Consider the following 54,511-nt stretch of genomic DNA (forward strand, 5'->3'; position numbering starts at 1 on the left):
CCAGCCGCAGCGCGTACCCGGCGCTCGCGGTCTGCAAGAGCAGGAACGCCGTCCACACGACGAACGCGAGCGGGGCGTCCGCCACCAGGAAGCCGTAGAGGACGTAGAGGTCCATCACCGGCGCGAGCAACGGCAGCAGCAGGTGGAACGCCAGCAGGTACAGCAGCCCGAAACGGCCCATCGGCCCGCTCTCGACCAGTGCCCGGCGGTGCTTCCACATCGACTGGAACGTGCCATACGACCAGCGGTAGCGCTGCCGGAACAGGCCGCGCAGGCTGCTCGGCGCCTCGGTCCACGCCTTGGCCTGCGGCCGGTACGCGACCCTCCAGCCCGCGCGCGTGACCGCCATCGTGAGGTCGGTGTCCTCGGCCAGCGTCTGGTCGCTGACACCGCCGGCGTCGGTGATGGCGGCCCTGCGGAACGCGCCGACCGCGCCCGGCACCGTCGGGATGCACCGCAGCGCGTGCAGGATCTGGCGGTCGAGGTTGGACCCCGCGCAGTACTCCAGGTGCTGCCAGCGTCCCAGCAGGCCCTTCCGGTTGCCCACCTTGGCGTTGCCGGACACGGCGCCGACGGCGCTGTCCGCGAACGGCTGCACGAGCTGGCCGATGGTGTCCGGCTCGAAGATCGTGTCGCCGTCGAGCAGCACCAGGACGTCGTGCCGTGCCCGGCTGATGCCCGCGTTGAGCGCGGCGGGCTTGCCCTGGTTGTCCTGCCGCAGCACGGTGACGCCGGGCAGGCCGAGCTCCTCCGCGCGGTCGGCGGTGCCGTCGGTCGAGCCGTCGTCGACGACGACCACCTCGACGTCCGCGAGGTGGTCGTTCGCGGCGATGGACCGGACCGTGGCGGCGATGTTCAGCGCCTCGTTGTACGCGGGCACGACGACCGAGACCGGTGGCGCGAACCACGGCGGCGGATCGGCCTCGCTCTCGCGGCGCAGCCGGCGGTCGGTGTGCGCGAGCCCGAGCTGCATGGCCGTGCGCAGCAGGCCGAGCAACGCCGCGATGGCGATCGCCGTGCCGAACAGCACGAGCACCACACCGCCGTTGCGCTGGGACCACGCGGTGACCGCGCCGGTGAACCGCTCCGTCCCGCTCGCGGTGACCAGCGGCTCGTCGGTGACCGCGACGAACCGGTAGCCGGGCTGCCTCGTCAGCTCCCGCGCGATGTCCGCGCCGATGCTGCCGTCGTCGTGCAGCCGGACGACGCCTCCCCGTTCCCGCAACGACATCCGCACCAGCGTGCCGATGTCCTGGTGGTCGCGGTCGCCGCTGTCGACCTCGGCGGGCGCGCCGACCAGCGGCGTGTGCGCGCCGAGCACGTCGGCCAGCGCCGCCTGGGCGAGCGCGCGGTTCAGCCCGGTGACGTGGTCGCCCTCCGCGCGGAAGCCGTCGATCCCGATCCGGTGGCCCTCCTCGGCGATCCGGCGGGTCACCTCCGGGTTGCGCGTCACCTGGGTGCCGGTGACGAAGAACGTCGCACGGATTCCCGTCTCCTTCAGGACGTCCAAGACCCTGGGTGTCCACTTGGGATCCGGTCCGCCGTGGAACGCCAGCGCCAGCGTGTTCTCCGGCAGCTGCCGGTGTTCTCCCGCGTGCCGCACCGGCTCGGGCCTGATCGCCGTGTAGGCGTGGAAGGACACCACGCCCATCAGCACGACCAGCCCGAGCAGGATGGAGACCCAGTGCAGCCTGGGGGCGCGCCTCACCACGCTCCCAGCAAGGTGCCCGCGACCACCGCCGCGAACACGATCAGTCCACAAGCGACGGACAGGCTGACCGCGCCCGCGGCTACCCGTCTCCCGCCGTTCCCGTCGACGAAGACCTGCATTTCGCTTTCCCCCCAGAAAGTACGCGGACGAGCGCGACCGCCACGGCCGTGCCCACCGCCACCGCGAGCCACGGGAACCCGTTGACGAACCACGGGACCGCGTCCGCGGCGAACTCCTTGCCACTGGCCCACATCGCCTGCCGCTGGGACTGCCGCTGCCACGCCGCGTTGCCCACCGCGAGCACGACGAACACGACCGGTGGCGCCGGTGCCACGGTCCACAACCCCACACGACGGACGAACGCCGATGCCACGACGGCACCCGTCACCAAGCAGACGCCGAACGGCCAGCCGAGGTTGCCCCCGTCGATCCAAACCCCCGTTTGGACGAACACGACCAGCACCCCCAGCGCCGCCAAACTCGGCAGCTGAACCCCCATGACCGCCTAGAGTAGGGGACGGGGGTTTCGCAGATGAAGTCATATGGCGGTCGTCACCGCACTGTTTTCCTTGTCCTGCTGCGTGTTGTGTGGACCGCGGTGTGCGCGGCCGTGCTCGTCGTGTCCGGCGTCGCCTGGTCGACCGTGTCCACGATCTCGACGGGGGTCGAGAGGTCGTACGCGATCCCGGACGACGTCCCGCGCTCGACGTCCGGCCGCAACATCCTGATCATGGGCCTCACCACGCGCCTCGACCTGCACGGCGAACCGCTGCCGGACGACGTGCTGCGGCGCATGCAGGCGGGTGAGAGCGACCGCGGCGGCTACAACGCGAACACGCTGATCCTGTTGCGCGTTCCCGTTTCCGGCCCGGCGGTCGCGATGTCCGTGCCGCGCGACAACCTGGTCCCGCTCGCGTCCGGCGGCGAGGGCAAGATCAAGGAGGCGTACGGCCGGGCCAAGATCGCCGAGGAGGAACGGCTGCGCGCCGCGGGCCAGCACGACCCGCGCACGCTCGAACGGGCCGGCCGGGAGGCGGGGCGCCGCGCCCAGGTCCGCACGGTGTCGGCGTTCCTGAACCAGCCGGTCGACCACCTGGTGGAGATCTCGCTGATCGGCTTCTTCCACATCGCGGAGGGGCTCGGCGGTGTCGACGTGTGCCTGCGCGCCGCGACGAAGGACCCGTTGTCGGGCGCGGACTTCCCGGCGGGGCCGCAGCACCTCGACGCGGGCCAGGCGCTGTCGTTCGTGCGGCAGCGGCACGGTCTGCCCGACGGCGACCTGGGCCGCACCCGCCGCCAGCAGGCGTTCCTGGCCGCGGTGGCGAAGCGGCTGAAGGGCGCGGACGTGGGCGTGGTGCGGGCGATGGCGGACATGGCGAAGCAGGACGTCGTCCTCGACGCGGCGTTCGACCTGGCCGAGTTCACCACGAACCTGCCGTCGGAGGTGCGGTTCGAGACGCTGCCGATCGAGGGCGGCGCGCGCGTCGGCGGCCTGGACGTCAACCGGGTCGACCCGGCCAAGGTGCAGGCGAAGGTGACCGAGCTGGCCACCGCGCCGCCTCCCCCGCCGCCGGACGACGGCGTGCCGTGCGTCGACTGACGCCGGGATCAGCCGCGGCGCTCGGTCACCCACGTCGCGATCTGCGCCCGTGAGGAGAACCCGAGCTTCTGCAGGATCCGCTCGACGTGGCCCTCCGCGGTCCGGCGCGCGATCACCAGCTTGGCCGCGATCTCCTTGTTCGACAGGCCGGTCGCGATCAGGTCGGCCACCTGCTGCTCGCGCCGGGTCAGCGGGGTGAGGTCGGGGACGGGGCCGGGCCGTTCGGCCTGCTCCTCCCCGATCGCGTAGGCGATGGCGTCGTCCAGCTCGAGGTCCATGCCCTTGCGGAACACCGCGCGGAACTCCTGGTCCCCCAGCACGGCGATGACCGCGCTCTCGCACTCGCCGTGCGGCGTGCCGAAGTAGCGCGACCCGAACATCGGGTAGCCGACGGTGTGCCAGATCTCGTTGGTGGCGCCCAGCAACGTCGCCGCGCGCACCGCGTTGCCCTGCGACGCGGAGATCCAGGCGAGCACCTCGACCGCGAGCACGATGCCCAGCAGGTCGTGGAACGTCCGCTTGATCCGCAGGCACTCCTTGCCGAGCTGGTCGGCGCGCTCGTAGTCGCCGCGCACCCAGGCGCACAGCGCCAGCACGTAGATCGCGTACGCCTGCACCCACTGCTCGCCGTGCTCCGCGGCGACGGCCCTGGCCTCGGTGCAGAGCCGTTCGGCGGCGGCGAAGTCGCGCTGGAACGTCGCCGAGATGGCCAGCTCGACGCCCGCGAGCAGGGTGTGGCTGTTGACCAGGCCCTGGCGGCGGTAGCGGGCCACGGCCTCCTCGAACAAGGCGTCCGCCAGGACGAGGTCGTCGCCGACCAGGTGCGTGCACGCGAGGCGGTGGGTCGCGTAGGCCAGCGCGACGCCGTCCCCTGCCTTCACGGCGTAGGCGCGGCACTCCTCCAGCATCTTGCGGGACGCCGTGATGTCGCCCTGCAACGTCGACACGTACCCGTTGACCCACAACGCCTTCGCGCGCGCCGGTCCGGGCGGTGCGCCCGCCAGCGCGCGGTCGAGCCAGTGCCTGCCCTCGCCGAGCATCCCGCAGCCCGCCCAGTAGAACCACAGCGTCCCGGCGAGGTGCACGCAGTGGTCGCCCGCCTCGTCGAGGCAGAAGTCCAGGACCGCGCGCAGGTTCTGGTGTTCCAGGCGGGTGAGCGCGAAGATCTCCGGCTGCGCCGGGCCGAACCACTGCTTCTCGCACCGCTCCGCCCACTCGACGAAGTGGTCTCGGTGCCGTTGCCGCAGCACGTGGTCGCGCCCGGCGGCGCGCAGCTTCTCCCAGCCGTACTGGCGCAGCGGCTCCAGCAGCCGGAACCGGGTGCCCGACGGGTGCGGCCGGGACACCACGACCGACTTGTCGACGAGGCCGGTCAGCGACCGCATGATCTCCTCGGGCTCCACGCCGTCGCCGGAGCACACCCGTTCCGCCGCCGACAGGTCGAACGTGCCGGAGAACACCGATGCCCGCGTCCACAGGATCTGCTCGGGCCGCGTGCAGAGGTGGAAGCTCCAGTCGACGGCTGCCTGCAGCGTCTGGTGGCGGGGATCGCCGCCGCGCCTGCCCTCCGCCAGCACCCGGAACGTGTTGTCCAACCTGGACAGCAGGTGGTCGAGCGTCAGCACGCGCAGCCGCACGGCGGCCAGTTCGACGGCCAGCGGGATGCCGTCCAGCAGCGCGCAGATCCTGGCGACCTGCTCGCGGTTGTGCGGGCCGAGCGCGAACCCCGGCTCGACGGCCGCCGCCCGTTCGGCGAACAGCGTCAACGCGGGTTCGAGCGGAAGCGGCGCGACCTGCCAGAGGTGCTCACCGGCGACACCGAGGCGTTCCCTGCTCGTCGCGAGCACGCGCAGACCGCGGGCGGAGCGCAGCAGCACGTCCACCAGTTCGGCGGTGGCCTGCACGACGTGCTCGCAGTTGTCCAGGACCACCAGCGTCTGCCGGTCGCGCAGGTGTTCCACCAGGACCGTGCGGTGCTTGCGGACCGTGTCGTCGTGGACGCCCAGCTGTTCCAGGACGGTGTGCACGACCAGTTCCGGGCCGGTGACGCCTCCCAGGTCGACGAACCACACCCCGTCCGGGAACGCCCGGTTCGTCTCGGCGGCAGCCCGCAGCGCCAGCCGCGTCTTGCCGACGCCGCCGACCCCCGTGAGGGTCACGAGGCGGGACTCGGACAGCAGCCGCCGCACCTCGGCGACGTCGGTCCTGCGACCGACGAAAGTAGTTGTGTCGGCAGGCAAATTGCCTTTGCGACCTGGGGAAGGGGAACCGCCCACAGCGGCACCCTAGGTCGGCCCGTTCACCTGCTGCAACGCGGTCCCCCGGAGGTACCAACACCGGAACACGGGTAGTTACCCCCTAGGGGCGATGCCCGCACGAGGCGAGGCTTGGAGGCTTGGGACACACCTGTGGGAGGGACCCCCATGAGCGGCGACGGCCTCGAGGTCGACTTCCGCGAGCACAACGGCGTGCTGGTCGTCCGGTTCAGCGGGCTGCTCGACTGGACGACGTACCTGCGCGTGCAGGACGTGCTGCTCGACTGCGTCACGAAGGAGCTCTCGGGGGTGGTCGTCGAGCTCGACGACCTGGAGGCGGAGTCACCGGCGCTGCTCGTCGTGTTCGACGTCGTCTGGCTGTCCGCGGCGCGCTGGCCGGGGATCTCGATGAGCCTGGTCGTGGGCGGTCACCGGCTGCGGTCGACGCTGGAGTCGCGCGGCCTGCCCCGGCACATCCCGCTGCACGCCACGACCACGGACGCCACCGCCGCCGTGGTGCGGGTCGAGCACGACGACCGGGTGGACGCGACGCTGCCGACGTGCCGCTGCCTGCCGCACGTGGCCGAGCGGATCACCGAACGCGCCTGCGAGCGGTGGGGCGTCCAGTCGATGCTCGACGTCGCGCCGCAGGTCGCCGTGGAGCTCGTGTCCCACGTCGAGGACGAAAGCCCGTTGGCGCTGCTGCTGCGGATGCGCGGCGGCAAGCTGTCCGTCGCCGTGCGCACGACCGCCCGTCTCGACCTGAAGCAGTGGCACGTCATGCGGCACAACGTCGCGTCCATCGCCGTGTGCAACTTCAGCATGGGCGAGACGCCGGCCGGGGGCGGACGGCAGATCATCTGGACGTTGCTCGACGTGCCGGAGGACAGCGAACGGCCGCCGCTACAGCTCGTGGAGCCCCCGATTTTCACCCATCGGGGTTAAACACTTCCGGGCATCGTTCTACCTCGCGTGGGTTGCCGCGAGACTCGTCCGGCACGCCCGCACGACCTGACGGTTCGCCGCCGTGTCCGGTGTCCGCGTGCCGCAGCTCGGACAGGACAGCCGCGCCGTCGTCTCGTCGAGGTGCACTTCCAGAGGGCTCGCGCACGGCCGGCACCAGCGGTGCCCGGTCAAGGGGATGACGTGGTCAGGTGACGTCACGCACTCGTGCAGCCAGCTGCGGTGCAGCCCGCACGTGGCCCTCGCGTGCGGGTCGAGCCCGAGCTCCTCGGCGAGGTCCTCGGCGTCGAGGACCGCCGACAAGGTCGGGTCCTCGCTCTCGGCGGAGGTCACCAGCCGCAGGTGGGCGCGTCGCCTCATGTGCAGAACCCTGTTCCTCGACGGAGTCATCTCGAACGGAAGCGGGCATACCCGCGTTCACACCAGTCGAATCCCGTCGAAGTGATTCCACCCCGAACGGCACCTCTTCTCAGCCGCTCCGCGGCCCCCTACGCTCAGGACAAGACGGCGCGAGGTGTACCGATGACGGATCCTGCGTACTTCCCTCCCCCGCACTCCGCCCGCATCGGCATGAGCGATGTGGAACAGCTGAAGTCTCAGACCCGTTCCCTCAGATCGGTCGACTACCGGCACGGCGGCGGCGCCTGCCGGGACGCGGTCGTGGTGCGGATCTACTGGGCGCAGCAGCTGCTGGCCGCCGAGGCGTCCGACCACGTGCGCGCCCGCCTGCTGACCGCGGTCGCGGACCTGCACAACCTGGCGGGGTGGACGTCGTTCGACTGCGGCCAGGTCGGGGCGGCGTACCACCACTTCGACCGCGCGCTCGACTTCGCCCGGCACGACGAGGACCTGACGACCAACATCGTGTACCGGCGTGGACGCGTCCATCTGCACCACGGCGCTCCGGGTGACGCGCTGGCGTACTTCCAGAGGGGCGCGCAGACGCCGTTGGCGTCGAGCATCATGCACGCGAACGAAGCGTGGGCGTACGCGCGCCAGGCCCGTTCCGACGAGGCGTTGCGTGCGCTGGGCCGGGCGCAGGACGCGTTCGCGGCGGCGGACGTCCGGCACGCACCGGACTGGGCGCGGTTCCACGACGAGACCGACCTGCTTTCGCTGACCGGCATCGTCCACACCGAGCTCGGCGACACCGCGACCGCGATCCCCGCGCTGCTCACGGCCGTGGAACGGCTCGGACCGGCGATGGCGCGCAGCCGGACGTTCTGCCTGATCGCCCTGGCGACCTGCCACTTCCTCGACGGCGACCTCGACGAGGGCAAGGCGGTCGGGTCGCGGGCGATGAGCGCGGCGGAGGACCTGCGGTCGGAACGGGTGTGGGACCGGATGCGGCCGATGCTGAGGGCGGCGGCCGCGCACGGGGTCTCGCTGCGGTAGCGATCTTTGCAGAACCCGAACATTCGGCGGACCTGGTCCTGACGGAGCTCCGTCATCGTTCGTGGCATGGACATTTCGCGAATCGGTGGGCTCGTGGCGTTGCTGATGCTGCTGGGCGCGGGGACCGCGGCGGCGCAGGAACCGGTCACGATCAGCCAGGAGAAGGTGCGGGAGATCTGTTCCGAACGGCTGCCCCGCGTCGAGAACCGCGTGCGGGCGCTGACCGACCGAATCAACGGTGACGCCGGAACGCTCGGCTCGAAGAAGTGGCTGGAGCAGAAGGCCGCCACTGCCCGCAAGGCCGGCAACACGGCACGCGCGGACGTGCTGGACGCACAGCTGAAGCTGCGCGACTCGCAGCTCGGGAAGCTGACGAACGCTTCCGAGCGGCTCGCCGAGTTCCGGTCCGAGCACTGCGGGTCGAAGTGAGGCCCGGGATGAGGTGGCTCGCGGCGCTGGTGCTGCTGGTCTCGCTGACGGCGTGCCGGGGCGAGGCTCCGGTCTCGGACCTCGATGATGTGGAATCAACGCTGAACAGCATCGAGTCGGATCTCAACCAGCCGGGGTGAACGCGTGGAACGTGGCCTGGTGCTCGTCGTGGAGGACGAACCGGCGATCGCCGAGCTCGTCGCGCTCTACCTGCGGCGCGACGGTTTCGGCGTGCACCTGGAGTCCTCGGGGGACGCGGCACTGGCCGCGGTCCGCTCGCTCTCGCCCGTCGCGGTCGTCCTGGACGTCGGCCTGCCCGGTCTGACCGGCATCGAGGTCTGCCGGGCGATGCGCGCGGCGGGCGACTGGACCCCCGTGCTGTTCGTGACGGCCCGCGACGACGAGGTGGACCGCCTGCTCGGCCTGGAGCTCGGGGCCGACGACTACGTCACCAAGCCGTTCAGCCCGCGCGAGCTGGCGTTGCGCGTCCGCACGGTCCTGCGCCGCTCTTCCCCGGTCGTGTCCGACGTTCTGCGGGTGGGAGCCGTCCGCCTGGACGTGGGCGAGCGGAGGGCGTTCGCCGACGGTCACGAGGTTTCTTTGACGACAACGGAGTTCGGGTTGCTCTGCCACCTGATGAGGCACCCGCGCCAGGTGTTCTCGCGCGAGCAGCTGCTGTCCGCGGTGTGGGGTTACTCGTCGGCGGCCGGCACCCGGACCGTGGACGTCCACATCGCCCAGCTGCGCGCCAAGTTCGGCCCGTCCAGTCCTATCAGGACGGTGCGCGGCGTCGGTTACTCGGCGGACGCGTCGTGAACCTCGGCGCCCGGATCGCGTTGGTGTGCCTGGGAGTCGCGTTCGTCGCCGTGGTCGTGGCGGGGGTCGTGTCGACCCGCCAGGTCCTGTCGACCTCGCAGCAGGTGAGCCGCGAGTTCCTGCGCTCCCAGGCCGACGTGGTGGCGGGCCAGCTCGCCGGCGACCGGGTCGAGCAGGTGCTGGAGCGCCAAGGCATCGCGATCGTGCGGATCTCCGCGACCGGCGAGGTGTCGGGCTCCGACCGTGCCGCCGTCCGCGCGGCCCGGGACGCCGACGTGGCGCGGGTGCTGACGGGCACGCCGGTGACCGGGGTGAGCGGCCGGCTGAACGTCGAGGCCCGTCCGTCCGGCGACGGCGGTTTCGCGCTGGTCCAGGCGACGGAGACCAGCGGCGCGTTCCGCAGGCTGGTCCGCAACGTCCTGTTCGCGCTGGGCGTCGGCCTCGTCGTCGCCTGCCTGGCGGGCCTCGCCCTGGGCAGCGTGCTGACCCGCCCGCTGCGCCGGGTGGCGGCCGTGGCCCGCTCCATGAGCGCGGGCCGCCGCGACGTCCGCGTCCCGGTCACCGGCCCTGCCGAACTGGCCGAGGTCTCCACGTCGGTGAACGTGCTCGCGGACGCGTTGCAGCGCAGCGAGTCCCGCCAGCGCGACTTCCTGCTGTCCGTCTCGCACGAGCTGCGAACCCCGCTCACCGCCGTGACGGGCTTCGCCGAGTCGCTGGCCGACGGCGTCGTGACGGGCGACCGCGTGGCCCCGGTCGGCACCGTGATCCTCGACGAGGCGCGCAGACTGGACCGCCTGGTCACCGACCTGCTCGACCTCGCCCGCCTGGGCGCCGACGACTTCCGCCTCGACCTGGCCCCGATCCCCCTGGACCAGGTCGTCCGCTCCGCCGCCGAGGTGTGGCACGCCCGCTGCCAGGCCCGCGGCGTCCCGTTCTCGGTGGAGATCACCGCCTCACCGGTCGTCCACGCCGACGCCCGGCGGCTGCGCCAGGTGGTCGACGGCCTGCTGGAGAACGCCCTGCGCGTCACCCCGCCCGGCCGCCCGGTCGTGCTCTCCCTGTCGTCGGTGCTGCAGGTCCGCGACGGCGGCCCCGGCCTCGCACCCGAGGACTACCCCGTGGCGTTCGACCGCGGCGTGCTGCACGCGCGCTACCAGCAGTCCCGGCCCGTGGGGACCGGCGTCGGCCTCGCACTGGTGCACGGCCTCGTGACGCGGATGGGCGGGACGATCACGGCGGGGCCAGCCGCGGAAGGCGGCGCCGCGTTCACCGTGACGCTGCCCCCTGCGGCCCCTTCGAGCCCCGTCACTTCGACTGGGGCAGCTTGACCTTCTTCTTTCCCCCCGGCGACGACGGCGGCGGCACGACCGGCCCGATGTCCCCGTCCGGTGCCTCGTCCAGGTCGACGACCACCGGCGCGTGGTCGCTCGGCCCGGTCCCCTTGCGCGCGTGCCGGTCGACCCACGCCGCCTGCACCCGCGGCGCCACCGAGTCGGACGCCAGCACCAGGTCGATCCGCATGCCCAGGTCGCGGTGGAACATCCCGGCCCGGTAGTCCCAGTAGCTGAAGATCCGCTCGTTGGGCCACCGCTCACGCACGACGTCGTGGAACCCCAACGCCTCGATGGCCCGCAGTGCGGCGCGTTCGGGTTCGGTGACGTGCGTGTGCCCGATGAACGACTCCGGGTCGAAGACGTCGGCGTCGGCAGGAGCGATGTTGATGTCCCCGCACACGAGCGCGTCGTCAGGACCGGCGTCCAGCACGTCGCGCAGTGCCGCCAACCACTCCAGCTTGTACTTGTAGTGGTCCGACTCCGGTTCACGGCCGTTCGGCACGTACAACGAATGCACCCGCACACCACCACACGTCGCCGCGACGGCGCGTGCCTCGACATGTGGGAAGCCGGGCGCTCCCGCGATGCCGACCTCGACGTCTTCGAGGCCCACCCGCGACAACAGCGCCACGCCGTTCCACTGCGCCTCACCGAACAGGGCGACCTCGTAGCCGCGCTCGTTCAGAGCCACCCCCAGCAAGGCTCTGAAGGCGTCGTCGGCCAGCTTGGTCTCCTGAAGGCACACGACGTCCGGCTTGCGCTGGTCCAGCCACGGCAGCAGGCGCGGCACGCGTTGCTTGACGGAGTTCACGTTCCAGGTCGCCACTCGCACGCCTGCCACGGTAGTCACCGCGACTAAAGCCCGCATGGAGCGCGCAGTCAGAACCCGCCGGACACCGCCCCTGCCGGGCCCACGGGCCTTTGACGACGACGGCTCAGGCGACCGGGAGTCACGCGACGACTCTGACGTCCATTCGCACCGTCGCTCCCTGATAAGCCCGGAAATACTGCTGCAACTGCCCGCTGCTCGCAGTGCACCCGACTTTCGTCAGCTCATTCTCGGCCGTGGCCGGCAGCACGACCGAGCACCTGGCCAGATAAGTGTTCTCGTCCTGCCGCAGAACGTAGAACACAGCGGAACCGGACCCGTGTCCCCCGTAATTGCGGAAGACCGCGCTCATCGCGCACCAGTGCTCTCCGCACGGCCCGTCCCAGTCCGACGACGTCAGGTGGAACTCGGGCGCCCTGGGCCGCGTCGTGACCACGACCGGCGGCTCGGGCCTCCTGACGGACTCGGCGCGCACCGCACTGTAGGGCGTCTTCGTCGTCGCGGGCGCCGCGGACCGGCTCGTCGTGACACCGATTTCTTTCAGCAGGTCGACCCCCGTCAACGTCTGCACACCGGTCAGAATGGCGAGAACACCACCGATACTGCCGATGATGACGTTCCATTTCTTGTATTCCGGTTCGCTGTCGGCTTTCTTCCCGTCCCCCTCGCCGGCCATGTGATCCATCGTACTCGAAACTGATCCGGAGAGGAGCGGGTTCCACCCGATCAGGAATACCGGCAGGCTGGTCGCGGACTTCAGCGAACCGGCGCGTCAACGTCCCAACCGCGCGTTCCGGCCGAGCGCCCGGGACCACGATCCGAGCGATGGAATCATCGAGCGCTGCTACCGAGGGCTTCGTTCGCGGCGGTGACGATTTCGTGTTCCGGGTGGTCGCGGGCGATCGTGGCCAGCATCGGGTTCCGGTCGGGATGGTCGGTAACGGCGACCGCGCGCACGAAGCCGAGCTGGTCGCGGAGCGGATGCGTGGTCATCTCCTCCAGCAGCACCCCGTGGTCGTGCATAGCGGCCATCTCCTCGGACAGCGCCAGCATCATCTCCCGCTCGCCAACGGCTTCCGGAGCCAGCTCACCGCGACCGGCCAGCCATCGGGCGGCGACCCCTCCCACCACGCCGCCCTCCGAGCGCAACCGGCGAGCTTCCACCACACCCGGTGTACCGGTGTGCTCCAGCGCGTTCCACGCGAGCAGCCGCACAACCGGCGTCGGCCCGTTCACGCAGAACGCCGCCAGCTCGGTCGCCGCTTGCGCGGCATCCCTGCGCGCCACCCACGTCGCCAGCACGGAGTCGGCGATCTCAGGCGCGCAGGACTCCACGGCCTCGCACACCTGCTCCAAGGGAGCTTCCGCCAGCTCCTCCACCGAGGGCGCGTCGATTCCTTGCGCACGCAATGCCTTGCGCACGCCCCACAGCCCCAGCGGAGTCAGCCGCACGAGAGTGAAGTCGGGATCGTCCCGGCCGGAAAGCTCGACGATCTTGTCCCGTTCCCACACCTCGGCGGCCGTCGTCAGCTCGACCGCTCCCAATGCCGCCAAGGCCGCGAGCACCGCGCCGAGATCGCGCCGCCACATCACCTCCCGGAAGCCGCCCAGCAGCGCACCGAGGCCGTACCCGGCCGAGACCGTCTCGCGGACACCCGCGGCCAGCAACTCCACCGGCACGGGTGTCCCACCGGCGGTGTACAGGCTCAGCCACAGGTCCAGCATCACCTCCGGCAGCACCTGTCCGACCAGAGAAGGCTCCTCGAAGCGGCTAGCGGGACCGCACGCCGCGGGACCGAGGTCGTCGAACGCCTCGAACACCCGCCACCACAGGTCGAGCGGCCGGGCCGGCACACGGGCCGCGCTCTTGACCGGCACCAGCCTGCCCTTGACCACCCGCACCAGACGGGCGGCCCGAGCCCACGCCACCAGCAGCGAGACCTGGGGCAGATCCGCGCTGCTGCGAGCCAATTCCAGGTAGGGGGTGTCGACCTCCAGCAGCAGTGCGAGCTCGCGGGCATCCGCCACTCGCAGTCGCTTCGTCGTCGTCAACACGCGCCCTGCCCCCACCCACGACACCAGGACCCGGAACCGCGCCACCACGTCGGTGCCCTCCGCCAGGGCAGCCACCTCGTCATCGGACGGAACGAGGGTGGGCGGCAGCGGCCCCGGGCTGTCCTCCACGAACTCCGGAAGAACCAGATCGGCGTCGCTGCCGAGCGCGTGACGCCGCATGATCTCGTCCAGCACGTCCCGGTCGTAGTCGACCTCCCCCGCCTGGGCGGCCATCAGGAACGCGCGAACATCCTCTCCGTCCGCGATGTCGACCCCGTGCTCGACCATCCGCACCATCCAGAACTTCGACAGGCCGAAGTTGCGCTCCTCACCCATCCGGGCCTGGAACTCCGAAGCGCTCCGGTCGATCACCGCGTGCAGCCCGGCGACGTCCCCCGTCCCGGCGGCGCGAGTCGCGGCCAGGAAGTCGACCCAGCCGTGCAACGTGACCAACACGAGCGGCCACTCCGACCGCTCCAGGGTGACCTTCCGCGGAAACCACTCGAGCAGAACACTTTCGACGTCCGCCGCGTCCCACCGGGTGAGCACCCCGTCACCGGTCACCCGCGCGTCCAACGCCGCCTCGGCGACGAAAAGATCGACCTCGATCCCGCGACCGGCGGCCCAGTCGCCGAACTCGTCCAGCAACCGGCCCGCCTGCTCTTCCAGCTCTTCTCCGAGATGACTCACGAGCGACACGCTAATCACCACCGACGACCGGTCCGTCATGGTGCCCTCCGCTCGGCAGACCACGTCGGCACAGCCTCCGGCGCGAACCAGGACCGGGCGTGGCTACCGCCCGAACGAAGCGGTTCGTGCAACGACTGTTGGTGGGGAAGGTGGGGCTCGAACCCACGACCTGACGGATTATGAGTCCGCTGCTCTGACCAACTGAGCTACTTCCCCCCGGCTCACGCTGCGTGGTGGAGGATACCGATCTCCCCGGACGGGGGTTGCGCGCCCCCGTGGCGAGCGACACATAGGCTTGCCGGCGTGCGTCTGATCCTCCGCGACTTCACCCCTGCGGACGAGCCCGAGGTGCTGCGCCTGTTCGCCGACTGCGACGACTGGTTCCAGGCCGCCACCGGCCATCCGTCCGGTCCCGGCGACGTGCAGAGCCTCTACTACGCGCTGCCGGAGGGCGCGGCGTTCGAGCAGAAGCGGCTGCTGGTCGCGCAGGCCGAGGGCATGATCGGGTTCGTGGACCTCGTGCTGGACCACCCGGTGCCGGGTGAGGCGAGCGTCGGGTTCTTCCTGGTGCCGAAGGACCTGCGGCGGTGGGGCATCGGCACGGAGATGGTGAAGGCGCTCGCCGAACGGTTCCCCGCCGTCACGCGCGTGCACGTGCGGCTGCACGACTTCCGGCCCGGCACCGAGTTCCTCAAGGCGACGGGTTTCGTCCTGAACGGTCAGCGGGCAGTGCTGGAGCTCGCGCCGAGGTCCGACGGCCGGTAGCCGTCCGGGTAGCCGGGGTAGGTGCGGTTGCGGGCGCGGGTGAGCTTCAGCCGGCGGCGTGGTGGCAGGTGACGCACCACGAACGCCCGCGCGCGCAGCGCCAGCCGTCCCGCGGCGCCCACCCAGGCCGGGGGCGGGGTGAAACCGAACGCCCGCACCATCGACGGGTCCAGCATCGAGATCACGGCGCGGGAGACGACCGGTTTGAGGACCGCCGGGTACCACGAGCAGAACAGGTCGAGCGTGTACTGGCCGATGCGGCGGTTCGAGGGCGCGAACGTGAAGTGGCGCTGTTCGTAGTCCGCCTTGAAGGCGCGGAACTCGTCGAAGTCCGCGGGGATCTCCCGGATTCCCATGCGGGCCCCGACGGCGCGGTAGAAGTGGAACGCGGCCAGTTCCTCGTTGCGCGTCAACGGCCTCCAGCCGAACCGCGACAACCACTCGATCGGGTCGTAGATGAACGTCGACAGGACGTACCGCATGTCGTCGTTCGAGATGTCGTAACGCCCGTGCTGGCGGTTGACGACCCGCAGCGACTCACGGCCGCGCGGCGAGTCGTAGCCGTGCTCGACGAGCTCGGCCATGAGAACGGCCGTGTCGTCGTAGCGCTTCTGCGGGCGCCGTTCGAACTCCCCGGTGCGTTCCAGCAGCCCTGAGATCGTCGGGACGCAGTACGTGCGGAACAGCGCCATCTCCAGCGCCTTCTGGTAGTCCCACGGGAACTCCAGGCCCGACGAGATCCGCAGGATCTCCTCGTGGCCGGTGACCGGGTCCAGGGAGGAGATGCGGCGGAGGTTCGTGAAACGCGGCATCGCTTCACGCTGGCCGACGGCCGGGAAAAGCGCTAGGGCCCAGTTGGATGACTGGGCCCTAGCGGCTACGCTCCCCCAGCTGGACTCGAACCAGCAACCCTGCGATTAACAGTCGCATGCTCTGCCAATTGAGCTATGGGGGAATGTTCGGTTGTTCTCGCTGTCAGGCTTGGTTCCTCCTGACAGTGGGTAACTCTACATGAGCCTCAAAACGGGTTCCGCAAGGACCCCCCACTTTGCGGCAACATGGCCATGACCAGGCACGATGAGAGGAGACCCGCATGAAGGGCATCTTGGTCGGCGCGGCGATCGGCTACGTGCTCGGCGCCAAGGCCGGGCGGGAGCGCTACGACCAGATCGTGCGCCTCTGGCACCGCTTCACCGCGAACCCCACGGTCCGCAAGACTGCGGGCCAGGCCAAGGACAAGGCGTTCGAGGCCGCTCACCAGGCGAAAGACCTGGCCGCGGATGCCGCGGGGAAGGCGGCGGACGCCGCCGGGAAGGCCGCCGACAAGGCTCCGTGGAAGAACAAGGAGCAGTCCAACGGCCAGCCGGTCAGCCGGCTCACGTGACGATCTTCACAGCGCGGGTCACACGCGGGCGACCGCGAAGATCCGCCTGAACGGGAACCACGTCGTGCCGTCGGCTCGCTGGGGGTACGCCTCACGCAGCCGCGGCGCGAGTTCCGCCACGAAGGTCTCGTAGTCCGTTGAGGACAGTGCGGCGCGCACCGGCCGCAGGGCCGTGCCGCTCACCCAGTCGAGCACGGGGTCCCGGCCGGTGAGCCGCTGCACGTACGTCGTCTCCCAGACGTCCACTGTGGAGCATCCGCCGAGCAGGTTCGCGTACTCCACCGGGCTCAGAACCGGTGTGCCGGAACGGAAGACGTGCCGCAGGGACGGTCCGGCGACCTCGCGGATCAGCCGGTGCGACGGGTCCGCGAAGTTGCCGGGCAGCTGGAACGCGAGCCACGCGCCGGGTGCCAGCGCGTCCACCCAGGACGACACGATCGAGGGATGCGACGGGATCCACTGCAGGACCGCGTTGGACACCACGACATCGGTGTCCGGCGACGGCGTCCAGGTGGTGACGTCGCCGACTCGGGCGTCCACCCCGGCGGCCCGTGCCGCCTCGACCATCTCCGGGGACGAGTCGAACGCCTCGACCACCGCGGAGGGCCACCGCTCGGACAGCGACGAGGTCAGGTTGCCCGGTCCGCAGCCCGCGTCGACCACCCGCCGGGGCTTCTCCGCCGCCACGCGCGCCACCAGCTCGTAGAACGGCCGCGCCCGGTGGTCGGCGAAGGCCAGGTACTGCGCCGGATCCCACACACTTCTGACAGTACACGCGTACTGCTAGCGGGCAAGCCTTGCCGCGATCGGGGCCACGGCCTCGCGGACGGCGGCCAGGTCGACGCCCGCGTCCCCGCGCGCCTGCCACACGAAGCCGTCCCGGCCGGGGATCTTGCGCTGCAACACCCACACGCCGGGCGACTCGACGCGTTCACGCGCCCTGATCGACCCCTCGACGCGCTGGCTGATCGCCCGCAGCACGCGGCCCGGGTCGTCGACGCCGAACCGCAGCGGCGCCAGGTCCTCCAGCAGCACCACGGAGCCCTCGGTGGCGGCCTCGGACGCCTCCACGACCCGCAGCGCGCCCTCCCACTTCACCTTGCTGACCAGGTGCCAGCCGATGCGCCGGGGGCCGGGCACCCACAGCCCGAGCGACGTCACCACGAGGTGACCGCCGCTCTGCACAGGTGTGTGGGCGACCACCGTCTCCTCCGGTTCCAGGTCGCCGGTGAACCCGTCCGGCGCGCCGTTGCCGAACAGTCGTCGGAACAGTCCCACTACAGCACTCCCGCACTCTGCTGCAGGAGCGCCTTGCGGTACTCCTCCAGGGCCACCAGGTCGCCCCACAGCGCCCGGTACTCGTCGGCGTCCTTGATCGGGGACAGCCGCCGCAGCCGCGACTTCACGTCCTCGACCTGCTTGCCGACCTGCACCTCCTGCAGGCGCGCGATCACCATCGACACGTAGCGGAACTCGTCGTTCTGCTTGACGGTCAACGGTTCGACGGCGAGCTCGGTCAGCACCGACCGCACCGACGCGTGCGAGCACGCCTGCGAGATCGCGTCCAGGTAGGCCGTGCCCGCGAGGCCGGACGACGCGCCGCCGGCGTCGCGGATCGCGCGGTGCAGCGCCACGTACGCGGGGTGCGTGAACGCCTCGTCGGGCAGCGAGTCGTAGAGCGGACCGGCGTACTCGGGCAGCCGCAGCGCGACCTTGAGCACCTCGCGTTCGGGCACGAGCCGGGGGTCGCGCGGGTTGGGCCGCGGCGGACCGTCGACCTCGACGCCCAGCGCCATCTGGTTCGGGTCGGTGCGCTGCGCGGGGGCGGCGGCCGGGGCCTTGCCTCCGGCGACCTGGCGCACCCGCCGCACGACCATCGCCTCGTCGTCCCAGCCGACCCACCAGGCCAGCCTCGTCGCGTAGCCGTCGCGCTTGGCGCGGTCCTTGATCTGCGCGACGAACGGGACCATCTTCTTGAGCGCCTCGACGCGCCCGTCCACCGAGTCGAGGTCGTACGCCTTGAGCTGCGCCTTGATCGCGAACTCGATCAGCGGCGTGCGCCGGGCCACCAGGTCGCGCACCGCCACGTCGCCCTTGGCCTGCCGCAGCTCGCACGGGTCCATGCCGTCGGGCGCGACCGCGATGTAGGTCTGCGCGTTGAACTGCTGCTCCCCCTCGAACGCCTTCAGCGCGGCCTTCTGGCCCGCCTCGTCGCCGTCGAAGGTGAAGATGACCTCGCCGTTCACGTCGTCGTCGATCAGCAGCCTGCGCAGCACGTTCATGTGCTCGGTGCCGAACGCCGTGCCGCAGGAGGCGACCGCAGTCGGGACGCCGGCCAGGTGCATCGCCATCACGTCGGTGTAGCCCTCGACGATGACGGCCTGCTTGCGCTTGGCGATCTCGCGCTTGGCCTGGTCGAGCCCGAACAGCACCTGCGACTTCTTGTAGATCATCGACTCGCTGGTGTTCAGGTACTTGGCCTGGATCGGGTCGTCGTCGAAGATCCGCCGCGCGCCGAAGCCGACGACCTCGCCGCCGATGTCCTTGATCGGCCACAGCAGCCGCCGGTGGAACCGGTCGATCGGGCCCTGCCTGCCCTCCTTGGTGAGCTGGGCCTTGATCAGCTCGGTGATCTCGAACCCGCGGCCGAGCAGGTGCTTGGTGAGCTTGTCCCAGCCGCCGGGGGCGAACCCGCAGCCGAACTGCCTGGCCGCCGCCTCGTCGAAGCCGCGTTCGGCCAGGAACTCGCGTGCCTGCTGCGCCTCCGGGGAGGCGAGCTGCTCGGCGTAGTACTCGGCCGCCGCCTTGTGGGCCTCGATGAGCCTGCTGCGCGTGCCGCGGTCGCGCTGGACCGTGTTGCCGCCGCCCTCGTAGGTGAGCTGGATGCCCGCCCGGTCCGCGAGCCGCTCGACGGCCTCGACGAACGACAGGTGCTCGACCTTCATCACGAAGGCGATCACGTCGCCGCCCTCGCCGCAGCCGAAGCAGTGGTACGTGCCGTGCGACGGGCGCACGTTGAACGACGGCGTCTTCTCGTCGTGGAAGGGGCACAAACCCTTCAGAGCTCCGCCACCGGCCCTCTTGAGCGAGACCTGGTCCCCCACGACCTCGTCGATGCGGCTGCGCTCACGCACCAATGCGATGTCGCTCTCCCTGATGCGTCCTGCCACGCCCCGAGTCTAATCCTTTGGCAAACTTGCCAACCGTGACCACGGCCGACGTCTTCGGGCTCCACCGCACGCACCTCATCGGGGTCGCCTACCGGCTGACCGGCAGCGTCGCCGACGCCGAGGACGCCGTGCAGGAGGCGTGGCCGCGGTTCGCGAAGGCCGAGGGCGTCGAGGACGCGCGGGGCTGGCTCACGACCGTGGTGAGCCGCATCTGCCTCGACCGCCTGCGCTCCGCCGCCGTGCGCCGCGAGACGTACGTGGGTTCGTGGCTGCCGGAGCCGCTGGTCACGACCGAGGAGGACGACGACCCGCTGGCGGCGGTCGTGCGGGCCGATGGAGTGCGCATGGCGGCTCTGGTGCTGCTCGACAAGCTCACGCCGGACCAGCGGGTGGCGTTCGTGCTGCACGACGCGTTCGCCGTGCCGTTCAGCGAGATCGCGGACGTGCTGGGTGTGACGCAGGCCGCCGCCCGTCAGCACGCGTCACGGGCGCGCAAGATCGTGACGGGGTCGGCGCCACCGCCGCGCGCCGCTCTCGACGAGCAGCGCGCCGTGCTGGAGAAGTTCCTCGCCGCCATGACGAACGGCGACATCGACGCCGTCCTGGGCCTGCTGCACCCGGACGCGGTGATGGTCGGCGACGGCGGCGGCAAGGCGCGCACCGCCGTCAACGCGGTCTCCGGCGCGGACAAGGTCGCCCGCTTCTTCCTCGGCCTGCTGCGCAAGTACGGCTACCCGGAGCTGCGGCCCGTGCTCGTCAACGGCGACGTGGGCGTGGCCATGCCCGCGCAGGGCGACATCGCCGCCCGCGTCACCACGTTCACCGTCCACGACGGCAGGATCACCGCCGTCTACGACGTCGTGAACCCGGACAAGCTCCGCCACGTCGGCCTCTGACCCCGGCGTCACCACCGCAGCCGGAGCAGCTTGCCGACGTCGCGGAGCTTCGGGATCGCGCCGACGACCTTCAGCTGGACCCGGCCCGCCCCGGGCAACGCCTCCCGGTGCGGCAGGTCCACGCTGCGCCAGGAGTCCACTGTGGTCAGTCCGGGGTGCAGCGCCTCGACCTCGCGCGGGTCGTCGACGCCCCAGTGCAGGGTCGCGCCGGCGTTGCGGACGGCGGGAACGAGCTTCTGCAGCTTGATCCCCCACGAGCCGTAGACGTCGAACAGGAGCTCACCGCCCGCGAACCGGCCGGTGATCCTCCTGACCAGCCCGTGCCCCTCCTCCCGCGTGAGGTACATCGAGAGCCCTTCGAACACCGCCACCACCGGCCGGTCGGCGGGAACGGCGTCGAGCCAGGCGTCCTCGGTGACCGACGACGCCACGAGCGCGTAGTCGCCCGCCGGTTCCGGCAAGATCCTGCGCCGCAAGGCAACGACGTCCGGCATGTCCACGTCGACCCACCGCACGGTCTCCGGCCGTTCGAGCCGGTGCGCGCGGGTGTCGAGGCCGCAGGCCAGGTGCAGCACCGTGCAGGACGGGTGGCGTGCGATGAACTCGCGCGTCCAGTCGTCGAGCACCCTCGCGCGGATGGCGACGCCGACGGCGGTCGTCGTGGTCATGCCGGTCTTGCCGAAGTCGTAGTCGATGCGCTCGACGGCACGCTTCGCGGCGTCGTCGTGCAGCACCGACTCGGGCCGTTCGCTGTCGAGCGCCCGGCCGTACAGGGTGGCGAGCATGGTCGCCTGCGCACCCCTGAGGGAAATCTTCTCCACGCCTCTACGGTGCCGGGACGCGGCAGGCGTCGCCACTGGCGAAGCCCTGGTCCTTGATGTCGAACGCGCTGTTGAACCGGGCGCGCTGGTTCTCCAGCGCGATCTGGTAGGTCAGCGCGACCAGCTCCTCGCGGCCCAGCAGCCGTTCCAGCTCGGCGACCTGCTCGTCGGTGACGGTGACGGGCGTGCCGGTCATCGCGTCGGCGTAGGCGAGCGCCTTGCGTTCGAGGTCGGTGAACAGCTCCGAGGTGGCGTACGAGTCGATGTGCCGGAGCCGCTCGACGTCGAGGCCCTCGTGCTTCATCAGCATGGCGCCGAAGTCGACGCACCACGAGCAGCCCAGCGTGACCGCCGTCCGGTAGACGCACAGCTCGAACAGCGGTCCGTGCGCCGAGCCCTTCACCGCCTTCTTGACCGCCAGCTCGTGCCGGCCGCTCGCCAGCGTCAGCCGCGGGTGGTGCGCCATCACGGTGACGGGCTCCGGCACGGCGCCGAACTCGCGCCGCGCGAACCAGTACAGGGCCTTCGTGAGCAGGCCGGTGTCCTTCGCGGGAACTCCCTTGATCCTCGTCATGACCAGTGGACGAGGCGGCGCCGCGAAATGTGACACCTTTGGGTGACTGGGCGGCCGGGACGGGTCCTCATAGGGTCCACGCATGAGCAACGACTTCGTGCTGGACATCGATCACGAGTCGGCCGGCCTGCTGGCGGGAACGCTGCTGGCGGGCGACTCGTGCGCGGTCCCGGTGCGACACCAGAACGTCAAACTGCTGCTGTGCGCGCTGCCGGGCGAGGACGGGATGCGGTTGTTCCTGCGCCGCAACACCCCCTAGGGCCGTGAGGGGCCTACCGGTCGTAGACGGCCACGTACTCCATCAGCACGTCGCGCGACCGTTCGTTGTCCAGGGCGATGGCGTGCATGCGCTGGAAGATCGCCACGGCCCGTTCCACCGTCGCGGTGTCGCTCGCGAGCGTCCAGTTCGCCAGGTAGACCAGCGGCGGCTCGTGCTCGTACTGGATCAGCGCGTAGTCGAGCCCGACCGCCGCCGCCCCGCCCGCGCTGGCCGGCACGATCCGGATCGAGGGCGCGTGGAACAGCAGGTGCAGGACCTGGTCCTCCATCAGGCGGTCGTTGCCGACGACCGTGCGCAGCGCGTACTCGTGGATGAAGAACACGCACTGCGGCAGCACGCCGTCACACCGCAGCTCGGGCGACGGCGTGAAGCCCAGCGCCCTGGCCAGCGTCTTCTCGTAGTACTCGGTGCGCAGGAGAACGGGGATGGTGACGCCGCTGAAGCAGGTGATCCGCGTGGCGCCCGCCGCGGCGAGCACGACGAACTGCTCGCCGGCACCGTGCTGGGTCATGTCCGAACGGTAAGGCCGTGATCATGATCTCGCCGCCCGAAACGGTCGCCCGACAGAGCGGCGCGTGCTCACGGACGGGCGACCTGCGCGAGGAAGTACACGGCCCCCGAGGAGGCGTGGCGCACGGCGAGCAGGAACGGCCGGTCCACCTCCACGACGACCGGGTCGGAGGGGATCTCCATCGACACGGTGCGGAACATGACGGCGGTGGCCGCGGCGCCTTCGAGGCCCTCCTCGTCCAGGCGCAGGACGGCCTCGTGGATCACGTCGTCGACGAACAGCCGCTGGTCCGGTGACAGCCCGCTGAAGTCGGCGTCGCGGGTGAACATGCGCTCGACCCCGAGCCGCCGCAACGTGTCCCTGAGGGTGAGCTTGGCCCGGACGTCCAGCCGCGGCAGGGAGAGGTCGAGGCGGGTGACCTCGTGCGCGTCGAACACCGCCGGGGTCAGCGGCTGCTCCAGCGAGACGTCCGGCAGCAGGACGACGGCCTCGACACCGGAGTCTGCGGGCAGCACGACGGTCTGCCAGCCGTCGCGGTGGGCGTAGCGGAACTTCTCGGTGACGTTCATGGTCGGCACGTCCACGTCACCGCCGGGCGCGTGGAACGGCTTCGGCGTCGTCTCGGAGAACCGGTTCAGCCAGCCCACCTTGAGGTACAGGGCGTTGACGATGATCGCGGCGGCGTCCGAGGGCGGCGGGCTCTCCAGCAGCTCGGGGATGAGGCCGCGGGTGGTCTCGGCGACGTCGGTGTTGACGAGCCTGCGGACCGTCGACGGGTCGGAGAACGCCGTGCGCCGCACCGAGGACGCCAGCGGGAAGCCGGGGTCGAGGGTCAGGTCGTCGTCGGCCCAGAGCGTGTTCGCGACGGCCAGCTCCGGCACGTCGAGGGCGTCGGCCGGGTCGAAGCCCTTCAGCAGCGCGTCCAGCTCGGCGCGGGTCTCACCGCGGGCGGCCTCGCGGGCCAGTGCGAGCGCGCCGGCCACCGAGAAGGGCGACCAGCACGCGTTCGAGGACGGGTCGGGCACGGCGACGCGGTGCAGGTTCAGGGCGAAGTCGGCCTGATCGGTCACAGCGGCTCCTCCGTTGGCGCGGGTCCGGTTCCCGACGCTACGCCGACGCGCGGTGCCAGGCCACGGCTTGGGCGTCGGTCAGCAGCGCGACCTGGTCGACGACGACGCGAAGCCGTGCGGCGTCCGTGGCCGCGGCCGCGAAGACGGGGCGGAACGCGGCGTCGAGCAGTTCCGGCCGTTCCACCAGGCGTGTGACCAGCTCGGCGATCAGCTCGCGCTGCGCCGCCTGCATGGCCAGGCGGGCCTGGTCGCTCATCACGTACCGGACGGCCATCGCCTTGAGCAGCGCCACCTCCGCCGCCACCTGGCGCGGCACCTCCAGCGACGCGGAGTAGCGCGTCAGCGGCCCCTCGCCGTGCGCGGCGCGGGTCGCGGTGACGGCGGCGGAGGCGAAGCGGCCCACCAGTTCGCTGGTGAGGTTCTTCAACGCCACCTGCGCGCCGAGCGAGCCGTCGTACTCGTGCCCGGTCCAGAAGGCGATCACCGGCAGCGTGACCAGCTCCTCGGCGGCGGCTTCGAGATCGGCGACGGACTCGTCCGAGAACGTCTTGGCGGCGAGCTCCGCGATGGCGGCGCGCTCGTCGGAACGGGCCAGAGCGCCGAGGCTGATGCGGTGCGCCAGCACGCCGTCCTCGACGTCGTGCACGGAGTACGCCACGTCGTCGGACCAGTCCATCACCTGTGCCTCGATGCACCGCTCACGGTCCGGTGCGCCCTCACGCATCCACTCGAACACTTCGACGTCGTCCTCGTACACGCCGAACTTCACCGTGCCCGGCGTGCGCGGCCACGGGTACTTCGTCGCCGCGTCGAGCACCGCGCGCGTGAGGTTCAACCCGTGCGCGGACTTGGGTTCCAGACGGGCGAGGATGCGGAACGTCTGCGCGTTGCCCTCGAAACCACCGCACGGGCCCGCGAGCTGGTTGAGCGCCCTCTCGCCGTTGTGCCCGAACGGCGGGTGCCCGATGTCGTGCGCGAGACCGGCCGTGTCGACGATGTCCGGGTCGCAGCCCAGTTCGCCGCCGATGCCGCGGCCGATCTGCGCGACCTCCAGCGAGTGCGTCAGGCGCGTGCGCGGCACACCGGTGACCTCCGAGCCCTCACCGGGGCCGACGACCTGGGTCTTGCCCGCGAGCCTGCGCAACGCCGCGGAGTGCAGCACGCGGGCGCGGTCACGGGCGAACGGCGTGCGGGTCTCGGAGCGGGCACCCGGCAACGCGGCGCTCTTGGGTCCCTCGGGGAGCAGTCGCTCCGCGTCGTGGCCGGTGTATCCCATCACCCGATTTTAGGGAGGTTCAGCTCCTCGAACACGCCGGCGTGGGCCTTCATCAGGCGGTAGTACAGCAAGGCTCCGGTCTCGCGCTTGATGTAGAACCACTGGGTCTCGCGGGTCTGCACGTTCGGCCCGCTGCGCGTCGGCGACGTCCACGCGCGCAGACCCGCGTCCTCGGCCATCGTGCGGGCGCGCAGCGAGTGCCACGGGTCGCTGACGATCACGGCGGTCGTCAGGTCGCGTTCCTTCGCCACCGACGCGACGGCCCGCAGCGACCCGAGCGTGTCCGCGCCCTCGCCGACCTGCAGCACCCGGTCCTCCGGCACGCCGCGCTCCACCAGCCACATCTTGCCGACCTGGCCCTCGGTGAAGTTGTCGCCGGGCTGACGCCCGCCGGTGGTCGCGATGTAGCTGACGACGCCCTCCTCGTAGAGGCCGAGCGCGTGGTTCAGCCGGGCCTCCAGCACGTCGGACGGGACGCCGTTGTACTGCGCGGCACCGAGGACGATCGCGACGTCCGCCTTCGTCCAGTCGTCGACGCGCGCCACCTGCCACACCCGGAACGCCGTACCGCCGACCACGAGCACACCTATCACTAGCGCCCCGAAGAGGAGGCGCAACACGATCCGGCGAATCCTGGCGAGTGGTCTGAGGGGCGTGGTCCGCACACCACGCATGGTTCCAGACCCGGCCCGGCCGGCTTTGACGCCCCTGCGAGGATCACACCCATGCCCGCTGAGCAGCCCACCATCCTCGCCACCTCCGGCGGCTGGCGCCCCGGTCACCGCAGCGCCCTGGAGTTCGGCAAGCTGATCCACTTCGCGCTCGACCTGTCCGGTGTGGAAGGCCGCAGGCCGCGGTTCCTGCACGTCGGCACCGCCGGTGGCGACCAGCGCGCGATGAACGCGAACGTCGCGGAGGCGGGCGCCATCGCGGGCGTCGACGTGTCGTTCCTCAACCTGTTCACCATGCCGCCGACCGACGACCTGGAGAGCTACGTGCTGTCCCACGACGTCGTGTGGGTCGGCGGCGGCTCGGTCGCGAACCTGCTCGCGGTGTGGGACGTCCACGGCCTCGGCCCGGTGTTCCGCACGGCGTGGGAGGCGGGCGTCGTGCTCAGCGGCGTGTCGGCGGGGTCGATCTGCTGGCACGCGGGCGGTGCGACCGACTCGTTCGGGCCGGACCTGCGGATCGTCACCAACGGCCTGGGCCTGCTGCCCTACGGCAATGGCGTGCACTACGACTCCGAGGAGCAGCGCCGCCCGAAGATCCACGAGGCCGTCGCGGCCGGGCTGCTGCCGAAGACGTACTGCACGGACGACGGCGTGGGTCTGCTGTACCGGGGCACCGAGTTGGTCGAAACGGTGACGGAACGTCCGGAATCCGGCGCATACCTGGTGGTCAGGGACGATTCTTCAGCAACCGCACAGGAGGAAAAGCTCGACACCAGGGTGCTGTGAGCAGACCGTTGAAGTGTGCGCTGGACGTTGATCCTATTGCTCGTCGCGGTCGTCTTCGCCGTCCCCGACGCCGCTCCCTGCCGCGCCGGCCACGAGCTGTCGACTGATATATCGCGTGGCCCGGACCTCGTCGGCGAACCCGATATATCGCATACCGGCAGTTCCGACGTCGCTTCACTGGTATCCAATATATCAGCTGCTGATATATTGGATATCGCAGCGGCGGGTGGTGTCTCCGACGTCGCCGTCGCCGTTCTCGACCTGCAGACCGACGAGGTCGTCGCGGAACGGGGCGACAAGCCGTTCTACTCGGCGTCGCTGTCGAAGCTGATCGTCGCCGTCGACGCGCTGCGCGGGCAGCTGTCCACGTCCGACGAGGACCTGGTTCACCGCGCGTTGAGCCTCAGCGACGACAGCGCGATGGACGTGCTGTGGACGCGGTTCGACGGCATGGGCGCCATCGGCCGTGTCGCCGCCGAAGCGGGTCTCACCGGCACGCACGCCCCGGACGACCCGTCGCAGTGGGGCGAGGTCGTCATCACCGCCAACGACATGGTGCGGTTGTACCGGCACGTGCTCTCCTCACCGGCGCGAGACGCGGTCGTCGGGTCGCTGTCCGCCGCTCCCGCCGTCGCCGCCGACGGCTTCGACCAGGCGTTCGGCCTGCTCGGCGTCACCGGCGCCTACGCCAAGCAGGGCTGGATGTACTACCTGCCGAGCGACGTCCACCTGCACAGCGCGGGCGTGCTCGACGACCGGTACGCCGTCGCCGTCCTCACGACGAGCCCGACCGGCAGCTGGACGTCGGCCCGTGAGTCGATCAACGCCGTCGTCCAGGCCGTGCTGGCGAAGCTCAGCGTCAGCGGCTGACCCGCCACGGCCGCTCCCAGGAACCGGTGAACTCGCGCAGCACGAGGATCGCGCCGATGAGCAGCACGGTCGCCGCCAGGACCAACGCCCCGAACAGCATCCCGGCGGCACCACCGGCGGACACCAGCTCGGCCGCGGCGTACCCGGCCGCGGTGGGCACGACGATGTACGCGCCGATGTTGCGCCGCCGCGCCGAGCGGACGTCGTCGACCCGCGTGAGCGACAACCCGAGCACCACCGGCGTCAGCGTCACGACCAGCCCGAACGCTTCGAGCAGCAGCCACCGCGACGGCGACGTGAACGCCAGCACCACCACCGAGACCGACAGCACGCTCCCCGCGACGACCAGCAGGGTGCCGAGCACCCGGATCCTCGGGACCAGCGCCGGAGCTGCGGCGTCCGGCACGAGCGGCCCGAACTCGGCGACGACGATCCGGTGCACGAGCAGGCTGGTCCGCAACGCCAGGACCAGCGCGACCACCACCGGCACCACCAGCGACACCACGACACCCACCGCGAGGGCACCGGGCCTGCCGACCGGCTCGACGCTGAACGCGAACCAGTAGAACGGGAAGAGCAGCGCGAGCGCGGCACCCTCCAGCACGACGAACACGTGCCGCAGCCGGGCCGCCGGCACCGCGCCGGTCACCCGCCGCGCCACCAGCCCGCCCGCCACCGGGCACAGGCACAGCATCGCGCCCGTCGCGGCGGTGGCCACGAGCACCTGCGGGGTCCCCGTCTCGGCCACCGCGGCGGTGAGCACCACCCAGGCCGCCAGGACCACGCCCGCCACGGCCTGCCACGGCCCGCGCTTCCGGAACTCTTCCGTCACGCCCTTTGACACGCGGGAACGTGCCGGAATGTTGCCTCGGCCCGGCGCCGGAGGCCGGTCGCGAGCGAGCTGCGACGACCGAACCCCCTGCGACACCGTCGCAGGGGGTCCGTGGTCGAACGGGTCAGCAGCCGACCAGGCGCGCGGCCAGGTACGACTCCAGCTGGTCCATCGCCACGCGCTCCTGCGACATCGTGTCGCGCTCCCGCACCGTCACGGCGTGGTCGGTGAGCGTGTCGAAGTCGACCGTGACGCAGAACGGCGTGCCGATCTCGTCCTGGCGGCGGTAGCGGCGGCCGATGGCGCCCGCGTCGTCGAAGTCGACGTTCCAGTTGCGGCGCAGCGCCGTCGCGAGGTCGCGCGCCTTCGGCGACAGGTCGGCGTTGCGCGACAGCGGCAGCACGGCCACCTTCACCGGGGCGAGCCTCCGGTCGAGCTTCAGCACGACGCGCTTGTCCACGCCGCCCTTGGCGTTGGGGGCCTCGTCCTCGGTGTACGCCTCGAGCAGGAACGCCATCATCGGGCGGCCGACGCCGGCCGCCGGCTCGATGACGAACGGCTTGTAGCGCGAGTTCGTCGCCTGGTCGAAGTACGACAGGTCGACGCCGGAGTGGTTGGAGTGGGTCGTGAGGTCGAAGTCGGTGCGGTTCGCGATGCCCTCGAGCTCACCCCACTCCTGGCCGCCGAACTTGAAGCGGTACTCGATGTCGACGGTCCGCTTCGAGTAGTGCGACAGCTTCTCCTTCGGGTGCTCGTAGTGCCGCAGGTTCTCCTTGGACACGCCGAGCTCGGTGTACCAGCGGGTGCGCTCGTCGATCCAGTACTGGTGCCATTCCTCGTCCGTGCCCGGCTCGACGAAGAACTCCATCTCCATCTGCTCGAACTCACGCGTGCGGAAGATGAAGTTGCCCGGCGTGATCTCGTTGCGGAACGACTTGCCGATCTGGCCGATGCCGAACGGCGGCTTCTTGCGGGAGGTCGTCTGCACGTTCAGGAAGTTCGTGAAGATGCCCTGCGCCGTCTCCGGGCGCAGGTAGTGCAGGCCCTCCTCGGTCTCGACCGGGCCGAGGTGGGTCTTGAGCAGGCCGTTGAACATCTTCGGCTCGGTGTAGGTGCCGCGGGTGCCGCAGTTCGGGCACGGCACGTCGGAGACGTCGCCCTCGGCGACCTCCTTGCCGGTGCGCTCGGCGTACTCCTCGGACAGCGTGTCCGCGCGGAACCGCTTGTGGCAGGACTCGCACTCGACGAGCGGGTCGACGAACGCCTCGACGTGGCCGGAGGCGACCCACACGTCGCGCGGCAGGATCACCGACGAGTCGAGGCCGACGACGTCCTCACGGCCGCGGACCATGAAGTTCCACCACTGCCGCTTGATGTTGTCCTTGAGCTCGACGCCGAGGGGCCCGTAGTCCCACGCCGAGCGGGTACCGCCGTAGATCTCCCCGCACGGGTAGACGAACCCCCTGCGCTTGCAGAGGCTGACAACGGTCTCAATACGATCGGCGGCCAACGGGAACTCCATCGGGGGAATCAGATTCGGGGGCTCCAGCGTAGCCGTCACCTCGCGGCCCCGAACGAGCGACCGGGGGCCTACGCTGCACGAATGGAAGACCGGCTGCGAGAGCTGTGGGACTTCGCCGACCTCGACGGCACCGAGACGAGGTTCCGGGCGCTGCTCGGCGAGGTGGGCACCGACGACGAGCGCGCGGAGGTGCTGACCCAGCTCGCGCGGATCGAGGGCCTGCGGGAGGACTTCGCCGCGGGTCACCGCCTGGTCGACGAGGCGGAGGTGCTCGTCGCGCCCGACTCGACCGGCCGGGTCAGGGCTCTGCTCGAACGCGGCAGGCTGCACCGCTCCGGCGGCGACCCGGCCGCCGCCCAGCCGCTGTTCGTGGCGGCGTTCATCCTGGCCAAGACCCGCGGTGACCTGTCGCTCGCGGTCGACGCCGCGCACATGGCGTCACTGGTGGACGACCCGGAGAAGTGGACGAAGCAGGGCCTGGAGCTGGTGGTGGCGAACCCCGGCCTGGTGCGCTGGCTCGGCCCGCTGCACAACAACCTCGGCTGGTTCTACTACGAGAACGGCCGCTACGACGAGGCGCTGGAGGCGTTCGAGAAGACGCCGGAGGCGTACGCGGAGAGCGGCAAGGCCAAGACGCTGCACGCGCTGGGCCGCACCGCCGAGGCCGCCGAGTCCGCGCGCAGGGCGTTGCAGCTGCTCCCCCACGGCGCGCACGAGGAGTGGGTGCAGGAGATGGAGGCTATCGCCGCCGAGGGGTAGCGGGGCCGCCCGCCTCGCCCAGCCGGACGGTGAACGCGTCCTCGGCGAGCAGGCTCGTGTGCTCCTCGACCTGACCGTCCGCGCTGGTCAGCGTCGGTTCGTACATCGCGGGCTCGTCGGTCAGCGCCTCCGACAGCAACGGGATGACGTGCTCGCGCACCGGGAACGGCGACATCGCCCGCCGGTAGGCCACCACCGAGGCGAACTCGACGGTGAGCACCCACCTGTCGTCCTCGTCGGTCGACCGGGCGAGCGTGCCGCGCAGGCAGCCCGGCTGGGCGGTCAGCAGCTTCAACGCCTCCTCGGCTCGCGAGGTGAACGTCTCGGGGTCGGACACGCGGAAGCGGCACACCAGCAGCACGGTGCAAGGATGGCACGGTGACCAACAAGCGCCCCCTGCTGCCCGGCGACGGCCCGCTCGCGCGCGTGCGTCCGGTCGTGGCGTTCGTGCTCGTGCTCGGCCTGTTCATCACCGGCGTCTGGGTCGGCGGCACGGTCGGCGCGGTGCTGCTCGGAGTCCTGGTGATCGGCGCCTGCGTCCTGCTGGCGGCGACCTGGAAGGTGCTTTCCCCAGCTCACCGCACATTGCGCGTGGTGGTCCTGCTGGTTCTCGTGCTCATCACCGTAGAATTGGTTGTGAAAATCCCTACCAGGTGAGGTGCGCCGCCATGACTGCTCAGCTGCACGGCGAGCACTCCCCCGAACGCGCGGCACCGGCACCGGCGCCACGACCGGCCGCCCACGCCCTCGCCGAGGCGGGTGACCTGCTGCGGGCGCTCGCCGCTCCGGTCCGCATCGCCATCGTGCTGCAGCTGCGCGAGCACGACCGCTGCGTGCACGAGCTGGTCGAGGCGCTGGGTGTGGCCCAGCCGCTGATCAGCCAGCACCTGCGGGTGCTGAAGTCGGCGGGGGTGGTGCACGGGGAACGGCACGGCCGCGAGGTCGTGTACCGGCTGGTGGACGAACACCTGGCGCACATCGTGGTGGACGCTGTGACGCACGTCGAGGAGAAGTTGTGACCGGACTGAGGTCCACCAAGCAGCGCACGGCGGTGTCGAACCTGCTCGACCAGCTGGACGACTTCCGCAGCGCCCAGGAACTGCACGAGGAGCTGCGCCGCCGCGGCGAGGGCATCGGCCTGACCACCGTCTACCGGACCCTGCAGTCCCTCGCGGACGCGGGCCAGGTCGACGTGCTGCGCACCGACTCCGGCGAGGCGATCTACCGCCGCTGCTCGGCGCACCACCACCATCACCTGGTGTGCCGCCACTGCGGCCGCACGGTCGAGGTGGAGGGTCCCGCCGTCGAGAAGTGGGCTGACCGCGTCGCCGCCGAGAACGGCTTCTCCGAGGTCAGCCACACCGTCGAGATCTTCGGCACGTGCGCGGAGTGCACGGCCAAGGGCCTGAGGTAACCCGGCCCACCGCTCACCCACACGCACCCCACCAGCCCCACCCGGACGCCACGCGGGGGCCCTTCGTACTACGTGACAGTACGAAGGGCCCCCGCGTGGCGAAAAGGAAGGGCTTGAAGTAGCGGGTCAGCTTTCGTAGGGCTCGACCGGTTCGGCGACCGGGGTGAACGAGTCCACGGTGAAGCTCGGCACCCACGAGTTCGTCTCGTTCGCCGACTTCGGCACGACCTGGCCGGTCACCTCGACCCACTGCTCGTCGGGCAGCGCGGGCACGTCCCCGCCCAGCCGCACCTTCAGCGGGCGGGCGTCGGCGGCGCAGCACGAGATCGCGATGCGCGCGGCGTACGTCTCGCCGTCGGCGCGCAGCAGGAAGCCGGTCAGCTTCACCCGCCGCCCGTCCAGCGTGCCGGACTCGTCCCACGCCGTGCGCGTGACGAACTCCGTCATGGACAGCGGGATGACGTCGCCGGAGGGCAGCTCGCCCAGCAGGTTGCGGGAGCGCTGCGTCTGGTTGGTGTCGGCGGCGGAGTTGACGATGTCGCCGCCCAGCGCGGGCGGCGAGATCAGGAACACCGCCATGACCGGCAGCAGCAGGAACCAGGTCGACCGCGACGAGTGCTCGTGGCCCGCCTCGGCCGCCTCCGCCCGGCCGCGCCGGATGTCGGTGACGATCGCGAACAGGGCCAGGCCGATCATCACCACGCCCGCGGCGATCAGCAACGGCAGCAGGCTCTTCTGCACGTAGCGCAGGTACATGCCGGAGAAGCTGATCTTCAGCAGCGCCCCGCCGAGCAGGACCAGCAGGATGTTCTGGGTCTCCCGCCTCACAGCAGCACCACTCCAGACAGAACCGCGCACAGGATCGCCACCACGAACGTGGCCGGTGCGAAGCGGAAGGCGAAGGACTTGCCGAAGGCGCCCGCCTGCAACGCGATCAGCTTCACGTCGACCGCGGGGCCGACGACCAGGAACACCAGGCGCGGCAGCAAGGGCAGCGCGGAGAACGCCACCGCCACGAACGCGTCGGCCTCCGAGCACAGCGCCAGCACCACGGCCAGCACCGCCATCACGAGCACGCCCAGCACGATCTGCGCGCCGAGCGTCTGCATCCACGCGGTCGGCACGAACGTCTTGAACGCCGCCGCGAACAGCCCGCCCAGCACCAGGAACCCGCCTGCGTCCACGAGGTCGTGCCGCGCGCTCTCGGCGAACACGGCCCACCTGTTGCGGCCGGAGTGGTCGGACATGCGCGCCAGCGCGCGTTCCGCGATCCACTCCATCTTGCCGAACCGCACCCACAGCCAGCCCATGACCATCGCGGTCAGCAACGAGCCGGCGAACCGCGCCACGACCATCATCGGGGTGTCGTTGAACGCCACCGCCGTCGAGACCAGCACGATCGGGTTCACCGCGGGCGCGGCCAGCAGGAACGTCAGCGCCACGGCGGGTGCCACGCCCTGCTGCATCAGCCGCCGCGCGACGGGCACCGAGGCGCACTCGCAGCCGGGCAGCGCCACCCCCGCGACCCCCGCCACCGGCACGGCCAGCGCGGTCTTCGAGGGCAGCAGCCTGCGCAGGGCCGAGGCCGGCACGAAGGCCGCGATGGCGCCCGAGATCAGCACGCCCAGGACCAGGAACGGCATGGCCTGCACGCAGATCGCCACGAACACCGTCGAGGCCGTGCGCAGCTTCGGCACGTCGAGCAGGTCGACGAGCCGGGACTGGAAGAGCAGTGCGAGAACGAGAATCCCGCACAGCACCTCCAACGACGTGATCTTCAGCCGGGGCGGGCCGGACCGCCGCTTCGACGAGCGGATCTCGCCGGTGATCGTCACGTCGTCTTCATCGCCAGGACGCGCTGGTAGATGCGCTCGACGCCCTCGCGGAACTCCTCCGGCGACGGCAGTTCCGTCTCGCTCGCGTCCTCTTCGAGGCCCTCGTCGTCCTCGTCCTCGTCGTCGTCCTCGTCCTCCAGCTCGCGGAGCTTCCCGATCGTGGCGGCCACCTCTTCAGGCGACAGCACGGGCAGGACCGACTTCACGACGGCCACCACGGGGATGTCGTCGTCCGCCCACGCCACGGCCTCGGCCAGCGCGATCGCGTCCTGGTACTCGTAGGGGCCGCAGACGAACGGCTCCCACTCCTCCTCGTCGGACGGTTCGAACGTGACGGTCCACGCGAACTGGTTGGGGAACCTGTCCTCGTCCGGTTCGTAGATGACCACGTCACCCATGAGGGTCCTCTCAGGCAGTCGGAGCGATCGTCATTCCGCGTCCAGGTCCAGCAACCGGCGGTAGGTGCGGGCCATGCCCTCGCGGATCTCCTCCGGCGACGGCGGCTCGGCGAACTCGGCCTCTTCCTCTTCGAGGTCGTCGTCGAAGTCGACGGGCGTGCCGTTGACGCCCTCCTCGGCCTCGGCCTCCTCGGCGAGCGCCTCCTCGCGGAGCTCCTCGATCGTGGCGGTCACGTCCTCGGCCGACAGCGCGGGCAGCATCGGCTTCACGATGGCCAGCACGCCGCCCTCGGCGTCGTCCAGCGCCACGGCCTCGGCCAGCGCGACCGCGTGGTCACGCTCGTAGGGGCCGCAGATGAACGAGTCCCACTCGTCACCGCCGGACGGCTCGAACGTGACGGTCCACGGGAACTCGTTGACGTCCGAGTCCTCTTCCGGCTCGTAAATGATCACGCCACCCATGAGAGGGTCCTTTCTCAAGAAAACCGGGAGAGGAGCTCGCCACGCACCTGCGACGCGGTCGAGACGACCAGCATGAGCAGCGTGCTCAACGGCTCCGGCTTGAGGCCGTCCGCCGGGAACGCGTACCGCAGCATCACGTCCGTGCCGCCCCGCTCGGACTGGATGACACCGAGCGTGCCGAACAGACCCTGACCGGCGCGTTCCGCCACCCACACCGCCACGTCGCCGGGCAGGTCCCAGGCGACGACAACGGTCAGCGACAGCACCGTCAGCCCCTCGGCCAGCTCCATGCCCTGCACCGCGCACGGCACGTCGCCGTGGCGGAAGCTCAGCGCCCCGTCGTCGTCCACGGACACGTCGTGGAACAGCTCCAGCGCCTTGCGCGCCGCCTCCAGGGCGTCTCCGCTCGCGTTCACGACGACGCCACCTCCTCACCCGGCTTGTCGACGGCACCGCCGAAGCGGCGGTCGCGGCCCGCGAACTTCTCGCAGGCCCGCCACAGGTCGCGGCGGTCGAAGTCCGGCCACAGGATGTCCTGGAACACCATCTCGGCGTACGCGGACTGCCACAGCAGGAAGTTCGAGATGCGCTGCTCGCCCGACGGCCGGATGAACAGGTCGACGTCCGGCATCTCCGGCTTGTACATGTACTTCGCGAGCATGCGCTCGTCGACCTTGTCCGGGTTGATCTGCCCAGCGGCGGCCAGCTTCGCGATCTCGCGGGCGGCGTCACCGATCTCCGCGCGGCCGCCGTAGTTCACGCACATGACGAGGTTCAGCACGTCGTTGTCCCGCGTGCGGACCTCGGCGTCCTGCAGCTGCTTGATGACGCTGCCCCACAGCCGCGGCGACCGCCCGGCCCAGTGGATGCGCACGCCCATCTCGTCGAGCTCGTCGGTGCGCCGCGCGATCACGTCGCGGTTGAAGTTCATCAGGAAGCGCACCTCCTCGGGGCTGCGCTTCCAGTTCTCGGTGGAGAAGGCGTAGAGCGACAGCCACTTCACGCCCAGCTCGATGGAGCCCTTGGCGACGTCGAGGACGACCTGCTCACCGCGCTTGTGCCCCTCGACCCGCGACAGGCCGCGCTGGTTGGCCCAGCGGCCGTTGCCGTCCATCACGATCGCGATGTGCTTCGGCACCAGGTCGGCGGGGATGTCCGGCGGCGTCGCACCGGAGGGGTGCGGGTCCGGTGGGCGCGGGACGCGCTTCTCCCGCTCCGAGCGGCGGCGGCGCAGCATGGGTCCAGGCTTCCTCTCACGAAAACCGTTGTCGGTAGGCGGTCAGACTAGCCGTCCGCCGGCTGGGCCTTCCGCTCGACCAGCGGTAGCGACCGCAGCTGCCTTTCGAGGTGCCACTGCAGGTGCGCGGCGACCAAGCCGCTCGCGTCACGGCGTGCCACGTGCGGGATCTCGTCGACCACGTTCCACTGACCGTGCAGCAACGCCGACAGCAACGCCAGCGTGTCACCCGATGGTGACGCCGACCCCGGTGGACGGCAGTTCGGGCAGCACGAGCCACCCGCCTGCACGCTGAACGCCCGGTGCGGCCCGGGAACACCGCACTTGGCGCACTCGTTGACCGCGGGCGCCCACCCGGCGAACGCCATCGCCCGCATCAGGTAGGCGTCCAGCAGCAGCGACGGGTCACGCTCTCCCGCCGCCAACGCCCTGAGGGCCCCCGTCACGAGCAGATAGAGCCGCACGGCCGGTTCGCCCTCTTCGGCCGTGAGCCGGTCAGCGGTCTCCAGCACCGCGCACGCGGCCGTGTAGCGCTGGTAGTCGCCGACGATGCCGACGCCGAACGCGTCGAGCGTCTGCACCTGCGTGATGATGTCGAGCGTCCGGCCGGGGTGGAACTGCACGTCGACGTGGCAGAACGGCTCCAGCCGCGCCCCGAACTTCGACGACGTGCGGCGCACCCCCTTCGCCACCGCGCGCAGCTTGCCGTGCCGCTGGGTGAGGAACGTGATGATCCGGTCCGCCTCACCGAGCTTCTGCACCCGGAGCACGATGCCGGTGTCGCGGTAGAGGTTCGCCATCAGAGACCCGCCACCTAGAACCCCAGGCGTCGCAGCTGCTTCGGGTCCCGCTGCCAGTCCTTGGCGACCTTGATGTGCAGGTCCAGGTACACGCGCGTGCCGAGCAGCGCCTCGATCTGCTTGCGCGCCGTCATGCCGACCTGCTTGAGCCGCTCACCCCGGTGCCCCAGGATGATCGCCTTCTGCGACGGCCGCTCCACGAACACGAAAGCGTGAATGTCGGTCAGGTCGTCCCTGCCCTCGCGCAGCGCCATCTCCTCCACCACCACGGCGATGGAGTGCGGCAGCTCGTCGCGCACGCCCTCCAGCGCCGCCTCCCGGATCAGCTCCGCGACCAGGGTCTGCTCCGGCTCGTCGGTCAGGTCGCCGTCCGGGAACAGCTGCGGCCCCTGCGGCAGCTTCTGCAGCAGCAGGTCGCTCAGCTTGTCCACCTGGAACCCGTCCACGGCGGACACCGGGATGATCTCGGCGAACTCCATGACCTTCTGCAGCGCGAGCAGCTGCTCCATCACCTGCTGCTGCGAGACCAGGTCGGTCTTGGTGACGATGCCCACCACCGGCGTGCGCTTCGCGACCTTCTCCAGCTCGGCGGCGATGAACTTGTCACCGGGCCCGACCTTCTGGTCCGCGGGCACGCAGAAGCCGACGACGTCGACCTCCGACCACGTCTCGCGCACCAGGTCGTTCAGCCGCTGGCCGAGCAGCGTGCGCGGCCGGTGCAGCCCCGGCGTGTCCACCAGCACGAGCTGGCCGTCCTCGCGGTGCACGATGCCGCGGATCGTGTGGCGGGTCGTCTGCGGCTTGCTGGACGTGATGGCGACCTTCGTGCCCACCAGCGCGTTCGTCAGCGTCGACTTCCCTGCGTTCGGGCGTCCGACGAAACACGCGAACCCGGAGCGGTAACCATCCATCCGCCCATTGTCGCCCCCTGCCGCCAGCGGGTTCATCGGAGGTCCCCCGCCCGCCTCACCGGCCGGGCGTCACGCCCACACGAGGCTCGCTTCACACCCACGGCCGAAGTGCCGCATCGCCCGGTCCACCGACCCGAAACGGCCGTGTCCGCTGCCGTCCGTGCTCACCCACTGCACCTGATCCGCGAACGCCAGCCCCCAGGCGACCAGCTCAGCCCCGGTCAGCTCCCCCTCCCCGCCCCGCTCCAGCTCGCAGACCGCGAACAACCGGGGAGCGGCCTCCGCGACCAGCTCGACCAGAAACTCGCCGAACTCGGCCTCCATCGACATCCATCGCCTCCGTGTCGTAACCGATTGATCACCAGCAGTAGCGCTACGGTGAACCGGTCAGCCCTGAAGTAAAAGTGGGAACCCACTTATTCACCCTTTCGGAGTTGAAGTCCATGAGTCTGGACAACGGCGCGGTGAACGCGACCGTGCGGAGGTGGCAGCTCACCGAGACGCTGCGGCAACTTCGCGAGCAGAGCGGTCTGACGATCGAACGCACCGCGGAGCTGCTGCGCACGGGGACAGGTAGGTGGTCGCGTTCCAAGGTCAGCCGGATCGAGAACCGCGAGCAGGGCGTGAAGGCGCACGAGGTGGAGCAACTGCTCGATCTCTACCAGGTCGAGGACGAACCGCTCCGAAGCTGGCTGATCAGCCTGGCGTCGAGTGCGCACGAACGCGGTTACTGGCTCTCGATCCGCAAGGACCTGCCCGAGGACTTCCACGAGTTCCTCAGCGTCGAAGCCGCACTGGTGGCATTCCGCCAGCTCGCGACCATGGTCATTCCCGGACTCCTGCAAACGCCCGACTACACCCGAGCGTTGATCAACGGCGCCCGTCCAGGGCTGGCATTCGAGTTGGTGGAACGGCGAGTCCTCGCGCGCATGGCTCGTCAACAAGTCCTGCGCCGGCCGAACCCCTTGCGCTACCACGCGATCATCGAGCAAGCGGTTCTCGAGCGCCCGGTCGGCAGCCCTTCCGTGATGCGCGGTCAACTCCACCGGCTGCTCGAAGCTTCCGAAGCCGGCCACATCACGCTTCAGGTCCTCGCCAAGTCAGCGGGTGCGACCCCGGCACTGGACGGACCGTTCTCCGTGTTGACGCTGCCCGACCCGATCCCGGACTTCTGCTACACGGAAGGCCCCGGAGGCTCCGTCTACATCGAGGACAGGGCCGCGGTACGGACCTGCATCGAGAAGTGGGGCATCCTCACCGAGCGGTCACTGTCACCGGCTGACTCGCTGGACGTGATCCGGGAGGCGGTGAAGACTTACGAGTAGCCGAACGACGAGGATGTGGGATGGCGAACGAGCTCTTGCGGTGGCGGAAAAGCACCTACTCCGGCAGCGGTGACACGGGCGGCGGGGAGTGCGTCGAGATCGCCTGGCTCTCCGAGGACCGGATCGCTCTGCGCGACAGCAAGAACCCCGGCGCGGGCACGGTGACCGCCTCCCGCGCCTGGTTGCGCACCGTGGGCCGCTGACACGACGGGACGTCGCGCTCGGTATTTTCGGCTGGGTGTCACCCGATCTTGAACTCGCTGCCCGCGACCATCCCGTGGTGCTGGCGGCGGCACGCCTGGCGGAATGGGTCGGCGAGGACGGCAGAGCCCTCACCACGGGCGGAGCGCTTCGGCCCGCCGACGTTCCCGACGCCGCGCGGGCGCTGGGCGTGCGGACACCCGCGAAAGTCAGGCGGGCGGCCGACGTGCCCGAGGTCCACCGCCCCTGGCTGGTGGCGGTCGGCGCGGGTCTTGTCGTCGTCGCGGACAACCGCGCCGTCCGCTCGCGTCAGCCGGATGGTCCGCTGACCGTGTGGTGGTCGGGGTTGCAGGCACTGCTGACCGCCGAGGCGGCCGACAACTTCGGCGGCGATCCTCGTGTCACCGCCCTCACGGCACTGACCGCGATGGCCGATGGGCCTGCTCTGGACGAGTGGGCATTCCGCCGCCGCATCGGCCGCCTGATGCAGGAACGCGGCGACTGGGACGTCTTCCGGGACCCGCAGCGTCACGGCAGACCCCATCCGGCCGACGCGGCTTTGACGCTCCTGCGGCTGTTCGGTGCCGTCGAGGGCTCCGCACCGACGCCGCTGGGGGTATGGGCCCTCGCCGAATGGCGACGCGTGCTGCCGCAGCCGATCACCGCGGACCTGCCGGCGAAGGAACTGCTCGATCTGCTCGACGGCATCGATGAGTCCGAGGCTTGGCAACGGGCCGTGCAGTGGTTCGGTGGACGCACTAAAACCGAGATCGTCGCCGAGCTCCTCCCGTGTGCCGCCGAGGCCGCCCCGGCCCAACGGATCACGGCGATCGGACTGATCGGCGGTCTGGGAGACGACCTCCTCCCGGCGTTGCGCGCGGCAGCCGAGGGATTTCCAAACCTCGCGGCTCATGTGCGCGCCCTGGCCTATCAGTACGGGCTGACGGCGTCGCTCGACCCGGACGACCTGGTCTGGCTGGCCACCGAGTACGCCCACGCCGACCTCGTCCACCACGGACTCAGCGCGGCCCGGTACGTGGCTGCGGACTACCTGGACGCCGCCGGGTTCGACTTCGACTCCGGCGGCGTCGACCGGATGGCCCGCTGCGGACACCCGCACGCGAGCGAGGTCGCCGCCGCCCTCGCCCCCGTCGCCGGATCAGCCGTGCCGGTCCAGCGGCTCAAGATCTCCCTGAGCGGACGCTGCTGGCGCCGGGTGCTGATCCCGGAGAACGCCACACTGGCGCTGCTCCACCAGGTGATCATCGTGCTTTTCGGCTGGGACGACGACCACCTCCATCTGTTCACCGTGGGACGCCGCCACTACACGGACTCCTTCCACAACCTCGACGAGATGGCGCCGGAAGACTCGATCCGGTTGCACCAGGCACTCCCCCGGCCGAAGGCGACCATCTCCCACACCTACGACTTCGGCTCGAACCGCCAGCACCGGATCGAACTGGAAGAAGTCGTGGACGGCCACCGGCTCACGCACCCGGAGTGCGTCGGCGGCCGGGGCGACAATCCGATCGAGTACTACGATCCCGACGATCCCGAGCCCGCGGTGCCGTTCGACATCGAAGGTGTCAACGAACGGCTGAAGAGGCTGGCTGAGGCAAGACACTGACAGCGCCGGAGCCGAGACTCCGTTCACCTGCCCCGCCGCACGATGAATGACGAGGACATCCGGTATGGATCACGCCGCACCGAAACTTGAAATGCCCGAGCAGGTGCGCACGTTCGTCCGCTGGGTGGGCGACGGCCGCAAGCTCACCCAGACCGGGCGCGTGACCCTCGCCGACGCCAAGGCACTGGTGAAGCTGCTGGGCACCGAGGACGTGATCGATCCGACGATCGGTGATCGCGTGTACAGGACCGGCTCCAGCCAGGAACTCCTCCATCTCACGCTCATCGTCGAGTGGGCGAAGGCCGCCCGGCTCGTGCGCAAGACAGGCAACCGGCTGATGCAGGTGAAGAAGAACGCCAGGCTGCTCGACGACGAGGAAGCGCTGTGGCGCACGTTGTTCACCTCGTTCGATCAGCTGGGTGAGGCGTTCCTGCCTGACGGCTTCGGCGAGTCGCTGCTGCGCCGGGAGTTCGCCCCGGCCATCCGTGCCGTACTGGCCTGGTTGTACCACCGCGGTGCACCCGTTCCTGTCGAGGACCTCTGCGAGATCACGTGGGACATGGCGAGCGCGCCGTATGTCCTGGACCACGCCACCGAGCTCCAGCTCGACCACCTCCGCGCCTGCAACGACCGAGACACCAAGCAGGCCCTCGAAGCACTGCGGTCGCTCGGCGCGGTCACGTTCGAGAACGATGCCGCGGAGCTGACCGAGCTCGGCCGGGACGGCGTGCGCGAGCTGCTCGGTCAGCCGTCGCCAGGTGACCCGGTCCACCAGCTGAAGATCACTCTGCTCGGCGTCGAGAACCCACCGGTGTGGCGGCGGGTTCTCCTCCCGGCGGCGGTCCGGCTCGATGACCTGCACGAGATCGTGCAGGCCGCGATGGGCTGGGAGAACGCGCACCTGCACGCCTTCGTCGACGGGCGGACCCAGTACAGCGTTCCCGATCCCGACCTGCCGTATCGCGACGAGCGGGAGGTCCGCCTGACCGACCTGGTGAAGCCCGGCGGCCGGCTCCTCTACGTCTACGACTTCGGCGACCACTGGGAACACGAGATCGTCGTCGAGGAGGTGACCGCCGCCGAAGCGGGGAAGAGCTACCCGCTCTGCGTCGCGGGTCAGGGCGACTGCCCACCCGAGGACTGCGGAGGCGTGGCCGGCTACGAACACCTCGTCGAGATCCTGGCCAAGCCGGACCACCCGGAACACGGGGACGCGCTCGACTGGCTCGGTCTCGACGACGGCACCCGGTTCGACCCCGCCCGCTTCAGCCTCGACGAGGTCAACCGCCGTCTCCTGGGTGCCTGACGGCCGCTCAGACCACCCCGGCGACCTCGCCCGCGCCGTTCGCACGGATCACCGGGCCGTTCGCCGTCAGATCGCGCACCGCCCGCACAGACGCTTCGTCGAGCCCGTCCGCGTCCGTCACCACGGCCGCCGCTTCGAGGCCCTCGGCACCGCTCGACACCGCCGCCGCCACGGCAGCCTGCAACGCCGTCAGCTTCAACGACGGCAACGCGACGGTCGACGCGTTGTACGTGCGGCCGTCGAGGTCGCGCACCGCCGCACCCTCCGCGGCGCCGTTGCGCGCACGGACGGCCCTCGCCAGCGTGACGAGCTTCGCGTCTTCAGGGTCAAGGTCACTCATCTTCGTCGTTCTCCTTCTGCACAGGCCGCACCAGCACGGTCGTGACGCGAATGCGGCCCCGCACGTCCTTGCCGCCCTCCGCCCGCATCCGCAGGCCCGCGATCTCGGCCTCCGTGCCGGGCAGCGGGACGCGCCCGAGCCGTTGCGCGAGCAGGCCGCCGACGGTCTCGACCTCGTGGTCGTCCAGCTCGGTTCCGAACAGCGCGTCCAGGTCGTCGACCGGCAGCCGCGCGCTCACCCGCACCGCGCCGTCGTCGAGGTGCTCGACCGGCGGGCGGTCGTCGGTGTCGGACTCGTCGGTGATCTCGCCGACGATCTCCTCCAGGATGTCCTCGATCGTGAGCAGGCCCGCCGTGCCGCCGTACTCGTCGACGACGATCGCCATGTGCTTGCGCGACAGCTGCATCTCCCGCAGCAGGTCCGCGATCGGCTTCGAGTCCGGGATGAAGCTCGTCGGGCGCATCAGCTCGGCGACGGTCTTCGGGTCCTCGCCGTCCGCGAGCGTCGCCCGCATCAGGTCCTTGAGGTTCACCACGCCCAGCACGTCGTCGACGCTCTCGCCGATCACCGGCACGCGCGTGTAGCCGGTGCGCAACGACAGCGCGAGCGCCTGCCGCACCGTCTTCGCCTGCTCGATCCACACGATCTCGGTGCGCGGCACCATGATCTCGCGGGCGATCGTGTCACCCAGCTCGAACACCGAGTGGATCATCTCGCGCTCGCCCTCGTCCACGACGCCGCGTTCCTGCGCCATGTCGACCAGCTCGCGCAGCTCGACCTCGGAGCTGAACGGGCCCTCGCGGAAGCCCTTGCCGGGCGTGATCGCGTTACCGATGAGGATCAGCAGCTTCGACAACGGCCCGAGCACCCGCCCGAGCTGCCGCACCGTGCCCGCGGCGACCAGGCTCACGCCGTACGGGTGCTGACGGCCGATGGTGCGCGGCCCGACACCGACGAGCACGTACGACACGACGAGCATGCTCAGGCACGAGTACAGGACCGCGACCCAGTCCTTGTCCACGTAGTTCAAGAACACCGTCGTGACCAGCACGGCAGCCGACATCTCACACGCGAGACGCAGCAGCAGCAACAGGTTGACGTGCCGCGGCCGGTCGTTGAGCACCTGCAACAGCTGCCCGGTACCCCAACGCCCCTGCCGTTGCAGCGACTCCACCCGTGCACGCGACACGGTGCCGAGCGCGGCGTCCACACACGCGAAGACCCCTGCCGCGAGCACGAGCAGCACGGCCAGCACGATCACACTGGCGGGATTGCCCATTGCCGCGTCAGTCTTCTTCGGGGTGCTGCAACGGCCGCTGCTCGTCCAAGCCGACGGCCCCGAGCACCTTGTCGTCCGTGCTGCGCTGGAGCGCGGCCCGTTCGGCCTCCTCGCGAGCGGCGCGGAAGTCCGCGAGGATGCGGTTCTGCAACGTGAACATCTCGCGTTCCTCGGCCGGCTCCGCGTGGTCGTAGCCCAGCAGGTGCAGCACACCGTGCACGGTCAGCAGGTGCAGCTCGTCCAGCAGGCCGTGGCCCGCCTTCTTGGCCTGGTCCTTCGCGAACGCCGGGCACAGCACGATGTCCCCGAGCAGCGCGGGACCGAGCCCCGCGGCGTCGGGCCGGCGCGCCGAGTCCAGCTCGTCCATGGGGAAGGCCATGACGTCCGTGGGACCAGGCAGGTCCATCCAGCGCTCGTGCAGGTCCGCCATCACGTCCAGCTCGACGAGCAGGACGGACAGCTCGGCCAGCGGGCTCACGCCCATGCGGTCCAGCGCGAAGCGGGCGGCTGCGACGATGGAACCCTCGTCGACCACGACACCCGACTCGTTGGCGATCTCGATGCTCACGACGCCTATCGTCCCCGCCGCTGGTTCCCCCGGCGTGCACCGGGTCCGTGGTGGTGTCCGTTCTGGTCGAGCACGTCCTGCGCGACCTGCCACTTCTCGTACGCGTCGACGATGTCGCCGACCAGGCGGTGGCGCACCACGTCCTGGCTGGTCAGCACCGAGAAGTGCACGTCGTCGACGCCTTCGAGGATGTCCTTGACGACCTTCAGGCCGCTGCGCTGCCCGCCAGGCAGGTCGACCTGGGTGATGTCGCCGGTCACCACGACCTTGGAGCCGAAGCCCAGACGGGTGAGGAACATCTTCATCTGCTCCGGCGTGGTGTTCTGCGCCTCGTCGAGGATGATGAACGCGTCATTAAGCGTCCTTCCACGCATGTATGCGAGGGGCGCCACCTCGATCGTTCCCGCCTGGGTCAGCCGCGGGATCGACTCCGGGTCCACCATGTCGTGCAGCGCGTCGTAGAGCGGCCGCAGGTACGGGTCGATCTTGTCGTACAGCGTGCCGGGCAGGTAGCCGAGCCGCTCCCCCGCCTCGACGGCCGGGCGGGTGAGGATGATGCGGTTGACCTGCTTGGCCTGCAGCGCCTGCACGGCCTTCGCCATCGCGAGGTACGTCTTGCCGGTGCCGGCGGGGCCGATGCCGAACACGACGGTGTTCTTGTCGATCGCGTCGACGTAGTGCTTCTGGTTCAGCGTCTTCGGCCTGATCGTGCGGCCGCGGCGGCTCACGATGTCGAGGCTCAGCACCTCGGCGGGTGACTCGGCCTCGTTCGCGCTCAGCATCGCGACGACGCGGCGGACGGCGTGCTGGTCTATCGACTGGCCACGGCTCGCGAGGGTGACGAGCTCGGTGAAGACGCGTTCGGCGAAGGCCACGTCGGCGGGGTCGCCGGAGAGGGTGATCTCGTTCCCGCGCACGTGGACGTCGGCGTCGAGCAGTTCCTCCACCAGACGGAGGTTCTCGTCGCGCGACCCCAGCAGGCTGAGCACCGCGCCATCGGGCACGGCGAACCGGGACTGACCTTCCTTGCCGCTCTGCTGTGTTTCTTCGGCCACGTGGCCCCGGCCTGCTTCCTGTCGCTCGGATCTGGTGCCGTCGATGCTAGTCCGGCCGAAAATGAGTGGCTACCGGATTGCTCACCGTGTGTGCTCACCGGTCGTGGAGATTCGCAGGCTTGGTGTCGAGGACGTACCCGAGTGCATGAAGCTCATCACGGACCGAGGTTGGGCGTGGACGCCCGCGCAGTGGGAGCTGATGCTCGTGCTCGGACCGGGCTGGGGAGCGTTCGACGAGTCGGGGCTGGTCGGCACGGCGATGACGACGCCGTATCCGGAGATGCAGGCCATCAGTGGTGTGCTGGTCGCTTCCCGGGCAGGTCGGCGCGGCATCGGCACACGGCTGATGTCGCACGTGTCGGGCGCCGGTCCCTCGACGCTGTACGCGACGGACATGGGTGAGCCGCTGTACGCCAGGCTCGGCTTTCACCCGGTCGGGGCCACGACGGACTATCACGGCGTGTTCCGCGGAAACGCCTCCGGCGTGTCGCGTGAGGCCACGCCTGCGGACGCCGAGGCGCTGGCCGCGCTCGACCACGAGGTGAGCGGCTTCACGCGGCCGGAGCTGTGGCGGTGGCTGCTCGACCCGGCCACGCCGCACACGGTGCGCATGACGGACTCCGGCGTCGTCGCCACCCGCCCGAACCCCGAGGGCATCACCATCGGCCCGCTGATCGCACCCTCCTCGGCGGAGGCGTGCCGGTTGGTCTCGGACGTGGCCACCGGCCGGGTCCGCGTGGACACCGGCGACGCCGACGTGGGCGCGTACCTGCTGGAGCAGGGCTTCGAGAAGCGCACCGGCGGGTGCACCTTGATGGTCCGCGGTGCGGACGACGTGCCGGGTGACCGTTCGCGTTACTTCGCGCCCGCCTCGCTCGCGCTCGGTTAGAGGGCGGTCCCCGCTTGGAGCTTCTGCCCGCCGAGCAGGTGCAGGTGGGCGTGGAAGACCTCCTGCCCGCTGTCCGGTCCGGTGTTGAACAGCAGCCGGTAGCCGCTCTCGGCGACGCCTTCTGCCTCGGCGACGTCCTTCGCGGCGGCGAAGAGGGCGCCGAGCTGCTCGGCGGTCAGGTCGACGGCGTTCGGCACGTGCTCGCGCGGGATGAGCAGCACGTGCACCGGTGCCTTGGGCTGGATGTCGCGGAACGCGAGCGTGGTCTCGGTCTCGTGGACGACCGTCGCGGGGATCTCGCCGCCGACGATCCGGCAGAACAAACAGGACATGCGCCGACGTTAGGCGAAGAAGGCGTCCAGCTGCTCGTCGACGGCCTCGATCATCTCCTCGGCGGTCAGCTCGTCCGGGCCGAGCCCGTGGTGGATGTTCAGCCCGTCGAGCAGCACGATCAGCCGTCTTGCCGCCTTGGCGGGCACCACGCCCTCGCGCAGCTCTCCCGCTTCCTGCGCCGCGACGAGGATTTGAGCGACCCCGTCGTAGAGCCGGCGCGTGCCGTAGCGCTCCATCTCGTGCAACGACGGCTCGACCATCGCCCTGGGCAGGAACGACAGCAGCACGGCCGCCTCGGCGCGCCGTTCCTCGTCGAGCGCCAGCATCTCGTGGGCGACGGCCCTGACCAGCTGCCGGTTGCCGAGCGACCGGTCGAGCTGCTCCAGCCTGGCCAGGAACTTCCGGTAGGCGAGCTCCATGGCGAACCCGAGCAGCGCGTCCTGGGTGGGGAAGTAGTGGCGCAGTGACCCGCTCGACCACCCGGACTCGGCGGCGACGGCGCGCACGGACGCGTGGTCGATGCCGTCGCGCCGCACGATGCGCCAGACGGCCTCGGCGAGTTCGCGGCGGCGTTCCTCATGGTCGACAACCTTCGGCACCCGACCAGTTCTAGCACTCGCGTGCAAGCTTCCCGACGGCCGCGCGGCAGCGTTCCCACGCCTCTGTGCCGGGTGTGATGACGTCCATGTGCCCGGCGCCTTCCACGACGACGAGCTCCGCGCGTGGCTCCACGGCGCAGAACCCGGTGCTTTGCTCCACCGGGACGTCCTCGTCCTGGTCGCCGTGCACGCAGATCACCGGTTTCCCGATGGGGACGAGCGCGTGCGGTGACGCCTGCGGGAACTGCTCCTCGGAACACAGCTCCAGCGCACGGCCGGTGATGTGCCGGGTGAAGTCGAGCACCGCCGCCTGTGCCACGGCACCGGCTACGCGCGCACTGTGCTTGGCCGCCCACACGGCCAGATGGCCGCCCGCGCTGTGTCCGAGCGTCACGACGGGTCCGAGGTCGACGGCGTCGATCGCCGCGAGGACGTCCTCTCCGGTCTGCGGCCATCCGCCGCCACCGCTGAGACGCCGGTACTCGATGTTCCACACGGCGAATCCGTCGGCGACGAGCACTTCCGCGAGAGGCCGGCCGAGCTCCAACCCGTACCGCTGGTGCCAAAAACCACCGTGAATGACGACAACGGCACCGAGCGTGTCGCCTTCGGGAACGAAAAGCTCGCCGAACTGGCTGGGGTGGTCACCGTAAGCAATTCTCTGCACACGATGAAAGTACGTGACAGAAACACGAGATCGTGAAAGAAGCGGCGACGAGGGCGGCCTGACCAGGCGCGCAGACCCGGAACAAAAGGAACGGCGCCTCGCGGTCCGAAGCCTGGGGGTCGCTTCGCCGCGAGGCGCCGACGCCGGACCGAGGGGGGAGGTGTCCGGCGAGTCCTTGTGGTCAGAAGAGCCTAATTGACTGCTCCGATTACGGCTAGACCAATTGAGCCCCTCTGCAACCAGAGTAACCCCATCGGCCTGCGATTCGCTACAACTTGCGTCAAGCCAATCCTTTCGGCGTCGCCGCGAGAAGTGATCGGTGTCACCACCGCGAGGTGAGTACCCCGATGGCACCGAGAGCAACCGCGGCAGCGGTGGATGCACGCAGAACGGTTGGGCCCAACCGCACTACCCGCGCACCCGAAGATCGCAAGGTGTCGAGCTCCTCGGCGGTGATGCCGCCTTCGGGACCCACCACCAACAGCACGTCTCCGTGGTCGGGGAGTACCACGTCCGAAAGCCGTTCAACCGCACTTTCGTGCAACACGAGCGTCAGCGCGGACGACGACACGCGCTGGGCGAGCTGTTTGGTCGAGACGGGCTCGTCGACGGACGGCACGCGGGAGCGTCTTGCCTGCTTGGCGGCCTCACGGGCGGTGGACCGCCAGCGTCCCAGCGCCTTCGCGCCGCGCGGGCCGTCCTCCCACTTCGCCACGCACCGGGCGGCCCGCCACGGCACGACGCCGTCGACCCCGGCCTCGGTGGCCAGCTCGACGGCGAGCTCGCCCCGGTCGCCCTTCACCAGTGCCTGCGCGAGGACCACGCGCGGTGCCGGCTGGGGGTCTTCCCAGCGTTCCTCCACGTGCAGCGCCAGCGCGTCGCGTTCGACCGCGGTGACCGAGCACCGCACGAGCATCCCGGAGCCGTCGGACAGCACGAGCTCCTCACCCACGCGCAGCCTGCGCACGGTGGCGGCGTGGCGGCCTTCCGGTCCGTCCAGCACGAGCTCCTCGCCCGGCGGCAGCGCCGGGACGAGGAAGACGGGCAGCGTCACCGGTGGCCGCGACCGGCGCGCAGGCGGGAGAACAGCCCGCCGCCGCCCTTGCCGTTGTGCGACAGCGACGGCTCGCTCTCGCCGCGCAGGTCGGCCAGGTCGCGCAGCAACGCGGTCTGCGCCGCGTCCAGCTTGGTCGGGACGATGACCTCGAGGTGCACGTGCAGGTCGCCGCGGCCGTCGACACGGCCGGTGGACCTCAGCTTCGGCATGCCGCGGCCGGTCATGACGAGCTGCGTGCCCGGCTGCGTGCCGGGGTCGATCTGCAGCTCCTCCTCGCCGTCCAGCGTCTTCAGCGGCAGCGTGGCGCCGAGCGCGGCGGTCGTCATCGGGATCTGCACGACGCAGTGCAGGTCGGCGCCGTCGCGTTCGAAGATCTCGTGCGGCTGCTCTTCGACCTCGACGTAGAGGTCACCGGCCGGGCCGCCGCCGGGGCCGACCTCGCCCTGGCCCGCGAGGCGCACGCGCATGCCCTCGGCGACACCGGCGGGGATGTTCACCGAGATCGTGCGGCGCGACCGGGTGCGGCCGTCGCCCGCGCACTGCTGGCACGGGTCGGGGATGACCTCGCCGTAGCCGCGGCAGACCGGGCACGGCCGCGACGTCACGACCTGGCCCAGGAACGAGCGCTGCACCGACTGGACCTCGCCGCGGCCGTGGCAGGTGTCGCACTGGACGGGCTTGGAGTTGTTCTGGGTGCCGGCGCCGTGGCAGCGGTCGCAGAGGATCGCGGTGTCGACGGTCAGCTCACGGGTGGCGCCCGCCGCGCACTCCTCCAGCGTCATCTCCAGCCGGATCAGCGCGTCCGAGCCGGGCTGCACGCGGCTGCGCGGCCCGCGGCCACCGCCACCGGACGTGGCGCCGAAGAAGGCGTCCATGATGTCGCCGAGGCCGAAGCCCGCGAACGGGTCACCGCCCGCGCGTCCGCCGCCCGAGGAGTCGAGCGGGTCGCCGCCCAGGTCGACGACGCGGCGCTTCTCGGGGTTCGACAACACCTCGTAGGCGGCCGTGACCTCCTTGAAGCGGGCCTCCTCGTTGGGATTGACGTCCGGGTGCAGCTGCCTGGCGAGCTTGCGATAGGCGCGCTTGATCTCATCCTGTGTCGCGTTCTGCGAGACACCGAGGATGCCGTAGTAATCCCTGGCCACCTTTGTCGCTTTCATGTTCATCACTCAGAGCAAGTACGTGTGGGCAAGTGCGCGTGGCGAGTCCCTGGTCACCGACCGGTCAGGATCTCGCCGACGTAGTTGGCGACCGCGCGGACGGCCGCCATGGTCCCCGGGTAGTCCATCCGCGTCGGTCCGACGACACCCAGACCCCCGAGCGGGTTGTCCCGGCTGCCGTAGCCGATGGACACGACGGAGGTGCTGCGCATCTCCGCCGCCTCGTTCTCCTCGCCGATGCGCACCAGCACGCGACCGGGGTCACGGGAGGCGGCGAGCAGCTTGAGCACGACGACCTGCTCCTCCAGGGCTTCCAGCACCTGCCGCAGCGAGCCGGGGAAGTCCGTGATGTTGCGGGTGAGGTTGGCCGTGCCGCCGAGCACCAGGCGTTCCTCCGGGTGCTCCACCAGCGTCTCTATCAGCACTGTAGCGACTCGCAGCATCGGGTCGCGCAGGTTCGGCGGAACCTCGTCCGGCAGCTCGGCGACCTTGGCGCTGGCGTCCGCGAGCCGCTGCCCCGCCATCGCCTGGTTCAGCACGCCGCGCAGCTGCGCCGTGTCCTCCTCGCTGATCACGTCGCCCAGCTCGACGATCCGCTGGTCGACGCGCCCGGTGTCGGTGATGAGCACCAGCATCAGCCGCGCCGGCGTGATCGGCAGCACCTCCAGGTGCCGCACGGCCGCCCGCGACAACGTCGGCACCTGGATCACCGCGACCTGCCGCGTGAGCTGCGCGAGCAGCCGGACGCTGCGCCGCATCACGTCGTCGAGGTCGAGCGCGCCTTCGAGGAAGCTGCGGATGGCCCGCTTCTCCGCGACCGACAACGGCTTGACCTCGCTCAGCCTGTCGACGAAGAGCCGGTACCCCTTGTCCGTGGGCACGCGGCCCGCGCTGGTGTGCGGCTGGGCGATGTAGCCCTCGTCCTCCAAGGCGGCCATGTCGTTGCGCACGGTCGCGCTCGACACCCCGAGGTTGTGCCGCTCGACCAGCGCCTTGGACCCGACGGGCTCCTGGTTGGACACGTAGTCGGCGACAATCGCGCGCAGCACCTCGAACCTGCGTTCATCGGCGTTCAACGCTGCTTCACCTCCGTGTCCGGTGCCCCGAGTTTACCCAGCCGATTTCGCGTCCGGGTGGCCGCTGGGACGAGGTGCTCCCCCGCGACTCACGTTTTTTGTCGGTGCCGGTCGCTAGGGTCCAAACCGTGAGGGAGGAGCGGCGCAGGCACCTGTCGGTGGTGCGGGACGGCGACCCGGCGCCGGGCACCGCCTGCCTGGTGCACAGCGACGACGAGTGGTGGCCGGGCACCGTGACGTGGGAGGACGTGCGCCGGGCCGACGGGTTGTGGTGGGGCGAGGTGACGTACCGCAGGGACGGGGTGCTGCGCACGGAGGTGCACAGCCAGCACGACCTGCGGGCCCGCTGACTCCGGTACGTCAACGCCTGACCGGGGCAGGTGCACCCCCGGTCAGGGGCGGCTCAAGTCCGGCTCAGGGCAGCAGCCGCCGCACCACGGCGTCGGCGAGCAGCCGCCCCCGGTCCGTCAGCACGCAGCGGTCCTCCAGCGGCTCCAGCAACCCGTCGGCCACCGCGGCCCGCGCCTCGCGCCGACCGGCGGAGTCGAGCACGTCGAGAGGCAGTCCTTCGGCGAGCCGGAGCTCCAGCAGCACCCGTTCCACCCGCTGGTCCTCCGCCGACAGCACCTCGCGCCCGGCGGCGGGCGACGAACCGGCGGCCAGCAGCGACGAGTAGCGGGCGGGGTGCTTCACGTTCCAGAACCGGACGCCGCCGACGTGGCTGTGCGCGCCGGGGCCGAAGCCCCACCAGTCGGCGCCCTTCCAGTACAGGACGTTGTGGCGGCACCGCGCCTCGGCCGAGGTGGCCCAGTTCGACACCTCGTACCAGGAGAAGCCCGCGCCGGAGAGCACCGAGTCGACCATCTCGTACGACGAGGCCAGCACGTCGTCGTCCGGCATCGGCAGGTCGCCGCGGCGGATGCGCCGGGCGAGACCCGTGCCGTCCTCGACGATCAGCGCGTAGGCGGAGACGTGGTCGACGCCCGCGTCCAGCACGGCGTCCAGTGACGCGGCCAGGTCGGACGGCCGCTCCCCCGGTGTGCCGTAGATCAGGTCGAGGTTGACGTGCTCGAAACCGGCGGCGCGGGCCTCGCGGGCGGCGTCGACCGGGCGGCCGGGGGTGTGCTTGCGGTCCAGGACGGCGAGGACGTGGCGGGCGGCGGACTGCATTCCCAGCGACACGCGGGTGTAGCCGGCTTCGCGGATGCCCTCGAAGAACTCCCGGGAGGTCGACTCGGGGTTCGACTCGGTCGTCACCTCGGCGTCGGCGGTGAGGCCGAACGACTTGCGCACCGCGTCGAGCACGTCGGTCAGGCCAGAGGTGCCGAGCAGCGACGGGGTGCCGCCGCCGACGAAGACGGTCGAGGCGGCGACCGGGGTGCCCAGGACGGAGGCCGCCAGGTCCAGCTCGCGGCGCAGGCCCTCCAGCCACGACTCGGGCGAGGCGGACGAGCCGAGCTCGCCGGGGGTGTAGGTGTTGAAGTCGCAGTAGCCGCAGCGGGTCGCGCAGAACGGGACGTGGACGTAGACGCCGAAGGGACGGGTGCCGACACCGGCGAGAGCGGACGCGGGCAGCGTTCCGTCGGCGGGCGCGGGCTCGCCTTCTGGCAGAGCGGAGGGCATGTCCCCAGTGTCCCCCACACAGCCCGAACGGCGGTGTCCAGCCAGGGCTTGTGTCTGTCTGTGACAGAAGTATCACGGAGTGAAATCGGGCCTGGCTGTCAACTTCTCCTCGTGCGTCCCACCATTCGGTTGGCGGTGGACCATGCACTGGACGCCATGCACACTGAGGACATGCCTTCGACTGGAGTCCGCCTCGTGGCCCGCCGCCACGTCGACTTCCGTCGTGTCTCCAGCGCGATGTGCCGTCGTTCGGCCTGACCGCGCGCTGATTTGTTCCCGTCGGCGCCCGGCGCGCTGACGACGCCCCCATCACCAGCACGTCCGGGCTCGCACGCGCACCGAGCGCCTCGAAACCCCGGAGGATGGCGATGGTCCCGCCGCAGACGGCACCGCGCGCCAAGCAGCGTCGCGGCGAGGGGCAGTGGGCGCTCGGGTACCGAGAGCCGCTGAACCCCAACGAGCGGAGCAAGAAGGACGACAACCCGCTCAACGTCCGCGCCCGCATCGAGAACATCTACGCCCACGGCGGTTTCGACTCCATCGACCCGGCCGACCTGCGCGGAAGGTTCCGCTGGTACGGCCTGTACACGCAGCGCAAGCCCGGCATCGACGGCGGCCGCACGGCCACGCTGGAGCCGGAGGAGCTCGACGACGAGTACTTCATGATGCGGGTGCGCAGCGACGGTGGCGCGCTGACGACGCAGCAGCTCAAGGTGCTCGGTGAGATCTCGCAGACCTACGCGCGGGACACGGCGGACATCACCGACCGCCAGAACGTGCAGTACCACTGGATCCGCATCGAGGACGTCCCCACGATCTGGCAGAAGCTCGAAGCGGTCGGCCTGACCACGACGGAGGCGTGCGGCGACAGCCCCCGCGTCATCCTCGGGTCGCCGGTCGCGGGCATCTCCGCCGACGAGGTCGTAGACGGCCAGCCGGCGATCGAGACGATCCTCGAGCGCTACATCGGCGACCCGCGCTTCTCCAACCTGCCGCGCAAGTTCAAGACCGCCATCTCCGGGTCGCAGGACGTCGCGCACGAGATCCACGACGTGGCGTTCGTCGGCGTCGTCCACCCCGAGCACGGGCCGGGCTTCGACCTCTGGGTCGGCGGCGGCCTGTCCACGAACCCCATGCTGGGCAAGCGCCTGGGCGCCTGGGTGCCGCTCGACGAGGTGCCCGACGTGTGGGAAGCCGTCATCAGCGTCTTCCGCGACTACGGCTACCGCCGCCTGCGGCACCGCGCGCGCATCAAGTTCCTCGTCGCCGACTGGGGTCCGGAGAAGTTCCGGCAGGTCATGGAGGACGAGTACCTCAAGCGCAAGATGATCGACGGCCCCGCTCCCGAGGTCTTGGACCAGCAGCTCGACCACGTCGGCGTGCACAAGCAGAAGGACGGCCTGCACTACGTCGGCGCGGCGCCGGTCGCGGGCCGGGTGTCCGGCTCGATCCTGGTCGAGGTCGCGAAGATCGCCGAGCGGGCCGGCTCGCAGCGGGTCCGGTTCACGCCGCAGCAGAAGATCATCGTGCTGGACGTGGCCGAGTCCGAGGTGCCGACGCTCAAGAGCGACCTCGCGAAGCTCGGCCTGCAGGTCGACCCGTCGCCGTGGCGGCGCGGGATCATGGCGTGCACCGGCATCGAGTTCTGCAAGCTCGCGATCGTCGAGACGAAGGCCCGCGCGCTGGACCTCGTCACGCAGCTCGAAGCCAACCTCAAGGACATCGTCGACGGCGTCACGGCGCCGATCACCGTGCACATCAACGGCTGCCCCAACTCGTGCGCCCGGATCCAGACCGCGGACATCGGCCTCAAGGGCCAGATCGTCACCGACGAGCAGGGCAACCAGGTCGAGGGCTTCCAGGTGCACCTCGGCGGCGGGCTCGGCCTGGACGCCGGGTTCGGCAGGAAGCTGCGCGGCCACAAGGTCACCGCGGCCGAGCTGCCCGAGTACGTCGAGCGGGTGGTGCGGAACTTCGTGGCGCAGCGCGAGACCGACGAGCGGTTCGCCCAGTGGGTCGCCCGCGCCGAGGAGAGTGCGCTGCGATGACCGCCGGCCGACGTACGTGTCTCAGCGGAGGCTGCGA

65 protein-coding genes and 2 tRNA genes (2 of these 67 only partly in view) are annotated in these 54,511 nt (G+C 70.5%); 25 read left to right on the forward strand and 42 right to left on the reverse strand.

Annotated features, from left to right (window positions below; translation table 11 throughout):
• On the reverse strand, positions 1-1,708 hold the 5' portion of the coding sequence (locus BLT23_RS35905) for a bifunctional polysaccharide deacetylase/glycosyltransferase family 2 protein (RefSeq protein WP_245744536.1). Its footprint begins 206 nt before the window's first position; the window shows 1,708 of its 1,914 coding nt (coding positions 1-1,708); it begins with the start codon at positions 1,706-1,708; its stop codon lies beyond the left edge, outside the window.
• Between the two features lie 82 nt (positions 1,709-1,790).
• Positions 1,791-2,210 carry a DUF6542 domain-containing protein gene (locus BLT23_RS35910; RefSeq protein WP_143036154.1) on the reverse strand — a complete coding sequence of 140 codons (420 nt, stop codon included), beginning with the start codon at positions 2,208-2,210 and terminating at the stop codon, positions 1,791-1,793.
• An 87-nt stretch (positions 2,211-2,297) separates the two neighbouring features.
• Here BLT23_RS35910 and BLT23_RS35915 point away from each other — a divergent pair, with 87 nt between their 5' ends.
• On the forward strand, positions 2,298-3,311 hold the full coding sequence (locus BLT23_RS35915) for an LCP family protein (RefSeq protein WP_176947081.1): 1,014 nt from the start codon (positions 2,298-2,300) through the stop codon (positions 3,309-3,311).
• An 8-nt stretch (positions 3,312-3,319) separates the two neighbouring features.
• Here the strand turns inward: BLT23_RS35915 and BLT23_RS35920 are convergent, their stop codons facing one another.
• Positions 3,320-5,551: an ATP-binding protein gene (locus tag BLT23_RS35920; protein WP_176947082.1), complete on the reverse strand. Its 2,232-nt coding sequence runs from the start codon at positions 5,549-5,551 to the stop codon at positions 3,320-3,322.
• A gap of 183 nt (positions 5,552-5,734) precedes the next feature.
• Between BLT23_RS35920 and BLT23_RS35925 the strand changes: the two genes are divergently transcribed.
• Complete coding sequence (locus BLT23_RS35925; protein ID WP_090058837.1) at positions 5,735-6,511, forward strand: STAS domain-containing protein; 777 nt, start codon at positions 5,735-5,737, stop codon at positions 6,509-6,511.
• An 18-nt stretch (positions 6,512-6,529) separates the two neighbouring features.
• Here the strand turns inward: BLT23_RS35925 and BLT23_RS35930 are convergent, their stop codons facing one another.
• On the reverse strand, positions 6,530-6,889 hold the full coding sequence (locus BLT23_RS35930; RefSeq protein WP_090058841.1) for a hypothetical protein: 360 nt from the start codon (positions 6,887-6,889) through the stop codon (positions 6,530-6,532).
• Here BLT23_RS35930 and BLT23_RS35935 point away from each other — a divergent pair, their 5' ends adjacent.
• The 5 genes from BLT23_RS35935 to BLT23_RS35950 all read left to right on the forward strand — a co-directional run bounded on the left by BLT23_RS35935 (position 6,890) and on the right by BLT23_RS35950 (position 10,497).
• Entirely contained in the window at positions 6,890-7,924 is a 1,035-nt protein-coding gene (locus BLT23_RS35935; RefSeq protein ID WP_483868424.1) for an NsdA family TPR-like regulatory protein, read from the forward strand.
• Positions 7,925-7,990: 66 nt separating this feature from the next.
• On the forward strand, positions 7,991-8,353 hold the full coding sequence (locus BLT23_RS35940) for a hypothetical protein (RefSeq protein WP_143036156.1): 363 nt from the start codon (positions 7,991-7,993) through the stop codon (positions 8,351-8,353).
• A gap of 8 nt (positions 8,354-8,361) precedes the next feature.
• Positions 8,362-8,493 carry a hypothetical protein gene (locus tag BLT23_RS42150; protein ID WP_281248944.1) on the forward strand — a complete coding sequence of 44 codons (132 nt, stop codon included), beginning with the start codon at positions 8,362-8,364 and terminating at the stop codon, positions 8,491-8,493.
• 4 nt (positions 8,494-8,497) lie between these two features.
• Positions 8,498-9,169: a response regulator transcription factor gene (locus BLT23_RS35945; protein WP_245744537.1), complete on the forward strand. Its 672-nt coding sequence runs from the start codon at positions 8,498-8,500 to the stop codon at positions 9,167-9,169.
• Positions 9,166-10,497: a HAMP domain-containing sensor histidine kinase gene (locus tag BLT23_RS35950; RefSeq protein WP_090058853.1), complete on the forward strand. Its 1,332-nt coding sequence runs from the start codon at positions 9,166-9,168 to the stop codon at positions 10,495-10,497. Before BLT23_RS35945 ends, BLT23_RS35950 begins: the two co-directional genes overlap by 4 nt.
• Here the strand turns inward: BLT23_RS35950 and BLT23_RS35955 are convergent.
• The 4 genes from BLT23_RS35955 to BLT23_RS35970 all read right to left on the reverse strand — a co-directional run bounded on the left by BLT23_RS35955 (position 10,475) and on the right by BLT23_RS35970 (position 14,293).
• Positions 10,475-11,344 carry an exodeoxyribonuclease III gene (locus BLT23_RS35955; protein ID WP_245744538.1) on the reverse strand — a complete coding sequence of 290 codons (870 nt, stop codon included), beginning with the start codon at positions 11,342-11,344 and terminating at the stop codon, positions 10,475-10,477. The two genes, BLT23_RS35950 and BLT23_RS35955, sit on opposite strands and share 23 nt — an antisense overlap.
• A 109-nt stretch (positions 11,345-11,453) precedes the next feature.
• A complete protein-coding gene (locus tag BLT23_RS35960) occupies positions 11,454-12,008 on the reverse strand; it encodes a hypothetical protein (RefSeq protein WP_090059186.1) in 555 nt (184 codons plus the stop codon).
• Between the two features lie 155 nt (positions 12,009-12,163).
• Entirely contained in the window at positions 12,164-14,116 is a 1,953-nt protein-coding gene (locus tag BLT23_RS35965) for a hypothetical protein (RefSeq protein WP_090058863.1), read from the reverse strand.
• A 99-nt stretch (positions 14,117-14,215) separates the two neighbouring features.
• A tRNA-Ile gene (locus BLT23_RS35970) sits at positions 14,216-14,293 on the reverse strand.
• A gap of 87 nt (positions 14,294-14,380) precedes the next feature.
• Here BLT23_RS35970 and BLT23_RS35975 point away from each other — a divergent pair.
• Complete coding sequence (locus BLT23_RS35975; protein ID WP_176947083.1) at positions 14,381-14,842, forward strand: GNAT family N-acetyltransferase; 462 nt, start codon at positions 14,381-14,383, stop codon at positions 14,840-14,842.
• Here the strand turns inward: BLT23_RS35975 and BLT23_RS35980 are convergent.
• Together BLT23_RS35980 and BLT23_RS35985 are read right to left on the reverse strand one after the other, a co-directional pair.
• Positions 14,797-15,654 (reverse strand): oxygenase MpaB family protein, encoded by an 858-nt coding sequence (locus BLT23_RS35980; RefSeq protein WP_090058869.1) that lies wholly within the window; start codon positions 15,652-15,654, stop codon positions 14,797-14,799. The genes BLT23_RS35975 and BLT23_RS35980 overlap by 46 nt on opposite strands.
• A 70-nt stretch (positions 15,655-15,724) precedes the next feature.
• Positions 15,725-15,797 (reverse strand) — tRNA-Asn (locus BLT23_RS35985).
• A gap of 138 nt (positions 15,798-15,935) precedes the next feature.
• Here BLT23_RS35985 and BLT23_RS35990 point away from each other — a divergent pair.
• On the forward strand, positions 15,936-16,226 hold the full coding sequence (locus BLT23_RS35990) for a hypothetical protein (protein ID WP_090058872.1): 291 nt from the start codon (positions 15,936-15,938) through the stop codon (positions 16,224-16,226).
• A gap of 18 nt (positions 16,227-16,244) precedes the next feature.
• Here the strand turns inward: BLT23_RS35990 and BLT23_RS35995 are convergent, their stop codons facing one another.
• The 3 genes from BLT23_RS35995 to dnaG are packed head-to-tail and all read right to left on the reverse strand — an operon-like array spanning position 16,245 to position 19,396.
• Positions 16,245-16,985 (reverse strand): trans-aconitate 2-methyltransferase, encoded by a 741-nt coding sequence (locus tag BLT23_RS35995; protein WP_090058877.1) that lies wholly within the window; start codon positions 16,983-16,985, stop codon positions 16,245-16,247.
• 24 nt (positions 16,986-17,009) lie between these two features.
• Positions 17,010-17,504, reverse strand: coding sequence for a hypothetical protein (locus BLT23_RS36000; RefSeq protein ID WP_090058881.1), 495 nt, complete (start codon positions 17,502-17,504; stop codon positions 17,010-17,012).
• Positions 17,504-19,396 carry a DNA primase gene (dnaG, locus tag BLT23_RS36005; RefSeq protein ID WP_090058886.1) on the reverse strand — a complete coding sequence of 631 codons (1,893 nt, stop codon included), beginning with the start codon at positions 19,394-19,396 and terminating at the stop codon, positions 17,504-17,506. Before dnaG ends, BLT23_RS36000 begins: the two co-directional genes overlap by 1 nt.
• A gap of 35 nt (positions 19,397-19,431) precedes the next feature.
• Between dnaG and BLT23_RS36010 the strand changes: the two genes are divergently transcribed.
• A complete protein-coding gene (locus BLT23_RS36010; protein ID WP_245744539.1) occupies positions 19,432-20,292 on the forward strand; it encodes a sigma-70 family RNA polymerase sigma factor in 861 nt (286 codons plus the stop codon).
• Positions 20,293-20,300: 8 nt separating this feature from the next.
• Here the strand turns inward: BLT23_RS36010 and BLT23_RS36015 are convergent, their stop codons facing one another.
• The gene (locus tag BLT23_RS36015) at positions 20,301-21,113 is read right to left on the reverse strand and encodes a class I SAM-dependent methyltransferase (RefSeq protein WP_245744540.1); all 813 of its coding nucleotides are present in this window, start codon (positions 21,111-21,113) and stop codon (positions 20,301-20,303) included.
• 4 nt (positions 21,114-21,117) lie between these two features.
• On the reverse strand, positions 21,118-21,687 hold the full coding sequence (locus BLT23_RS36020) for a carboxymuconolactone decarboxylase family protein (protein WP_090058900.1): 570 nt from the start codon (positions 21,685-21,687) through the stop codon (positions 21,118-21,120).
• Positions 21,688-21,769: 82 nt separating this feature from the next.
• Here BLT23_RS36020 and BLT23_RS41135 point away from each other — a divergent pair, with 82 nt between their 5' ends.
• Complete coding sequence (locus BLT23_RS41135; RefSeq protein WP_157512840.1) at positions 21,770-21,946, forward strand: hypothetical protein; 177 nt, start codon at positions 21,770-21,772, stop codon at positions 21,944-21,946.
• A gap of 13 nt (positions 21,947-21,959) precedes the next feature.
• Here the strand turns inward: BLT23_RS41135 and BLT23_RS36025 are convergent, their stop codons facing one another.
• The 4 genes from BLT23_RS36025 to BLT23_RS36040 all read right to left on the reverse strand — a co-directional run bounded on the left by BLT23_RS36025 (position 21,960) and on the right by BLT23_RS36040 (position 25,498).
• Positions 21,960-22,478: a Scr1 family TA system antitoxin-like transcriptional regulator gene (locus BLT23_RS36025; protein WP_090058904.1), complete on the reverse strand. Its 519-nt coding sequence runs from the start codon at positions 22,476-22,478 to the stop codon at positions 21,960-21,962.
• Between the two features lie 68 nt (positions 22,479-22,546).
• Positions 22,547-23,548 carry a serpin family protein gene (locus tag BLT23_RS36030; protein ID WP_090058909.1) on the reverse strand — a complete coding sequence of 334 codons (1,002 nt, stop codon included), beginning with the start codon at positions 23,546-23,548 and terminating at the stop codon, positions 22,547-22,549.
• Between the two features lie 37 nt (positions 23,549-23,585).
• The gene (locus BLT23_RS36035) at positions 23,586-24,824 is read right to left on the reverse strand and encodes a deoxyguanosinetriphosphate triphosphohydrolase (RefSeq protein ID WP_090058912.1); all 1,239 of its coding nucleotides are present in this window, start codon (positions 24,822-24,824) and stop codon (positions 23,586-23,588) included.
• Entirely contained in the window at positions 24,824-25,498 is a 675-nt protein-coding gene (locus BLT23_RS36040; RefSeq protein WP_090058915.1) for a YdcF family protein, read from the reverse strand. The genes BLT23_RS36035 and BLT23_RS36040 overlap by 1 nt, the downstream gene beginning before the upstream one ends.
• A gap of 51 nt (positions 25,499-25,549) precedes the next feature.
• On the opposite strand from BLT23_RS36040, the gene BLT23_RS36045 reads away from it, so the two are divergent.
• Complete coding sequence (locus tag BLT23_RS36045; RefSeq protein WP_090058919.1) at positions 25,550-26,281, forward strand: Type 1 glutamine amidotransferase-like domain-containing protein; 732 nt, start codon at positions 25,550-25,552, stop codon at positions 26,279-26,281.
• Between the two features lie 15 nt (positions 26,282-26,296).
• A complete protein-coding gene (locus BLT23_RS36050; protein ID WP_090058924.1) occupies positions 26,297-27,151 on the forward strand; it encodes a serine hydrolase in 855 nt (284 codons plus the stop codon).
• Here the strand turns inward: BLT23_RS36050 and BLT23_RS36055 are convergent.
• Both BLT23_RS36055 and BLT23_RS36060 read right to left on the reverse strand, forming a co-directional pair.
• Positions 27,141-27,983, reverse strand: coding sequence for a hypothetical protein (locus BLT23_RS36055; protein ID WP_090058928.1), 843 nt, complete (start codon positions 27,981-27,983; stop codon positions 27,141-27,143). The two genes, BLT23_RS36050 and BLT23_RS36055, sit on opposite strands and share 11 nt — an antisense overlap.
• A 124-nt stretch (positions 27,984-28,107) precedes the next feature.
• Complete coding sequence (locus BLT23_RS36060) at positions 28,108-29,493, reverse strand: glycine--tRNA ligase (RefSeq protein WP_090059188.1); 1,386 nt, start codon at positions 29,491-29,493, stop codon at positions 28,108-28,110.
• A gap of 93 nt (positions 29,494-29,586) precedes the next feature.
• On the opposite strand from BLT23_RS36060, the gene BLT23_RS36065 reads away from it, so the two are divergent.
• On the forward strand, positions 29,587-30,264 hold the full coding sequence (locus tag BLT23_RS36065; protein WP_090058933.1) for a tetratricopeptide repeat protein: 678 nt from the start codon (positions 29,587-29,589) through the stop codon (positions 30,262-30,264).
• Here the strand turns inward: BLT23_RS36065 and BLT23_RS36070 are convergent.
• The gene (locus BLT23_RS36070; protein WP_090058938.1) at positions 30,245-30,625 is read right to left on the reverse strand and encodes an antibiotic biosynthesis monooxygenase family protein; all 381 of its coding nucleotides are present in this window, start codon (positions 30,623-30,625) and stop codon (positions 30,245-30,247) included. The genes BLT23_RS36065 and BLT23_RS36070 overlap by 20 nt on opposite strands.
• A gap of 17 nt (positions 30,626-30,642) precedes the next feature.
• Here BLT23_RS36070 and BLT23_RS36075 point away from each other — a divergent pair, with 17 nt between their 5' ends.
• From BLT23_RS36075 to BLT23_RS36085, 3 genes are read left to right on the forward strand one after another with little or no spacing between them, the layout of a single operon-like run.
• Entirely contained in the window at positions 30,643-30,921 is a 279-nt protein-coding gene (locus tag BLT23_RS36075) for a hypothetical protein (protein WP_090058943.1), read from the forward strand.
• Positions 30,922-30,932: 11 nt separating this feature from the next.
• On the forward strand, positions 30,933-31,283 hold the full coding sequence (locus tag BLT23_RS36080) for an ArsR/SmtB family transcription factor (RefSeq protein ID WP_090058946.1): 351 nt from the start codon (positions 30,933-30,935) through the stop codon (positions 31,281-31,283).
• On the forward strand, positions 31,280-31,678 hold the full coding sequence (locus BLT23_RS36085; RefSeq protein ID WP_090058949.1) for a Fur family transcriptional regulator: 399 nt from the start codon (positions 31,280-31,282) through the stop codon (positions 31,676-31,678). Before BLT23_RS36080 ends, BLT23_RS36085 begins: the two co-directional genes overlap by 4 nt.
• 126 nt (positions 31,679-31,804) lie before the next feature.
• Here the strand turns inward: BLT23_RS36085 and BLT23_RS36090 are convergent, their stop codons facing one another.
• The 9 genes from BLT23_RS36090 to BLT23_RS36130 all read right to left on the reverse strand — a co-directional run bounded on the left by BLT23_RS36090 (position 31,805) and on the right by BLT23_RS36130 (position 37,651).
• Positions 31,805-32,506: a TIGR03943 family putative permease subunit gene (locus tag BLT23_RS36090; RefSeq protein WP_090058953.1), complete on the reverse strand. Its 702-nt coding sequence runs from the start codon at positions 32,504-32,506 to the stop codon at positions 31,805-31,807.
• Positions 32,503-33,513, reverse strand: a complete 1,011-nt coding sequence (locus BLT23_RS36095) for a permease (protein ID WP_090058961.1) — start codon at positions 33,511-33,513, stop codon at positions 32,503-32,505. The genes BLT23_RS36090 and BLT23_RS36095 overlap by 4 nt, the downstream gene beginning before the upstream one ends.
• A complete protein-coding gene (locus BLT23_RS36100; protein ID WP_090058964.1) occupies positions 33,510-33,911 on the reverse strand; it encodes a hypothetical protein in 402 nt (133 codons plus the stop codon). Before BLT23_RS36100 ends, BLT23_RS36095 begins: the two co-directional genes overlap by 4 nt.
• A 30-nt stretch (positions 33,912-33,941) precedes the next feature.
• A complete protein-coding gene (locus tag BLT23_RS41140) occupies positions 33,942-34,364 on the reverse strand; it encodes a hypothetical protein (protein ID WP_176947085.1) in 423 nt (140 codons plus the stop codon).
• Positions 34,365-34,387: 23 nt separating this feature from the next.
• Positions 34,388-34,789 carry a YbjN domain-containing protein gene (locus BLT23_RS36110; RefSeq protein WP_090058973.1) on the reverse strand — a complete coding sequence of 134 codons (402 nt, stop codon included), beginning with the start codon at positions 34,787-34,789 and terminating at the stop codon, positions 34,388-34,390.
• Entirely contained in the window at positions 34,786-35,610 is an 825-nt protein-coding gene (locus BLT23_RS36115) for an isoprenyl transferase (RefSeq protein ID WP_090058976.1), read from the reverse strand. The genes BLT23_RS36110 and BLT23_RS36115 overlap by 4 nt, the downstream gene beginning before the upstream one ends.
• A gap of 47 nt (positions 35,611-35,657) precedes the next feature.
• Positions 35,658-36,410, reverse strand: coding sequence for a DNA repair protein RecO (gene recO / locus BLT23_RS36120; RefSeq protein ID WP_090058981.1), 753 nt, complete (start codon positions 36,408-36,410; stop codon positions 35,658-35,660).
• A 14-nt stretch (positions 36,411-36,424) separates the two neighbouring features.
• Complete coding sequence (era, locus tag BLT23_RS36125; protein WP_090058985.1) at positions 36,425-37,321, reverse strand: GTPase Era; 897 nt, start codon at positions 37,319-37,321, stop codon at positions 36,425-36,427.
• Between the two features lie 69 nt (positions 37,322-37,390).
• Entirely contained in the window at positions 37,391-37,651 is a 261-nt protein-coding gene (locus BLT23_RS36130; RefSeq protein ID WP_090058989.1) for a hypothetical protein, read from the reverse strand.
• Positions 37,652-37,785: 134 nt separating this feature from the next.
• Here BLT23_RS36130 and BLT23_RS36135 point away from each other — a divergent pair, with 134 nt between their 5' ends.
• The 4 genes from BLT23_RS36135 to BLT23_RS36150 all read left to right on the forward strand — a co-directional run bounded on the left by BLT23_RS36135 (position 37,786) and on the right by BLT23_RS36150 (position 41,780).
• On the forward strand, positions 37,786-38,646 hold the full coding sequence (locus tag BLT23_RS36135; RefSeq protein ID WP_342713726.1) for a helix-turn-helix domain-containing protein: 861 nt from the start codon (positions 37,786-37,788) through the stop codon (positions 38,644-38,646).
• 20 nt (positions 38,647-38,666) lie between these two features.
• A complete protein-coding gene (locus tag BLT23_RS36140; RefSeq protein WP_090058997.1) occupies positions 38,667-38,849 on the forward strand; it encodes a DUF397 domain-containing protein in 183 nt (60 codons plus the stop codon).
• A gap of 35 nt (positions 38,850-38,884) precedes the next feature.
• Positions 38,885-40,474 carry a plasmid pRiA4b ORF-3 family protein gene (locus BLT23_RS36145; RefSeq protein WP_143036157.1) on the forward strand — a complete coding sequence of 530 codons (1,590 nt, stop codon included), beginning with the start codon at positions 38,885-38,887 and terminating at the stop codon, positions 40,472-40,474.
• A 91-nt stretch (positions 40,475-40,565) separates the two neighbouring features.
• Entirely contained in the window at positions 40,566-41,780 is a 1,215-nt protein-coding gene (locus tag BLT23_RS36150) for a plasmid pRiA4b ORF-3 family protein (protein WP_245744541.1), read from the forward strand.
• A 7-nt stretch (positions 41,781-41,787) separates the two neighbouring features.
• On the opposite strand, the gene BLT23_RS36155 is transcribed toward BLT23_RS36150, so the two are convergent.
• The 4 genes from BLT23_RS36155 to BLT23_RS36170 are packed head-to-tail and all read right to left on the reverse strand — an operon-like array spanning position 41,788 to position 45,022.
• On the reverse strand, positions 41,788-42,120 hold the full coding sequence (locus BLT23_RS36155) for a cytidine deaminase (RefSeq protein WP_090059010.1): 333 nt from the start codon (positions 42,118-42,120) through the stop codon (positions 41,788-41,790).
• On the reverse strand, positions 42,113-43,399 hold the full coding sequence (locus BLT23_RS36160) for a hemolysin family protein (RefSeq protein ID WP_090059015.1): 1,287 nt from the start codon (positions 43,397-43,399) through the stop codon (positions 42,113-42,115). Before BLT23_RS36160 ends, BLT23_RS36155 begins: the two co-directional genes overlap by 8 nt.
• A 7-nt stretch (positions 43,400-43,406) precedes the next feature.
• A complete protein-coding gene (gene ybeY / locus BLT23_RS36165) occupies positions 43,407-43,967 on the reverse strand; it encodes an rRNA maturation RNase YbeY (protein WP_090059020.1) in 561 nt (186 codons plus the stop codon).
• 5 nt (positions 43,968-43,972) lie between these two features.
• Positions 43,973-45,022 (reverse strand): PhoH family protein, encoded by a 1,050-nt coding sequence (locus BLT23_RS36170; RefSeq protein ID WP_090059024.1) that lies wholly within the window; start codon positions 45,020-45,022, stop codon positions 43,973-43,975.
• A 145-nt stretch (positions 45,023-45,167) separates the two neighbouring features.
• On the opposite strand from BLT23_RS36170, the gene BLT23_RS36175 reads away from it, so the two are divergent.
• Entirely contained in the window at positions 45,168-45,911 is a 744-nt protein-coding gene (locus tag BLT23_RS36175) for a GNAT family N-acetyltransferase (RefSeq protein ID WP_176947086.1), read from the forward strand.
• Here BLT23_RS36175 and BLT23_RS36180 read toward each other — a convergent pair.
• From BLT23_RS36180 to hrcA, 6 genes are all read right to left on the reverse strand, one after another.
• Positions 45,908-46,243: a histidine triad nucleotide-binding protein gene (locus tag BLT23_RS36180; RefSeq protein WP_090059033.1), complete on the reverse strand. Its 336-nt coding sequence runs from the start codon at positions 46,241-46,243 to the stop codon at positions 45,908-45,910. The genes BLT23_RS36175 and BLT23_RS36180 overlap by 4 nt on opposite strands.
• Positions 46,244-46,252: 9 nt before the next feature.
• Positions 46,253-46,843: a TetR/AcrR family transcriptional regulator gene (locus BLT23_RS36185; RefSeq protein WP_176947087.1), complete on the reverse strand. Its 591-nt coding sequence runs from the start codon at positions 46,841-46,843 to the stop codon at positions 46,253-46,255.
• 10 nt (positions 46,844-46,853) lie between these two features.
• A complete protein-coding gene (locus BLT23_RS36190) occupies positions 46,854-47,510 on the reverse strand; it encodes an alpha/beta hydrolase (protein ID WP_090059042.1) in 657 nt (218 codons plus the stop codon).
• Between the two features lie 322 nt (positions 47,511-47,832).
• Entirely contained in the window at positions 47,833-48,564 is a 732-nt protein-coding gene (locus tag BLT23_RS36195; protein WP_090059046.1) for a 16S rRNA (uracil(1498)-N(3))-methyltransferase, read from the reverse strand.
• On the reverse strand, positions 48,561-49,712 hold the full coding sequence (gene dnaJ / locus BLT23_RS36200) for a molecular chaperone DnaJ (RefSeq protein ID WP_090059050.1): 1,152 nt from the start codon (positions 49,710-49,712) through the stop codon (positions 48,561-48,563). Before dnaJ ends, BLT23_RS36195 begins: the two co-directional genes overlap by 4 nt.
• 68 nt (positions 49,713-49,780) lie before the next feature.
• Positions 49,781-50,803 (reverse strand): heat-inducible transcriptional repressor HrcA, encoded by a 1,023-nt coding sequence (gene hrcA, locus BLT23_RS36205; RefSeq protein WP_090059054.1) that lies wholly within the window; start codon positions 50,801-50,803, stop codon positions 49,781-49,783.
• Between the two features lie 128 nt (positions 50,804-50,931).
• On the opposite strand from hrcA, the gene BLT23_RS36210 reads away from it, so the two are divergent.
• A complete protein-coding gene (locus BLT23_RS36210) occupies positions 50,932-51,153 on the forward strand; it encodes a hypothetical protein (protein ID WP_143036159.1) in 222 nt (73 codons plus the stop codon).
• 64 nt (positions 51,154-51,217) lie between these two features.
• On the opposite strand, the gene hemW is transcribed toward BLT23_RS36210, so the two are convergent.
• Positions 51,218-52,426 (reverse strand): radical SAM family heme chaperone HemW, encoded by a 1,209-nt coding sequence (hemW, locus tag BLT23_RS36215; RefSeq protein ID WP_090059062.1) that lies wholly within the window; start codon positions 52,424-52,426, stop codon positions 51,218-51,220.
• Between the two features lie 368 nt (positions 52,427-52,794).
• Here hemW and BLT23_RS36220 point away from each other — a divergent pair, with 368 nt between their 5' ends.
• Positions 52,795-54,474 (forward strand): nitrite/sulfite reductase, encoded by a 1,680-nt coding sequence (locus tag BLT23_RS36220; protein WP_281248945.1) that lies wholly within the window; start codon positions 52,795-52,797, stop codon positions 54,472-54,474.
• Between the two features lie 36 nt (positions 54,475-54,510).
• A protein-coding gene (locus BLT23_RS36225; protein ID WP_090059069.1) for an Insertion element protein crosses the window boundary here: on the forward strand, position 54,511 shows a 1-nt sliver of it. It continues 158 nt past the right edge of the window; just 1 of its 159 coding nucleotides falls inside the window; its start codon straddles the right edge of the window (only 1 of its three bases is visible, at position 54,511); the stop codon falls past the right edge of the window.

Source organism: Lentzea fradiae (genome assembly GCF_900100955.1).
GTDB classification, from domain to species: Bacteria; Actinomycetota; Actinomycetes; order Mycobacteriales; family Pseudonocardiaceae; genus Lentzea; species Lentzea fradiae.

Coding starts and splice junctions, on each gene's coding strand:
- BLT23_RS35910 (WP_143036154.1), bottom strand. CDS start 2,210: ATGGGGGTTCAGCTGCCGAGTTTGGCGGCGCTGGGGGTGCTGGTCGTG.
- BLT23_RS35925 (WP_090058837.1), top strand. CDS start 5,735: ATGAGCGGCGACGGCCTCGAGGTCGACTTCCGCGAGCACAACGGCGTG.
- BLT23_RS35930 (WP_090058841.1), bottom strand. CDS start 6,889: ATGAGGCGACGCGCCCACCTGCGGCTGGTGACCTCCGCCGAGAGCGAG.
- BLT23_RS35940 (WP_143036156.1), top strand. CDS start 7,991: ATGGACATTTCGCGAATCGGTGGGCTCGTGGCGTTGCTGATGCTGCTG.
- BLT23_RS42150 (WP_281248944.1), top strand. CDS start 8,362: ATGAGGTGGCTCGCGGCGCTGGTGCTGCTGGTCTCGCTGACGGCGTGC.
- BLT23_RS35960 (WP_090059186.1), bottom strand. CDS start 12,008: ATGGCCGGCGAGGGGGACGGGAAGAAAGCCGACAGCGAACCGGAATAC.
- BLT23_RS35965 (WP_090058863.1), bottom strand. CDS start 14,116: ATGACGGACCGGTCGTCGGTGGTGATTAGCGTGTCGCTCGTGAGTCAT.
- BLT23_RS35980 (WP_090058869.1), bottom strand. CDS start 15,654: ATGCCGCGTTTCACGAACCTCCGCCGCATCTCCTCCCTGGACCCGGTC.
- BLT23_RS35990 (WP_090058872.1), top strand. CDS start 15,936: ATGAAGGGCATCTTGGTCGGCGCGGCGATCGGCTACGTGCTCGGCGCC.
- BLT23_RS36020 (WP_090058900.1), bottom strand. CDS start 21,687: ATGACGAGGATCAAGGGAGTTCCCGCGAAGGACACCGGCCTGCTCACG.
- BLT23_RS41135 (WP_157512840.1), top strand. CDS start 21,770: ATGAGCAACGACTTCGTGCTGGACATCGATCACGAGTCGGCCGGCCTG.
- BLT23_RS36025 (WP_090058904.1), bottom strand. CDS start 22,478: ATGACCCAGCACGGTGCCGGCGAGCAGTTCGTCGTGCTCGCCGCGGCG.
- BLT23_RS36035 (WP_090058912.1), bottom strand. CDS start 24,824: ATGGGATACACCGGCCACGACGCGGAGCGACTGCTCCCCGAGGGACCC.
- BLT23_RS36040 (WP_090058915.1), bottom strand. CDS start 25,498: ATGCGTGGTGTGCGGACCACGCCCCTCAGACCACTCGCCAGGATTCGC.
- BLT23_RS36045 (WP_090058919.1), top strand. CDS start 25,550: ATGCCCGCTGAGCAGCCCACCATCCTCGCCACCTCCGGCGGCTGGCGC.
- BLT23_RS36065 (WP_090058933.1), top strand. CDS start 29,587: ATGGAAGACCGGCTGCGAGAGCTGTGGGACTTCGCCGACCTCGACGGC.
- BLT23_RS36080 (WP_090058946.1), top strand. CDS start 30,933: ATGACTGCTCAGCTGCACGGCGAGCACTCCCCCGAACGCGCGGCACCG.
- BLT23_RS36100 (WP_090058964.1), bottom strand. CDS start 33,911: ATGGGTGACGTGGTCATCTACGAACCGGACGAGGACAGGTTCCCCAAC.
- BLT23_RS36115 (WP_090058976.1), bottom strand. CDS start 35,610: ATGCTGCGCCGCCGCCGCTCGGAGCGGGAGAAGCGCGTCCCGCGCCCA.
- recO (WP_090058981.1), bottom strand. CDS start 36,410: ATGGCGAACCTCTACCGCGACACCGGCATCGTGCTCCGGGTGCAGAAG.
- era (WP_090058985.1), bottom strand. CDS start 37,321: ATGGATGGTTACCGCTCCGGGTTCGCGTGTTTCGTCGGACGCCCGAAC.
- BLT23_RS36130 (WP_090058989.1), bottom strand. CDS start 37,651: ATGTCGATGGAGGCCGAGTTCGGCGAGTTTCTGGTCGAGCTGGTCGCG.
- BLT23_RS36140 (WP_090058997.1), top strand. CDS start 38,667: ATGGCGAACGAGCTCTTGCGGTGGCGGAAAAGCACCTACTCCGGCAGC.
- BLT23_RS36150 (WP_245744541.1), top strand. CDS start 40,566: ATGCCCGAGCAGGTGCGCACGTTCGTCCGCTGGGTGGGCGACGGCCGC.
- BLT23_RS36155 (WP_090059010.1), bottom strand. CDS start 42,120: ATGAGTGACCTTGACCCTGAAGACGCGAAGCTCGTCACGCTGGCGAGG.
- BLT23_RS36160 (WP_090059015.1), bottom strand. CDS start 43,399: ATGGGCAATCCCGCCAGTGTGATCGTGCTGGCCGTGCTGCTCGTGCTC.
- BLT23_RS36175 (WP_176947086.1), top strand. CDS start 45,168: ATGAAGCTCATCACGGACCGAGGTTGGGCGTGGACGCCCGCGCAGTGG.
- BLT23_RS36180 (WP_090059033.1), bottom strand. CDS start 46,243: ATGTCCTGTTTGTTCTGCCGGATCGTCGGCGGCGAGATCCCCGCGACG.
- hemW (WP_090059062.1), bottom strand. CDS start 52,426: ATGCCCTCCGCTCTGCCAGAAGGCGAGCCCGCGCCCGCCGACGGAACG.
- BLT23_RS36220 (WP_281248945.1), top strand. CDS start 52,795: ATGGTCCCGCCGCAGACGGCACCGCGCGCCAAGCAGCGTCGCGGCGAG.